This is a genomic window from Mesorhizobium sp. M8A.F.Ca.ET.208.01.1.1 (assembly GCF_004791315.1).
GTDB lineage: Bacteria > Pseudomonadota > Alphaproteobacteria > Rhizobiales > Rhizobiaceae > Mesorhizobium.
This window is the reverse complement of record NZ_SRUT01000002.1, coordinates 54,856-110,248: the sequence shown is the minus strand read 5'-3', so window position 1 is coordinate 110,248 and position 55,393 is coordinate 54,856. Positions and strand designations below refer to the sequence as shown.

At 63.2% G+C, this 55,393-nt stretch carries 58 protein-coding genes (2 of these 58 running past the window's edge); 23 read left to right on the top strand and 35 right to left on the bottom strand.

The window, feature by feature from the left end; translation table 11 throughout:
- From EN851_RS11050 to EN851_RS11005, 10 genes are all read right to left on the bottom strand, one after another.
- Positions 1-1,523, bottom strand: the 5' portion of a protein-coding gene (locus EN851_RS11050; protein ID WP_127869788.1) for a formate--tetrahydrofolate ligase. The gene continues 157 nt to the left of window position 1, outside the view; the window shows 1,523 of its 1,680 coding nt (coding positions 1-1,523); the start codon lies at positions 1,521-1,523; the stop codon falls past the left edge of the window.
- A 367-nt stretch (positions 1,524-1,890) separates the two neighbouring features.
- A complete protein-coding gene (locus tag EN851_RS11045) occupies positions 1,891-3,015 on the bottom strand; it encodes a DUF2333 family protein (protein WP_127279963.1) in 1,125 nt (374 codons plus the stop codon).
- A 102-nt stretch (positions 3,016-3,117) separates the two neighbouring features.
- Positions 3,118-4,419: a DUF6638 family protein gene (locus tag EN851_RS11040; protein ID WP_135929221.1), complete on the bottom strand. Its 1,302-nt coding sequence runs from the start codon at positions 4,417-4,419 to the stop codon at positions 3,118-3,120.
- Between the two features lie 109 nt (positions 4,420-4,528).
- Entirely contained in the window at positions 4,529-4,945 is a 417-nt protein-coding gene (locus tag EN851_RS11035; RefSeq protein WP_135881460.1) for a DUF559 domain-containing protein, read from the bottom strand.
- A gap of 116 nt (positions 4,946-5,061) precedes the next feature.
- Positions 5,062-6,972, bottom strand: a complete 1,911-nt coding sequence (locus tag EN851_RS11030) for an ATP-binding protein (RefSeq protein WP_135929220.1) — start codon at positions 6,970-6,972, stop codon at positions 5,062-5,064.
- Between the two features lie 2 nt (positions 6,973-6,974).
- Positions 6,975-7,766, bottom strand: coding sequence for a Fic family protein (locus EN851_RS11025; protein ID WP_127281006.1), 792 nt, complete (start codon positions 7,764-7,766; stop codon positions 6,975-6,977).
- Positions 7,767-7,814: 48 nt separating this feature from the next.
- Positions 7,815-8,960 carry a hypothetical protein gene (locus tag EN851_RS11020; protein WP_135881228.1) on the bottom strand — a complete coding sequence of 382 codons (1,146 nt, stop codon included), beginning with the start codon at positions 8,958-8,960 and terminating at the stop codon, positions 7,815-7,817.
- A 40-nt stretch (positions 8,961-9,000) separates the two neighbouring features.
- A complete protein-coding gene (locus EN851_RS11015) occupies positions 9,001-10,089 on the bottom strand; it encodes a hypothetical protein (protein ID WP_027143401.1) in 1,089 nt (362 codons plus the stop codon).
- Between the two features lie 318 nt (positions 10,090-10,407).
- Positions 10,408-10,797: a cytochrome c family protein gene (locus EN851_RS11010; RefSeq protein ID WP_127869783.1), complete on the bottom strand. Its 390-nt coding sequence runs from the start codon at positions 10,795-10,797 to the stop codon at positions 10,408-10,410.
- Positions 10,798-10,928: 131 nt separating this feature from the next.
- Complete coding sequence (locus tag EN851_RS11005; protein ID WP_127278094.1) at positions 10,929-11,540, bottom strand: thymidine kinase; 612 nt, start codon at positions 11,538-11,540, stop codon at positions 10,929-10,931.
- Between the two features lie 404 nt (positions 11,541-11,944).
- Here EN851_RS11005 and EN851_RS11000 point away from each other — a divergent pair, with 404 nt between their 5' ends.
- The 3 genes from EN851_RS11000 to choV all read left to right on the top strand — a co-directional run bounded on the left by EN851_RS11000 (position 11,945) and on the right by choV (position 15,034).
- Positions 11,945-12,880, top strand: a complete 936-nt coding sequence (locus EN851_RS11000) for a choline ABC transporter substrate-binding protein (protein ID WP_135929219.1) — start codon at positions 11,945-11,947, stop codon at positions 12,878-12,880.
- Between the two features lie 121 nt (positions 12,881-13,001).
- A complete protein-coding gene (gene choW / locus EN851_RS10995; RefSeq protein ID WP_135881225.1) occupies positions 13,002-13,856 on the top strand; it encodes a choline ABC transporter permease subunit in 855 nt (284 codons plus the stop codon).
- Positions 13,853-15,034: a choline ABC transporter ATP-binding protein gene (choV, locus tag EN851_RS10990; RefSeq protein ID WP_127869780.1), complete on the top strand. Its 1,182-nt coding sequence runs from the start codon at positions 13,853-13,855 to the stop codon at positions 15,032-15,034. The genes choW and choV overlap by 4 nt, the downstream gene beginning before the upstream one ends.
- A 19-nt stretch (positions 15,035-15,053) precedes the next feature.
- Here the strand turns inward: choV and EN851_RS10985 are convergent, their stop codons facing one another.
- Together EN851_RS10985 and EN851_RS10980 are read right to left on the bottom strand one after the other, a co-directional pair.
- A complete protein-coding gene (locus tag EN851_RS10985) occupies positions 15,054-16,463 on the bottom strand; it encodes an ATP-binding protein (protein ID WP_135929218.1) in 1,410 nt (469 codons plus the stop codon).
- Entirely contained in the window at positions 16,460-17,176 is a 717-nt protein-coding gene (locus EN851_RS10980) for a response regulator transcription factor (protein ID WP_127278089.1), read from the bottom strand. Before EN851_RS10980 ends, EN851_RS10985 begins: the two co-directional genes overlap by 4 nt.
- A 282-nt stretch (positions 17,177-17,458) precedes the next feature.
- Here EN851_RS10980 and EN851_RS10975 point away from each other — a divergent pair, with 282 nt between their 5' ends.
- From EN851_RS10975 to clpS, 4 genes are all read left to right on the top strand, one after another.
- The gene (locus EN851_RS10975) at positions 17,459-17,758 is read left to right on the top strand and encodes a hypothetical protein (protein ID WP_135915184.1); all 300 of its coding nucleotides are present in this window, start codon (positions 17,459-17,461) and stop codon (positions 17,756-17,758) included.
- 35 nt (positions 17,759-17,793) lie between these two features.
- Positions 17,794-18,102 (top strand): hypothetical protein, encoded by a 309-nt coding sequence (locus EN851_RS10970; protein ID WP_127278087.1) that lies wholly within the window; start codon positions 17,794-17,796, stop codon positions 18,100-18,102.
- A gap of 162 nt (positions 18,103-18,264) precedes the next feature.
- The gene (locus EN851_RS10965; RefSeq protein ID WP_127278086.1) at positions 18,265-18,579 is read left to right on the top strand and encodes a hypothetical protein; all 315 of its coding nucleotides are present in this window, start codon (positions 18,265-18,267) and stop codon (positions 18,577-18,579) included.
- 129 nt (positions 18,580-18,708) lie between these two features.
- Positions 18,709-19,014 carry an ATP-dependent Clp protease adapter ClpS gene (gene clpS / locus EN851_RS10960; RefSeq protein WP_127278085.1) on the top strand — a complete coding sequence of 102 codons (306 nt, stop codon included), beginning with the start codon at positions 18,709-18,711 and terminating at the stop codon, positions 19,012-19,014.
- A 174-nt stretch (positions 19,015-19,188) separates the two neighbouring features.
- Here clpS and EN851_RS10955 read toward each other — a convergent pair whose 3' ends face one another.
- From EN851_RS10955 to EN851_RS10940, 4 genes are all read right to left on the bottom strand, one after another.
- Positions 19,189-21,261: a hypothetical protein gene (locus tag EN851_RS10955; protein WP_135929217.1), complete on the bottom strand. Its 2,073-nt coding sequence runs from the start codon at positions 21,259-21,261 to the stop codon at positions 19,189-19,191.
- A 63-nt stretch (positions 21,262-21,324) separates the two neighbouring features.
- Entirely contained in the window at positions 21,325-24,147 is a 2,823-nt protein-coding gene (locus EN851_RS10950) for a DUF4159 domain-containing protein (RefSeq protein WP_135929216.1), read from the bottom strand.
- Positions 24,144-25,139, bottom strand: coding sequence for a DUF58 domain-containing protein (locus EN851_RS10945; protein WP_135929215.1), 996 nt, complete (start codon positions 25,137-25,139; stop codon positions 24,144-24,146). Before EN851_RS10945 ends, EN851_RS10950 begins: the two co-directional genes overlap by 4 nt.
- The gene (locus tag EN851_RS10940) at positions 25,139-26,143 is read right to left on the bottom strand and encodes a MoxR family ATPase (protein ID WP_127280906.1); all 1,005 of its coding nucleotides are present in this window, start codon (positions 26,141-26,143) and stop codon (positions 25,139-25,141) included. Before EN851_RS10940 ends, EN851_RS10945 begins: the two co-directional genes overlap by 1 nt.
- 158 nt (positions 26,144-26,301) lie before the next feature.
- Here EN851_RS10940 and EN851_RS10935 point away from each other — a divergent pair, with 158 nt between their 5' ends.
- From EN851_RS10935 to EN851_RS10925, 3 genes are read left to right on the top strand one after another with little or no spacing between them, the layout of a single operon-like run.
- Positions 26,302-26,931, top strand: a complete 630-nt coding sequence (locus tag EN851_RS10935; protein WP_127280907.1) for a DUF1285 domain-containing protein — start codon at positions 26,302-26,304, stop codon at positions 26,929-26,931.
- On the top strand, positions 26,931-27,563 hold the full coding sequence (locus EN851_RS10930; RefSeq protein ID WP_127869773.1) for a CoA pyrophosphatase: 633 nt from the start codon (positions 26,931-26,933) through the stop codon (positions 27,561-27,563). The genes EN851_RS10935 and EN851_RS10930 overlap by 1 nt, the downstream gene beginning before the upstream one ends.
- A complete protein-coding gene (locus tag EN851_RS10925) occupies positions 27,560-28,822 on the top strand; it encodes a CCA tRNA nucleotidyltransferase (protein WP_135929214.1) in 1,263 nt (420 codons plus the stop codon). Before EN851_RS10930 ends, EN851_RS10925 begins: the two co-directional genes overlap by 4 nt.
- A 48-nt stretch (positions 28,823-28,870) precedes the next feature.
- Here EN851_RS10925 and EN851_RS10920 read toward each other — a convergent pair whose 3' ends face one another.
- The 4 genes from EN851_RS10920 to hemF all read right to left on the bottom strand — a co-directional run bounded on the left by EN851_RS10920 (position 28,871) and on the right by hemF (position 32,021).
- Positions 28,871-29,857 (bottom strand): S8 family serine peptidase, encoded by a 987-nt coding sequence (locus EN851_RS10920; protein ID WP_135929213.1) that lies wholly within the window; start codon positions 29,855-29,857, stop codon positions 28,871-28,873.
- Positions 29,858-29,944: 87 nt separating this feature from the next.
- The gene (locus EN851_RS10915) at positions 29,945-30,523 is read right to left on the bottom strand and encodes a hypothetical protein (protein ID WP_127869771.1); all 579 of its coding nucleotides are present in this window, start codon (positions 30,521-30,523) and stop codon (positions 29,945-29,947) included.
- Positions 30,524-30,768: 245 nt separating this feature from the next.
- Positions 30,769-30,954 carry a DUF1059 domain-containing protein gene (locus EN851_RS10910; protein ID WP_027047304.1) on the bottom strand — a complete coding sequence of 62 codons (186 nt, stop codon included), beginning with the start codon at positions 30,952-30,954 and terminating at the stop codon, positions 30,769-30,771.
- A 152-nt stretch (positions 30,955-31,106) separates the two neighbouring features.
- Positions 31,107-32,021: an oxygen-dependent coproporphyrinogen oxidase gene (gene hemF / locus EN851_RS10905; RefSeq protein WP_127276070.1), complete on the bottom strand. Its 915-nt coding sequence runs from the start codon at positions 32,019-32,021 to the stop codon at positions 31,107-31,109.
- 132 nt (positions 32,022-32,153) lie between these two features.
- On the opposite strand from hemF, the gene EN851_RS10900 reads away from it, so the two are divergent.
- Complete coding sequence (locus EN851_RS10900; RefSeq protein ID WP_023770299.1) at positions 32,154-32,411, top strand: hypothetical protein; 258 nt, start codon at positions 32,154-32,156, stop codon at positions 32,409-32,411.
- Here EN851_RS10900 and soxR read toward each other — a convergent pair.
- Together soxR and EN851_RS10890 are read right to left on the bottom strand one after the other, a co-directional pair.
- Complete coding sequence (gene soxR / locus EN851_RS10895; RefSeq protein ID WP_135929212.1) at positions 32,408-32,854, bottom strand: redox-sensitive transcriptional activator SoxR; 447 nt, start codon at positions 32,852-32,854, stop codon at positions 32,408-32,410. The two genes, EN851_RS10900 and soxR, sit on opposite strands and share 4 nt — an antisense overlap.
- A gap of 129 nt (positions 32,855-32,983) precedes the next feature.
- Entirely contained in the window at positions 32,984-33,442 is a 459-nt protein-coding gene (locus EN851_RS10890; RefSeq protein WP_127276068.1) for a tRNA (cytidine(34)-2'-O)-methyltransferase, read from the bottom strand.
- A 283-nt stretch (positions 33,443-33,725) separates the two neighbouring features.
- Between EN851_RS10890 and EN851_RS10885 the strand changes: the two genes are divergently transcribed.
- From EN851_RS10885 to EN851_RS10865, 5 genes are all read left to right on the top strand, one after another.
- Positions 33,726-34,247, top strand: coding sequence for a hypothetical protein (locus EN851_RS10885; protein WP_189521831.1), 522 nt, complete (start codon positions 33,726-33,728; stop codon positions 34,245-34,247).
- A 30-nt stretch (positions 34,248-34,277) separates the two neighbouring features.
- Complete coding sequence (locus EN851_RS10880; protein WP_135881213.1) at positions 34,278-36,179, top strand: ABC transporter ATP-binding protein; 1,902 nt, start codon at positions 34,278-34,280, stop codon at positions 36,177-36,179.
- Between the two features lie 10 nt (positions 36,180-36,189).
- A complete protein-coding gene (locus tag EN851_RS10875; protein ID WP_135929211.1) occupies positions 36,190-38,073 on the top strand; it encodes an ABC transporter ATP-binding protein in 1,884 nt (627 codons plus the stop codon).
- A gap of 138 nt (positions 38,074-38,211) precedes the next feature.
- A complete protein-coding gene (locus EN851_RS37050) occupies positions 38,212-38,577 on the top strand; it encodes a GNAT family N-acetyltransferase (protein ID WP_245520727.1) in 366 nt (121 codons plus the stop codon).
- A 1-nt stretch (position 38,578) separates the two neighbouring features.
- Entirely contained in the window at positions 38,579-38,890 is a 312-nt protein-coding gene (locus EN851_RS10865; protein ID WP_135881211.1) for a DUF6665 family protein, read from the top strand.
- On the opposite strand, the gene EN851_RS37045 is transcribed toward EN851_RS10865, so the two are convergent.
- From EN851_RS37045 to EN851_RS10855, 3 genes are all read right to left on the bottom strand, one after another.
- A complete protein-coding gene (locus tag EN851_RS37045) occupies positions 38,871-39,251 on the bottom strand; it encodes an alpha/beta hydrolase (protein ID WP_245520726.1) in 381 nt (126 codons plus the stop codon). The genes EN851_RS10865 and EN851_RS37045 overlap by 20 nt on opposite strands.
- Positions 39,220-39,753, bottom strand: a complete 534-nt coding sequence (locus tag EN851_RS37040; protein ID WP_245520725.1) for an alpha/beta hydrolase — start codon at positions 39,751-39,753, stop codon at positions 39,220-39,222. The genes EN851_RS37045 and EN851_RS37040 overlap by 32 nt, the downstream gene beginning before the upstream one ends.
- 83 nt (positions 39,754-39,836) lie before the next feature.
- Positions 39,837-40,181 carry a cupin domain-containing protein gene (locus EN851_RS10855; protein ID WP_127276062.1) on the bottom strand — a complete coding sequence of 115 codons (345 nt, stop codon included), beginning with the start codon at positions 40,179-40,181 and terminating at the stop codon, positions 39,837-39,839.
- A gap of 314 nt (positions 40,182-40,495) precedes the next feature.
- On the opposite strand from EN851_RS10855, the gene petA reads away from it, so the two are divergent.
- The 5 genes from petA to EN851_RS10830 all read left to right on the top strand — a co-directional run bounded on the left by petA (position 40,496) and on the right by EN851_RS10830 (position 44,879).
- Positions 40,496-41,056: a ubiquinol-cytochrome c reductase iron-sulfur subunit gene (petA, locus tag EN851_RS10850; RefSeq protein WP_127276061.1), complete on the top strand. Its 561-nt coding sequence runs from the start codon at positions 40,496-40,498 to the stop codon at positions 41,054-41,056.
- Between the two features lie 16 nt (positions 41,057-41,072).
- Complete coding sequence (locus tag EN851_RS10845; RefSeq protein WP_127276060.1) at positions 41,073-42,374, top strand: cytochrome b N-terminal domain-containing protein; 1,302 nt, start codon at positions 41,073-41,075, stop codon at positions 42,372-42,374.
- 27 nt (positions 42,375-42,401) lie between these two features.
- Complete coding sequence (locus EN851_RS10840; protein WP_015316075.1) at positions 42,402-43,274, top strand: cytochrome c1; 873 nt, start codon at positions 42,402-42,404, stop codon at positions 43,272-43,274.
- A gap of 149 nt (positions 43,275-43,423) precedes the next feature.
- Positions 43,424-44,119, top strand: coding sequence for a phosphatase PAP2 family protein (locus EN851_RS10835; RefSeq protein WP_135929210.1), 696 nt, complete (start codon positions 43,424-43,426; stop codon positions 44,117-44,119).
- Positions 44,120-44,333: 214 nt separating this feature from the next.
- Positions 44,334-44,879, top strand: coding sequence for an adenine phosphoribosyltransferase (locus EN851_RS10830; protein ID WP_027143364.1), 546 nt, complete (start codon positions 44,334-44,336; stop codon positions 44,877-44,879).
- A gap of 42 nt (positions 44,880-44,921) precedes the next feature.
- On the opposite strand, the gene EN851_RS10825 is transcribed toward EN851_RS10830, so the two are convergent.
- The 7 genes from EN851_RS10825 to EN851_RS10795 form a co-directional block, all read right to left on the bottom strand.
- A complete protein-coding gene (locus EN851_RS10825) occupies positions 44,922-45,380 on the bottom strand; it encodes a MaoC family dehydratase (RefSeq protein WP_127276057.1) in 459 nt (152 codons plus the stop codon).
- Entirely contained in the window at positions 45,377-45,847 is a 471-nt protein-coding gene (locus EN851_RS10820; RefSeq protein ID WP_167531307.1) for a MaoC family dehydratase, read from the bottom strand. Before EN851_RS10820 ends, EN851_RS10825 begins: the two co-directional genes overlap by 4 nt.
- Before the next feature lie 114 nt (positions 45,848-45,961).
- Positions 45,962-46,936 carry a magnesium/cobalt transporter CorA gene (corA, locus tag EN851_RS10815; RefSeq protein WP_135929209.1) on the bottom strand — a complete coding sequence of 325 codons (975 nt, stop codon included), beginning with the start codon at positions 46,934-46,936 and terminating at the stop codon, positions 45,962-45,964.
- Positions 46,937-47,170: 234 nt separating this feature from the next.
- A complete protein-coding gene (ychF, locus tag EN851_RS10810) occupies positions 47,171-48,274 on the bottom strand; it encodes a redox-regulated ATPase YchF (RefSeq protein ID WP_127276055.1) in 1,104 nt (367 codons plus the stop codon).
- A 96-nt stretch (positions 48,275-48,370) separates the two neighbouring features.
- Positions 48,371-49,108, bottom strand: coding sequence for an aminoacyl-tRNA hydrolase (gene pth / locus EN851_RS10805; protein WP_127869760.1), 738 nt, complete (start codon positions 49,106-49,108; stop codon positions 48,371-48,373).
- A 23-nt stretch (positions 49,109-49,131) separates the two neighbouring features.
- The gene (locus EN851_RS10800; RefSeq protein WP_135867490.1) at positions 49,132-49,773 is read right to left on the bottom strand and encodes a 50S ribosomal protein L25/general stress protein Ctc; all 642 of its coding nucleotides are present in this window, start codon (positions 49,771-49,773) and stop codon (positions 49,132-49,134) included.
- Between the two features lie 236 nt (positions 49,774-50,009).
- Entirely contained in the window at positions 50,010-50,438 is a 429-nt protein-coding gene (locus tag EN851_RS10795; RefSeq protein ID WP_135929208.1) for a MarR family transcriptional regulator, read from the bottom strand.
- 153 nt (positions 50,439-50,591) lie between these two features.
- Here EN851_RS10795 and EN851_RS10790 point away from each other — a divergent pair, with 153 nt between their 5' ends.
- On the top strand, positions 50,592-51,449 hold the full coding sequence (locus EN851_RS10790; RefSeq protein ID WP_127278809.1) for an alpha/beta hydrolase: 858 nt from the start codon (positions 50,592-50,594) through the stop codon (positions 51,447-51,449).
- A gap of 72 nt (positions 51,450-51,521) precedes the next feature.
- On the opposite strand, the gene EN851_RS10785 is transcribed toward EN851_RS10790, so the two are convergent.
- Positions 51,522-52,763, bottom strand: a complete 1,242-nt coding sequence (locus EN851_RS10785; RefSeq protein WP_189343780.1) for an MFS transporter — start codon at positions 52,761-52,763, stop codon at positions 51,522-51,524.
- Positions 52,764-52,902: 139 nt separating this feature from the next.
- On the opposite strand from EN851_RS10785, the gene EN851_RS10780 reads away from it, so the two are divergent.
- Complete coding sequence (locus tag EN851_RS10780) at positions 52,903-53,787, top strand: helix-turn-helix transcriptional regulator (protein WP_135929207.1); 885 nt, start codon at positions 52,903-52,905, stop codon at positions 53,785-53,787.
- Between the two features lie 412 nt (positions 53,788-54,199).
- Here the strand turns inward: EN851_RS10780 and EN851_RS10775 are convergent, their stop codons facing one another.
- Together EN851_RS10775 and EN851_RS10770 are read right to left on the bottom strand one after the other, a co-directional pair.
- Entirely contained in the window at positions 54,200-54,994 is a 795-nt protein-coding gene (locus EN851_RS10775; RefSeq protein ID WP_135929206.1) for a DUF3037 domain-containing protein, read from the bottom strand.
- Positions 54,991-55,393 carry the 3' portion of a HipA family kinase gene (locus EN851_RS10770; RefSeq protein WP_348630724.1) on the bottom strand. Its footprint extends 296 nt past the window's final position, so only the last 403 of its 699 coding nucleotides appear in the window; its start codon lies off the right edge, out of view; its stop codon occupies positions 54,991-54,993. The genes EN851_RS10775 and EN851_RS10770 overlap by 4 nt, the downstream gene beginning before the upstream one ends.

Below are 55,393 nucleotides of genomic sequence, written 5' to 3'. Positions count from 1 at the left end.
CCGGTCGGCGCACCGCGCAGGTTTGGATCCGTCGAGAAGGAGTACTGGGTTTTGGCCATGCACACCGGCAGATTGCCGTAGCCGGCCTGCTCCCAGGCGTGCAACTGGTCGCGCACCGACTTGTCGGCGATCGCCTCCGAGCCGCGATAGATTCGCTGCACGATGGTGTTGATCTTCTCGAACAACGGCATGGCATCGGGATAGAGCGGCGCGAACTGCGAGGCGCCGGATTCGGCCAGCGCCACCACCTTGTTGGCGAGGTCCTCGATGCCGGCAGAGCCCTTGGCCCAGTGCTTGCACAGGATAGCCTCTTCGCCCATCGAGGCGACATAGTCCTTCATCGCCTGAATCTCGGCGTCGGTGTCGGAATAGAAGTGGTTGATGGCAACCACCGCCGGCACGCCGAACTGGCGGATGTTCTCGATGTGGCGGCCGAGATTGGCGCAGCCCTTCTTCACCGCCTCGATGTTTTCCTTGCCGAGGTCTTCCTTCTTGACGCCGCCATTCATCTTCATGGCGCGCACGGTGGCGACGATGACGGCTGCCGCCGGCTTCAGGCCCGCCTTGCGGCACTTGATGTCGAAGAATTTCTCGGCGCCAAGATCGGCGCCGAAGCCGGCTTCGGTGACGACGTAGTCGGCGAGCTTCAGCGCCGTAGTGGTGGCGACGACCGAGTTGCAGCCATGCGCGATATTGGCGAACGGGCCGCCATGGACGAAAGCCGGGTTGTTCTCCAGCGTCTGTACCAGGTTCGGCTGCATGGCGTCCTTGAGCAGCACGGCCATGGCGCCGTCGGCCTTGAGGTCGCGGGCGAAAACCGGCGTCTTGTCGCGGCGATAGGCGACGATGATGTCGCCGAGGCGCTTTTCCAGATCCTTCAGGTCGGTAGCGAGGCACAGGATCGCCATGACTTCGGAGGCGACGGTGATGTCGAAGCCGGCTTCGCGCGGGAAACCGTTGGCGACGCCGCCGAGCGAGGCGATGATCTCGCGCAGCGCGCGGTCGTTCATGTCCATGACGCGGCGCCACACCACGCGGCGGGTGTCGATGCCGAGTTCATTGCCCCAGTAGATGTGGTTGTCGATCAGCGCCGACAGAAGGTTGTGCGCCGTGGTGATGGCGTGAAAGTCGCCGGTGAAGTGGAGGTTCATGTCCTCCATCGGGACCACCTGCGCGTAGCCGCCGCCGGCGGCACCGCCCTTGACGCCGAAATTCGGGCCGAGCGAGGCTTCGCGAATGCAGACGATCGCCTTCTTGCCGATGCGGTTCAGGCCGTCGCCGAGGCCCACGGTGGTGGTGGTCTTGCCTTCGCCGGCAGGCGTCGGGTTGATGGCGGTGACGAGGATCAGCTTGCCGTCCTTGTTGCCCTTTACCGACTTGATGAATTCGGCTGAGATCTTGGCCTTGTCGTGGCCGTAGGGCAGCAGATGCTCGGTCGGGATGCCGATCTTCTGGCCGATCTCCTGGATCTGCTTTTTCTTGGCGCCACGCGCGATCTCGATGTCGGACTTCACTTCGGCCATGACGGCTTTCCTCTGGATTGGACGGTGGAGGGGACGGGGTTGATGTCTCTTGCAAGAAGGCTGGAACCGGACGCGCGGGCATCTAACCCTGTCGCTGCGGTTGCGTCAACTTTCATGCAACTATGTTTCCTATAGAGAAAATTCCTCTGCGGCGGGCCGACCTATCCCCGGTTCTTTATGGCTCCGCTTGCCGCGCCGTATAGAAGCCAGAGCAGGGACGCTTCCGCCGTCTCAAAACAGCCGCACAATGCACGGAATGCGACAGACGCGACGGCGCAAATTCGCCATCTCTGATGCATGTCGTTCTCCCAAAACCGGGATCACTTTTGGGCGACATGCATTGGGCCGTCGCTGCCCGCCAATGCCGTTACTGCGTCAGTACGTTACTGATTTCGACCATGTTGGAGCGCACCCGCAGGATGTAGAAGCCCATCGTCGTCAGATGCGTCGGCAGCAGCCAGCCGTCCTCGCGACCGTTGGCGATGATGAAGGGCTGGATACGCAGGGCCGACACGAACTGCGCGTCCATCGTATCCCAGAGGCTCTGCAGGTGCTTTTCCTTGAGGACGTCCTCAAAATCGGCCTGGGCGCCCTTCATAAGGCCGTAATAGGCATAGAGCTGGCCATAGGCGAACCAGTAGCGGTCGTCGGCGCGGGTGTCGAACCAGCCATTGTTGTGGTTCTCGGCGCGCTCCTTGAGGATGGCGGAAGTCGAGCCGATGTCACTGGCGATGCGGTCGATATACTGCTTCAGATTGTCGGCGCGGGCATCGAAAGTGGCCTGACAGGTGGCGAGCCGGGCATTGAACGAACGCAGCTTGCGCACCGCGTCGCGATAGTAGCTCGGTGTCGGCGTCTTCGGCCCGAACGGGCTCACGCCGAAATACCAGGTGTATTCGTCGAACTGCAGATTGCCGCGCGCGTCCTGCAGGTCGGCGTCGATCTGCGAGGTGGTGCGGACGCGGCCGAGATTGTCGGCAAGCTCGGTCGCCGTGCGCCGCACCGCCTGGTTGATGCCGCGCTGGAAAGAGGCCTTGTTGTCCATCCACGGGGTGTTGTCCCAGTCGATGCCGAACAGGCCGAGCTTGTAGAGGATCATCGACGAAATCCAGGCATTCTGGTTGACGTTGAAGTCCGTCAGGTCCGCCGCTACTTGGGCGATGCCGGAGTTGCCGCAAGTCTTGGCCGTGTCCGTGCCGGTCCCGGCGGCCACCTGCTCACCGGCCGAAACATTGCGCTTCTCGAACGTATAGGTGTCCGGGTAGTTCGGGTTGAAATTGTTCCACCACTGGGTGGCGTAGAAGAAGTTGGCGTAGAGGCCGATCAGTACCAAAAGGGCCAGGCCGACTATCGCCTTCAGGATCCAGCCGCGCTGACCGTACCAGCGCCCGGCCCACATGAACGGCCACAGGATCACGCCGATCAAAAGGCCGATGCCGCGGCCGATCCACTGGAAAATCCCGGTGAAGAAGTTCACGATCGGATCGAGCATGGCGATGTCACCCCCCAACATGATGCCAAAAAGTTGCAGACTTTTTGGATAACATCATGCACCAAAACAACAAGTTAGAACGGAATGACGGTTCATTTCGTTCTAGTCGGTCAGGCCGTAGAGGCGTGTGCGAAACGCCACCTTGTCCTTCAAATATGTGGTTTTCAGAACGTCCACAACATGCGATCGCCAGGCGTCGCTGAAGCCGTCATAGTCCTTGTAGAAGCCGTCCTTGTTGAAGATGTAGCGCGAGACGAAGTCCGACGGCACGAAATCCGAGATCAGCCGGTTGGTCAGCCAGGCGTCGGGGTGGTCCGGTTTGGCGCGGACCACCAGGAAGCGCTGCTGGGGGAAGACATCCTCGATCTTGAGGTGGCCGAGCTGCGCGATCTCGCGCTTGGCGGCGTTGAGAAAGGGAAAATTGCCGTCCTTGGTGATCAGGTCGGCGTGGCTCTGGATCCAGGTCTGCAGCCAGACCTTGTCGACATCGGTCAAATTGCGGTCCGGCTCGGCGTCGCGGATCAGCGCGCGCACCACCATTTCGGCGCGATGCTCGAGGTAGCCCGAGGCCTCGATCCAGGAGGCGCGCGGCAGTTCGATACGGCCGGTGGCTGCCAGGAATTTGAACACCTTGTCGGCATCCTTGATCGAGAGATAGCTCACCTGCCAGGGCCGCGAGCGGCGGAAGCCAGGAGCGGCCGGATCGCTGATCACCGTCGTCATGTCGGGATCGACGAACACGTAGAGCCCGCCGAAATGGCTGGTCCAGTAGGCGTTGTGGCGGAAGATCACCTGGTCCGGCACCAGCGCGTTCTCGCGGATGTCGCCGCAGACCTTGGCGAGTTCGACCATGCGGGTCAGCATGGCATTGTCGCGCCAGGCGTCGGGCTCCTGCTTCAGCCGGTCGACGAGCTTGCCGAGTTCCGCGGCCTTGCCCAGCACGTCTTCCGCCGACAGCACCTTGAACTCGACCTGGTTGATCGACAGCAGATCCTCGATGTCGTTGACCTTGGGAACGGAATCCTCGATCTCGCCGTAGATGACGTCCTTGATGGTCAGCGCGTCGATGGCGCGCTGGTTCCTGGACATGAACTCGAACATCAGCTGCGAGGTGTTGGAGAAGGCGGTGTGCACCACCGGCAGGTCGATCTGCGACGGCGTCAGGATGATGAAGCGGCGGTTGACCTCGTTGGGGTCGAGATAGTCGTAGTCGCCACACTCCTCGGCCACTTCGGGAGAAAAGCCGGTGCGGTCGATCTGGAAGCTCTTCAGCTTGGTGGGCTTGAGGCCGAAAGCGGCCAGCGCCTTGTTGTAGCGCTGGATGAGATGGGCTTCGTCGACGGGGAGCAGACGCCCGTAGATGAGCTCGTTGTCGCGAAGGAGGTCGGGTTTTTTGGTGGTCATCTCGAGAAGTCCGAGAAATTTTGCCTCACAAGATGAAGCGCCAACGCCGACGTCCCCCTCTCCCCGTTCTTCACGGGGAGAGGGTAAGGGTGAGGGGCGGCGCCGACAGTCAAGGATATGTCTCCCCATAGCTTCTTGCAGCGATGAATCGAAGCTCACTCGTCTCGATATGACGATCGAGGCGCTGTTCGATAGCTGCCAATATCGTCTCAAGCACCGCGTCTCGCTCCTTTAATACGTCGACGTTCCAAAAGCGGAGTACAGACCAATCATTTGAAACCATGAAGCGATCTCTCGTCTGATCGTACTTGCTGTCGACATGCTGTCTGCCGTCGACCTCGACGACCAACTGGCTGTCCCTGCAAGCAAAATCAGCAAAGTAGTTGCCTATCGGAAACTGTCGCACAAATTTGTGGCCGTTCAGCCTGCGTCCGCGCAACTCCATCCAAAGCGCGTTCTCGGCGTCGTTGTCCGACTGGCGTAGACGTCTCGCCCGCCCTGTTGTTTCGATTTCTGGTCCACGCATGCGCTGCCCCTGACCCTTACCCTCTCCCCGTGAAGAACGGGGAGAGGGGGGCGTCAGCGCTGGCTCCTTGTCCTTCAACGGCGCGAAGGACTGTCCATTGGCGTGACGACCGAACATTACGCATTCCACAGACCCTTCTTCTTCATCTCCTCCATCTCACGCGCGGCGCGTTCGCGCAGCCTTGCGTCACGCAGCAGCTTTTCCACCGCGGCATCGTCGGATTTGTCGGAATACCGGAACTCGCTGTCGGCGTAGCGGTTGATCTCCTGCATGACCATGTCCATCGAGAACGGACCGCGCAGGTCCTCGATCATCGCTTTCTTGTCGTCGTAGCTCTTGTGCATGAAGGCTTCCGGCTTCTCGAACCAGTCGTCGGGAAGCTCGATGTCCATGGCGCGCATCTTGATGGCGTCGGTGACGTTCTTGATGGCGCGGCCGGTGAAGCGCGGTTCGGCATCCTTGATCAGATGCAGGTAGGTGCCGATGTCGGCCATGGTCCTGGGCGCGCCGTTTTCCTTCATGTAGCGCTCATAGACCCGCATCAGCCCTTCCTCCTGCGGCTTTTCATGCTCCTCATAGGCCTCGGTCACGGCGCGCTGGATTTCCTGCGCCGCGTATAGCTCGTGCTTGCCCAGAGGGATCTCGTGGTTCTTGCCGGCGAGCAGCACGAAGATGTCGATATAGTCGTCCCGCGTCTGCGGCCCGTCGACCAGCCAGCGGGCGCCGGCGCGCTGGCGCAGCGCGTCGTCGACGTTTTCCGGGTAGTTGGAGAACATGCCGAACGAGCAATTGCCGCGCACCACGGTGGCGGCACCGGCGAAGGCATCCATCAGCACGCCGGTGATCTCCTGCTGGCCGGCCGAGGCGCGGTCGTCGGAGCGTCTGGCGGCCACCTGGTCGATGTCGTCGATGGTGCCGAAGCCGATGACGCGCGGGTTCAAGACATTGTTGATGAACTGGCGGCAGTTCTGGCCCGACTTGCCCTGGTAGGACGAAATCTGGTCGACGCCGAAATTCTCATAGGCGAAGGGATAGCCGGCAACCTGGCAATAGCCGTTGACGAGGCCGGCGATCATCTGGATCAGCGTCGTCTTGCCGGTGCCGGGCGCGCCGTCGCCGATGAAGGTGAACAGGAAGCCGCCGAGTTCCACGAAAGGGTTCAGCTCGCGCTCGAAATCATAGGCCATCAGCATCTTGGCGAGCTTGACCGACTGGTATTTGGCGATGTGGTTGCCGACGACCTCTTCCGGCGTCTTGAAGGTCATCACCAGCGGCTTCGAGCGTTTGCCCGGCGCGACATCGAAGCCGTCGAGGGTGAAGTCGTCGGCGTCGATGCGGATATGGGCGTTCTCGAACGGGCCGATGCCGTCGAAGCGGCCCTTGCGCGCCAAAAGCCCGTCGATGGCGACGCGGGCAAAGGCACGCTCCCTGGTCATCAGGTCGGTGTCGTCGGACGAGCCCGCTATTGCCTTGTCGAGGCCTGCCAGGATCGACTTCACCGCATCCTGCGGCGTGTCGAACAGGAAGTCGGGTTCCGGAATGTCGTTTGGCGCCTCGCCGTCGCTGTCGATCAGCTGGAACAGATAGGACGACAGGCTGAAGGCCGAGATATAGGCCGAAGCCGACAGCAGTTTCTTGAAGGCGGACGCCTCGTCGCCTTCGAGCGGGGCGCGGGTGTTCCTGGCCTGCAGGCTCTCGAGATCGGAGCCTTCGGCGAACACGTCCGATACCGCAAGCGCGATCGCCGTGCCGCGCCGGGCGCGATAGAGCAGCGTGTGCTGCGGGATGGTCAGCAACTGGTCGTCGGGATGGACGGCGCCGACGGTCTTCGACAGCTCGACCTCGCGCGTGCGGCGCACCGAGCCGACCGAAACGGTGGAGACGAAGCGCCGGTTGGTGCCGGCGAGTGCGGTGCCGGATTCGCGCGAGGGATCCTCCAGCACCACGATGCGGGTGATGAAGCTCTGCGCGGTGGCGCGGTGCTTTTCGATCGCCGCTTCCGGAATGGTGGTCAGGCCGGTGTCCATGGTCAGCTCCTTATCGGGATTACTTTCCCGGCTTCCGCAGAACGATCCTGCGCCTGACGCGCTGCGTCCAGATAGATGTCCAAAGTCTGATCCAGCCTTTCGAAAAGCAGCTTGTCGAAAGCAATGTGCCCGCCGCCGCTCTGGTCGATCTCAAGCGCTGCAATGTAATCGGGGCGATCTTCCGGGCGGATCGCTACCGGCGGGTATCCACCGCGTGCCAACACCAGATTCATCAAAAGGCGCGCTGTACGTCCGTTGCCGTCGTTGAACGGGTGAATGGCGACAAAGCGCCGATGAGCCTCGAAGGCAGTTCGTGGCGTGCTTGGCGCTGCGCTCAACCACCGGCAAAAAACCTCCATCAGCGCTGGAATCTCCACGGGGGCGGGAAAATTGAATACGCCGACATTCGTATTCACGTAACGAGCGCTGTCGGCGTATTGGCCGGCTATCTCCGGCTTGGAATTCGCCACGACCAGATGATGAAGATTGCGGATGTCCGCCTCCATGATCGGATGGTCGTCCTTTGAAGCGATTTCGAGTACCCAACTCAATGCGCGCGCGTGGTCGATTGCCTCGAGGTGATCCTTGAGCGGCTTGCCACTGATCGTGATGCCTTTTTCCAGAACGAGGGCTGTCTCGCCCGCCGTCAGTGTATTTCCCTCGATCGCGTTCGACGTGTACGTTATGTCGATACGCTGGCTGTGTTCCAAGCCTTCCAGGGCGCCGGGCCGAACTCTCCTCTTGAGCGCATCGAGCTGCCGCTTCTTGCCGGATATTTTAGCTGCGGCGGTCATTGCTGGCGCCTCGGTGCTGTGTGGTTTTCAATGACGCAAAGCAGGTTCCTAGACATCCGATATCACCTGTCCATTCGACAGGATGTGAACCTTGTAGCCGGCAAAAATCTTCTGTGCTTCGCCGGCGGCGTAGAGCGCCTGGTAGGCCTCGTGCGGGATCAGCGCGTGGTTTTCGTAGCTCGATACGCCTTGGCGCGCGGCCTCCAGGTCGTCGGTGTTGATGAAGAATTCCTGCGTCGTCTTCTCGCTGGAGAATAGGCCCCTGCGGCCGGGCTTCTCGCCCTTGGAGTAGACCTCCTGGATGGTCCAGGTCAAAAGCCAGGCGTTTTCCGGCTTGCGCACCTTGGCCAGCACTTCCGTCACCGTCGAATTGTTGTCGGTAATGCCTGCCGAATAGAAGGGGCCGAGCACCACGCGCCTCAACTGCTTGGGGTGCAGTGGCTCGAAATCCTTGTCGAGGTTGACGGCGATGGTCGCCGGCGACAGCGTATAGGCCGAGTTCTTCTCGGTGAAATCGTCGAAACGGTGGGCAAGCTCGGGGTTGAGCAAGCCGTCGACCGGCAGCGGAATGTCGACCTTGTCGTTGAGCTTGCCGCTCCGGTCGACAAGCTGGCTGACCATGCTTTCCGAGGAATCCTCCACCGTCACCATGTAGATCAAGGGCAAGTTGGCGCTGCCGTCGAAGGTCGCCCAGTGGACCAGATAATAAGGCCGCGCCGTCTTCGGATTGACCGACACCTTGGCTGTCTGCGCCAGCGTGAACGGACCGAAGGTCTGTTCGCTCTTGACGTCCTCGAGATAGAGCCGCTCGGCCATCGATTTCTGCAGCGCCTCGGGGAACGCCTTGTGGCGCAGGATGAAGTCGGCCATCTCCTCGCGCAGTTCGCCGGCCAGCGGGATGTTGGCAAGGCGTGCATCAGCCTGCCGGCGGTCGTTCTCCAGTTCGAGCAGGTTCTGGAACACCGGGAAACCGCTTTCGGCGCGCGAAATGCGGAACGTGTCCATGAAGCCCAGCCGATTGCGCCAGCAGGAGAAGGACTTGTCGAGCCGGGCGATGTATTCGGCAACGATCCTGGCGACGATGCCGTGCCGGTAGAGCGGCGAGCGGTCGTCGCGCATGAACACTTCAAGGCCGCTAAGCGCGGCCGTGATTGCCGAGAAATACCGCGCCGCAGCGTCGTTTTCGGGGGTCATGCTGTCAGCCCTGGGATTGTCGCACCGGTGCGCGCGGCAATTATGACTGCACGTAGTTGGCCGAATTGTGCTTCTTCAGCACCTCGTCGAAGCGGCGGGCGAAGGCATCGTCGGCCAGCTTCTTGCGGCGCTGGATGTCGGCGCTGGCCACCATGTTCTTCTCGTGCATCTCCAGCAGGTCACCAATGTGCTTCTGCGAGGCGGCGCCGATGCCGGCCATGGTTTCCTCGGCGGTGTTGTCGACCTGGCTGCCCAGCGTGTTGATCTTGTGGGCGACGTCCTGCTGGGCGGCGGTCTTCAAGGAATCTTCCAAAGCCTTGTACAGCACGATGCGCTGCTCGGTATCGATGGTCAGCTTGTTGATCAGCGTCGACTGCGCGGCGATCTGGTTGTTGAGCGAATCGACAAAGGTCTGGAACATCGAGGTGTAGCGCTCCAGCGTCTGGCTTTCGGCCAGCAGCTCCTGCTCCTTGGCCTGCTTTTCATTGTATTCGGTGGCGAGCTTGGAGCGCTCGCCCTCGAGCTGCGTGCGGTCCTTCTGGCTGGTCGAGGCGGCGATCTTGTTCTCAATGTCGAGCAACATCGGATTGAGCTCCTCGATGCGCTTCTGCACGGCTTCGAGGTTGGTCATGGTGGTCTTGCGGCGTTCGATAACCTGCGACAGGCTGGCCTCGGAGGTCTTGTAGCGCTGGTCGAGAACTTCCTTCTGCGCCTTCAATATGCCGACGATGGTGTCGGACTTGGCCAGCAGTTCCTGCAAATTGCCGGCGAGCGACATGTTGCGCACGCGGTCGGTGCGCATGCGCTGCTTGCGCTGCGCCGAAAAAACGCCGACGAAGTTTTCCCAGCCGGTATAGTTCTTCATGCTCTCGAACTCGGCGCCGAAGACATTGGTGGCGTCCTCGAGCCCGATGATCAGGTCGGCGATGTTGCCTTCCATCACCTTCTGCTGCTTCAGCACATCCTCGATGCGGGCGTTCTCGATGTCGAAATTGGCGTCGCCAATCTTCTTGTCGGCGGTTGCGAGCGTGTCGAGCACGGTGCCGGATTGCTCGATCTTGGTGCGCATATCCTGGACGACCTGCTTGGTCTTGGCAATTTCGGCATCGAAATTCTGCAATGTCGCCATAGGGGCCTCCCGCTTCGGCTTCCGCTCGCTGGTTGCGAACAGCGGCGAATATATGTGGGGTATCAGGGGATTGAAAGACGTGAAGAGAGTGCGCGGCGCGAAAACAAATATTCGGCCGAACCCTTGAATGGTAATGGAGCCGTGGTCATGGCGGGATCAACTGGCCGGCCAAGCCTGGTTCAGCTGATTTTGAACTTTCATGCCGGCAAAGCAATCAGTCGACGCCGAAGCGGATCGTTCTGAAACTCGACAACAACTGGCGCTTTGCAGCCCCGACCCGGCGCGCACAAGTCGCCCCGTCCGACAACGAACGGCTGCTCAGGGCTTGGGATCGGCTTTCAGATAAGCGATGACGTTGGCGATGTCGTCGTCATTGCCCAGGCCGCCAAAGGCCATCCTGTTGCCGGGCACCTTCAGCTTGGGCGATTTGAGGTATTCGGCAAGATTTGCCTCGTCCCACACGAGACCGGCAGCCCCCGCGTTCTTCATGGCATCCGAATAATGGCCGAGGAAGCTTTCGGCGGTCCCCGCCTTGCGGCCGACGACGCCCATCAGATGCGGGCCGACCTTGTCGTGGTCGGTCGCCGCCTCATGACAGGCCATGCACCGATTGAAGACATGTTTGCCCAGGATGGGATCGCCTCCGGCCCGGGCGGCAAGGGAAGTGGCAAGCAAAAGAAGGCTGGCGGACAAGACGGCTCGAAGCATGGCTGACCCCGGAGAGTTCTGGCTGAGCGCGTGAAAATACGGCGCTGACCTTAACAAAGGCACCATAGAATGGCGTGGCTGCAAGAGGTGGCAGCCGGCTACCCGAGGCCGACGTCCAGCGGGCCTTCGTTTCAACCGCTGACGAAGCCGATGAAGTCGTCGGGTGCGGCGCGGCCCATTTCCTCTTCCCAGTGGCGGCGGCAGAGCGAGACATAGACATCCTTGCCGATCGCCACCTGTTCGCCCTGCCGGGCCACCTTGCCGTCGGGACCGAGGCGCACGACCATGGTCGCCTTGCGGCCGCAGCGGCAGATGGTGCGCACTTCGCGCAGATCGTCGGCGATCGCCAGCAGCGCGCGCGAGCCGGGAAACAACTTGCCCTGGAAATCGGTGCGCAGGCCATAGCACATGACCGGGATGTTGAGCCGGTCGGCGATGCGGGCAAGCTGCCAGACCTGCTCCTCCTCCAGGAACTGCGCCTCATCGACGAAGATGCAATGCACCGCCGTGTGCTGGTGATGCTCGGCCACGCGGGCGAACAGGTCGTCGCCGTCCCGGAACATCTCGGCTTCCGTCTCCAGCCCGATGCGCGACGAGATCAGGCCGGTATCGCCCTTGCGGTAATGGCCGGCGACGAACAGCATCGTCGTCATGCCGCGCTCGCGGTAATTGTACGATGCCTGCAACAGCATGGTCGTCTTGCCGGCGTTCATCGTCGCGTAATGGAAATAAAGCTTGGCCATGCCGCCCTTTAAGGTCTGTTCATATTCAGGTGAGGCCGGCCTGCAAAAGGCGGTTCCTGCGCTTCCGGTGCTCGCGTACTCAAAGTACGCTCCGCTCCGGTTCTCGGAGCCCACCATTTTCGGTGCGGCCTGACCTGAATCCAAACAGACCTTAAGCCGACTTGCCGCCGCGCGGGGAGGGGCCGCCGCCGCATTCCCCTGAAAAAGCCGCCGTTGCCGAGGCAGATTGCGCTTAGGCTTGGCACGGAAAGCGTCAGCGGTGTCGCTGATTGGCCAGCCAGCGCCGTTGATCGTGATTGTCTTAGCGCTTGAAACCACTCCAGAATGGTGTTTGGCTGACGAAACAAGGCGGACACAAAAACCGTAACTTCGCTTCGCCAAAGAATCGCAATGGGAGAATACAGATGTCGCGTATGAATTCCTTCGTCGCCGGCCTCGGCTTGGCGGCCTTCCTGTCCACGAGTGCCGCCTTCGCCGGCGATCCGGCAAGCTGCAAGGCGGTTCGCCTCTCCGATGTCGGCTGGACCGACATCCAGGCCACCACCGGGCTGGCCTCGGTGCTGCTCACCGCGCTCGGCTACGAGCCGCAGGTGATCCAGCTCTCGGTTCCGGTGACCTATGCGTCGCTGAAGAACAAGGACCTCGACGTCTTCCTCGGCAACTGGATGCCGTCGATGACCAACGACATCAAGGACTACACGGCCGACGGTTCGGTCGAGACCGTCAGCCAGAACCTGGCCGGCGCCGGTTACGGCATCGTCGTGCCGACCTATGTCGCGGATGCCGGCGTCAAGACGCTAACCGATCTCGGCAAGTTCAAGGACAAGTTCAACGGCAAGATCTACGGCATCGAGGCCGGCAATGACGGTAATCGCATCATCCTCGACATGATCAAGAACCCGAAGGACAATCTCGACGGGTTCGAACTGGTCGAATCCTCGGAGGCCGGCATGCTGACGCAGGCCGAGCAGTCGATGAAGAACAATGAGTGGATCGCCTTCCTCGGCTGGACGCCGCATCCTGTGATGGGCGCCATGAAGATCACCTATCTCGACGGCATGGGCGACAGCGGTTTCGGCGCCGCCACCGTCTCGACCAACGTGCGCAAGGGCTACACGACCGAGTGCCCGAACGTCGGCAAGTTCATCACCAACCTGAAGTTCAATCTGGATATGGAAGGCCAGATGATGGACGCCATCCTGAAGGGCAGCGATGCCAACAAGGTGGCAACCGACTGGCTGAAGAAAAACCCGGATGCGGTCAAGCCCTGGATCGCCGGCGTGACCACCTTCGACGGCGGCGACCCGGCGGCGGCGGTCAAGACCGCGCTCGGAGGCTGAGCCGGCTTTGATTTCGGCATGACCTCAAAAACAGGGCAGCCACTGGAAAAGGCTGCCCTTTTTCATATGCTGTGAGAAGATGACCGTCCGGCAAGGACGGCGCAGGCCAAAGAGGGGCAAGATGGATCCGATTTCCAAATTCCTGATCGATTACAAGATTCCCATCGGGCCCTGGGGCAAGGCTTTCTTCGGGTTCCTCACCGACCATTTCGACACTGTGTTCAGGGCGTTCTCGAATGGCCTGAATTTCATCCTCGACGGGCTGGTCAACATCCTGCTGATGGTGCCGCCGGTGCTGCTCGCTTTGGTGATCGCCATCGTCGCCTGGCTGCTGCAGCGCTCACGGCCGCTCGCCATCGGCGTTTTCCTCGGCCTGATCTTCATCATCAACCAGAATCTCTGGAAACAGACGGTGCAGACGCTGGTGCTGGTCGTGGCCGCCGCCGCCATGGCGATGGCCATCGGCGTGCCGCTCGGCATCTGGGCGGCGCACAAGCCGAAGGTCTACCGCGTCATGCTGCCGGTGCTCGACCTGATGCAGACACTGCCGACCTTCGTCTACCTGATCCCGGTGCTGACGCTGTTCGGCCTTGGCAACGCGCCCGGCCTCATCGTCACCATCATTTTCGTCATCCCGACCGCGGTCAGGCTCACTCATCTCGGCGTCGTCTCGGTGCCGAAGTCGATCATCGAGGCCGGCGAGGCCTTCGGCGCCACCAAGAGCCAGCTGTTGTGGAAGGTCGAGCTGCCTTCCGCACTGCCCACCATCATGGCGGGCCTGACGCAGTCGATCATGCTGTCGCTGTCGATGGTGGTGTTCGCGGCCCTGATCGGCGCCGGTGGCCTCGGCACGGAAATCAACCGGGCGCTCGGTTCGCGCCGCATCGACCTTGGCCTTGAGGCCGGTCTCGCCATCGTCGTGCTCGCCATCGTGCTCGACCGGATGACCCGCATTGGCGTTGGAGGCAAGAAATGACCGTCGCCGTCGATTTCAGGAATGTCGATATCGTCTTCGGCGCCGACCAGGCCGGCTCGCTGGCGATGATCGACAAGGGCGCTACCCGAGCCGAGATCCTCGAGAAGACCGGCAATGTGCTCGGCTGCGCAGGCGCCAGCCTCACCGTGCATGAAGGCGAAATCTCGGTGCTGATGGGCCTGTCGGGCTCCGGCAAGTCGACGCTGCTTCGCGCGGTCAACCGGCTCAACGTGGTGTCGCGCGGACAAGTGCTGGTCAAGGACGGCGACCGTACGGTCGACGTCGTCACCTGCGACGAGCCGACCTTGCGGCGGCTGCGACAGAAACAGGTGGCGATGGTGTTCCAGCAGTTCGGCCTCCTGCCATGGCGCACGGTGGAAGAGAATGTCGGCCTCGGTCTCGAACTCGCCGGCGTGCCGGATGCCGAGCGCAAGGAGCGGGTGCATCGCCAGCTCAAGCTGGTCAACCTCGATCAATGGTCGAACAAATACGCCCATGAGCTTTCGGGCGGCATGCAGCAGCGCGTCGGTCTGGCGCGCGCCTTCGCGACCGAGGCGCCTATCCTGTTGATGGACGAGCCGTTCTCGGCTCTCGACCCGCTGATCCGCACCAAGCTGCAGGACGAGCTTCTGCAACTGCAGGCGGAGCTGAAGAAGACCATCATCTTCGTCAGCCACGACCTCGAGGAGGCCCTGAAGATCGGCAGCCACATCACCATCATGGAGGGCGGCCGTATCGTCCAGACGGGCGCGCCGGAAGACATCGTGCTGCGCCCCGCCAACGACTATGTCCGCGACTTCATCGCCAATGTGAACCCGCTCTCGGTGTTGACCGCATGGAACGTGATGCGCGACCGCCGCGATCTCGAACAGGGCACGGACGGCTGGGTGTGGCTCGACCGACGCAAGACGACCCGTTTCAAGATCGACGAGCACGGGCTGGTGGCGGCGGCCGAACGCGACGGCAAGCCGGCGGTGTGGACGTCGTGCACCGGGATAGAGGGCCAGCCCGAAGAAGCAGGTCAGGTGTTCTGGGCCAATCCGGGCACGTCGCTGAAAACCGTGATGCTGGCCATGCACCGCTCGCAGACGGCGCCGGTGGCGTTGTTCGACGACCAGTCCCGCTTCGTCGGCGCCATCGGCATCAGGGATGTGCTGAGCGCGGTGCTGCGGCGGTAGAGGCCCCAAGCGACAAGGCTCAAGCCGCCAGCGGCAGCCTCAGCTCCGTCAGCAACCCACCTTGTGGGTGGTTGGACAGGCGCACTTCGCCGCCCGCCGCCCGCGCGATGTTGCGGGCGATGGTCAGCCCAAGCCCGAGCCCGCCGGTCTGGCGGTTGCGGGAGTGTTCGAGGCGCACGAAGGAGCCGAACACGGCGTCGATCTGGGCTTGGGGTATGCCCGGCCCTTCGTCGCGGATGGCGAGCGTGATCGTGCCGTCCGAGCGGCTGAGGCTGAGATGCGCATGCTTGCCGTAGGTGACGGCGTTCTGCACAAGATTGGTAACGCAGCGCTTGAGCGCCACCGGCCGCGCCATGCAGATCAGGCCGCGTGAGCGGGTGTCGTCATTGTCGAAGGAAACGGTCTCGTAGCTGTCGGCGATCGATTCCACGAGCGACCAGAAATCGATCCTCTCGGCCTTCTCTTCCGTGACCTCGAATTTGGCGAAGTCTATCACCGAGCTCGCGATGCCTTCGATGTCGGCGAGATCGTGGGCGAGCGCTTCGCGCGCCGGTGATCTGCGCAACAGTTCCAGACGCAGCCGCATCCTTGTCATCGGCGTGCGCAGGTCGTGCGCAAGGGCCGCCGCGAGGTGCTCGCGGTCCTCGACATATTCGCGCAGTCTCGTCTGCATGGCGTTGATCGCCCTGGCGGCGGCGCGCACCTCACGGCTGCCGCTCTCGGTGACCGGCGGGCTCTTGAGATCATTGCCGATCCGGTTGACGGCGGTTTCCATCATCCGGTAGGGCGCGGTCAGCCGGCGCAGCGACCAGATCGACATGATCACCACCAGCCCGGCGATCAGCGCATAGAGCGGCAGGCTGTCGATGCTCAGGATCGGGCCGACGGGCGTGATCGGTTCGGTGAAGTTCAGCCACTGGCCGTCGGCGAAGCGCAGCGAGGCCGTCAGCTTGTCGCTCTGGGCGAAATCGGCGGCCAGCACCAGGAGGTCCCGCTCGACCTGGCCGATATCGGGGCCCGGCGCGGCGCCGCCGGCATCGTCGGCTTCGCGCGTCGCCGGATCGCGGCGCACGCGCGCGTCGGTGATGCCGAACTTCGACAGCCGGCCGACAAGAATGTCCTCGAGCTCGGCCAGTTCGTCATCGCCGGCGATCGAGGAGGTGACGGCGGGCGTGTCCGAGACGGTGAGCGCGTATGTTGAGTTGAACAGGCCCGCGGCGGTCGCCTTGCGCTCCTCCGGCGTGGCGCCACTCATCAGCTGCACGAGCGAGAAGGCGCGGTCGTTGAGGCGGTAGAGGTCGACCACGTCATTGGCAGCAGCGCGGTCGCGCGACACGATGTAGAGCGTCGCGACCTGGCTGATCAGCAGGCCGGCAATGACGATCAGCAGCACCCAGACAGGCAAGGTCTGCGGCAGGAAACGTCTCATTCGGAGGTCGTCTCGGGCAGGAACTGGTAGCCGCCGCTGCGCACGGTGAGGATCAGTTTGGGCGTCTTGGGATCATCTTCCATCTTGCGCCGCAATCGGCTGACCAGGATGTCGATACTGCGGTCGAAGGAATAGTCGCTGTCGCCGCCGGACAGTTCGATGAGCTGGTCGCGGGTCAGCACGCGCTGGGCACTCTTGACGAAGGTGTGCAGGAGGTTGAACTCGGCCATGGTCAGTTCGACCCTGACATCGTCGGGCGCGGTCAACCGGCGCCGCGAGCAGTCCATCGTCCAGCCGGCGAAATGGTAAATCTGCTTGCTGGTGGCGCGCTTGGGCTCTGTGGCGCCATTGCGCCGCAGCACGGCGCGGATGCGGGCCAGCAACTCGCGCGGGTCGAAGGGTTTGGGCACATAGTCGTCGGCGCCCATCTCGAGGCCGACGACACGGTCCGTTGTCTCGGTGACGGCGGTCAGCATGATGATAGGCGTCGTATACTGGGCGCGCAGGTCGCGGCACAGTTCCAGCCCGCTCCTGCCGGGCAGCATCACGTCGAGCACGATGAGGTCCACCTGCGAGCGGCGCAGGATGGCTTCCATCTCGTTGCCGTCGGCGGCAACCGAGGTGTGCAGGCCCCGCTTCTGGAAGAACTCCTGAAGCAGGTCGCGGATGCCCTTGTCGTCGTCGACGATCAGTATGTGCGCATCGGATTTCACAGCTGCCCTGTCTGGTTTGCCGGCCAAGCCATTCTTGGCTGGTGAGCCACACGATAGAATTCGGGCCATATGTTGGCCAGTGCCTTGCTTTTCAAGGGAGAATGAATTCCGCCTTCTCCACATGGAAAGCGACGGCCGGCCCGGCCCCGGCCTGGCCAGACACAATCCAGAAACAAAATTCTACAATCGGGAAAAACTCCTGAAAAGGTAGGTCGGCATAAAGGTGCCGTGGCGGTCAGGTCATCGGCTGCGACGCTAGTCTCCGGGTTCACGGATAAACCAATGCCAAGATTGTCGATCAGTTTGTTGGGAGTTTTGCTGGGCCTTGGCCTGCTCACTGCCGCTGTCGGCCAATCGGATGCAAAGGCGCCGCTCACCCGGAGCGAACGGTGCGCCAATCTCAGCCACCAATTTGATGAAGCCATCGAAACCCATGCCACGGCAACGCAGGTCACCGCGGCAAAGGCACTTCAGAGGAAGGGCAACCGGTACTGTGCCGCCAAGAAACAGGCGCAGGGCATCCGGATGCTCGCCAATGCTCTGAAGCTGCTTGGAGTGACACCGAACGACCCGGTCCAGTGACTCAAAAAGACCCGCATACAAAAGGAAATGAAGCCATGAACAAGTCCATCCTGTCCGCCCTTGGTCTCTCCGTCGCTCTCGCCTTCTCGATGCCGGTTCTCGGCTATGCAGCCGCCACCACGACCGCTGCCCCGGCTGCCGCCACCACGACCACCGCTCCGGCTGCTGCCGCGACGACCACCGCTCCGGCCAAGGCTGCTCCGAAGAAGGTCGCCAAGAAGACCGTCTGCAAGGAGACCAAGAAGCACAAGTGCCCGGTCAAGAAGGCCCCCGCGAAGGCGGCCCCCGCGAAGATGGCTCCCGCGACGGCGGCCCCCGCGAAGGCTGCTCCCAAGAAGCCCTGATCAGCTTCGAGGTCAGTTCTAGCAAGGCCGCTCCAGCCGCAAACCGGCTGGGGCGGCCTTCTGCCAAGTGCATGATCGATGAGCTGAACACCGGCGGCTTCCAGCCACGCATCTCGATCGTGCTTAACCCGTTTGCAATGCCGGCCCGGTAGGACAATCCGCATGAAGAAGCGGCCCTCGTCCATTTTTCGCTCCATGGTGATCGGCGGCCTGGTTGCCACCGGCGCCGCCAGGGTGCTGATTCTGCTCACCGCCAGCCCCGTGCCGGATCCGGCAAGCGGGCGCACCGAGCCCTCGCTGTTCGCGCCGGCGATTTCCAGCAATTGGGATTACATCACGCCCGTGCAGGCCTGGCTCTTGATCGTGCTCGCCGGCGCGACACTGATCTGCGTTGCCGGATGGCCGATCGCGGCATGGCTGGAACGCCGGGCGGATGCCGATGCAAGTCGCCGCATCTTCGGCCGTCAGGGCCGTTGAACCGCGACAGACCATTTCCCACATGATCGTGAAGGACCGGGCGTGCCCGCCGACGGTCCGCAAATGGACGATCGCTGCCGCCCGTGGCAAAATGCGGACTTAAGCTCGATCGCGAAACAGTCGGTTCGAATGCCTGAAATCGCCACAAAACCGCGCGTAAAGGTCAAGCCGCAGACAGAGCGGCCGAAGCTCTACAAGGTCATCCTCGTCAACGACGATTTCACGCCGCGCGAATTCGTGGTGACGGTGCTGAAGGGCGAGTTCAAGCTCAGTGAGGACCAGGCGCACCGGGTCATGATCACCGCGCACCGGCACGGCGTCTGCGTGGTCGCGGTCTTCACCAGGGATGTCGCAGAGACCAAGGCGACGCGGGCGACCGACGCTGGCAAGGCGAAGGGTTATCCGCTGTTGTTCACGACGGAACCGGAAGAGTAGGGGAGGGCGCTTTTTCCTTCTCCCCTTGTGGGAGAAGGTGGATCGGCGCGCAGCGCCGAGACGGTTGAGGGGTGGGTGCCGGTGTGTCGTCGGCGCCAAGCTGGAGCACCCCTCATCCGACCTCGCTTCGCGAGGCCACCTTCTCTCACAAGGGGAGAAGGGAAGAGCGCTCCGCTACCTTCCCTCGCGGTACCACATCGAGCCCATCGCCAGAAGCAGCAGGCCGAGGCCGAGGAAGCCGCCGAACAGCGGTACGCGCGACACGGCCTTCAACACGCTGTCGTCGGTGGTGCGCAGGCCGATCCAGTCGCTGCCCGACGCTTCGCCGGCCGAACGCACCGGCACGATGGATGGCAGCGTCGCGTCGCTGCCCGTGGACGAGGCCAGCCGGCGCACGCTGCCGCCGGTGGCTTCCGCCGGCGCCTTCAGCCGCTCCTGCGTGGAGACGACGTCGGCGAATTCGGGTGCGTTGACCGGGCCGACATGGGCGAGGGCGGTGAGATCGCCATTGGCGACCTGGAAGAGGCCGATCTCGCTGGTCTGAACGCTGCCGAGAAAGACGCCGGGCTCGGATTTGTCGAGCTTGACGGTGAGCGTCTTGCCGGAGGGCGTGATGATCTGCGCGGGGCCGGGATCGTCGGCCATGGTCTGGCGACGGATCTCCAGCACCATGCCGCGTCCCTCGGCGGTCAGCCGTTCTTCCTCGAGCTCGGGCTCCTTCATCAGCCAGTGGGCGATGCGCCGGTAGAGCTGGACATGCGGGCCGCCGCCCTCGAAGCCGCGCGCCCAGAGCCAGCCCTGATCGGACAGAAGCATGCCGACGCGGCCTTCGCCCTTGCGGTCGAGCAGCAGCAGCGGCCGGTTGTCGGCACCCTTCATTACCACTTCGCCTTGCGGGTTCTGCACGCCGATGGTGCGGAACCAGCGGCTCCAGTGCGGCGGCTCGGTGGCCGAACCATCGAGGCCGCGCGTCACCGGATGACGCTGGCCGAGTTCGGTGAGGCGGGGATAAAAGGCCTTGTCGACGACCTCGCCGGTCGGCATTGCCGGCAGGGCCGACATCAGCGGCGTGCGCGCGATCGACGCCTCGCCGGCATATTCGGGACCGGCAGCGATCAGCAGCGCGCCGCCCTTTTCGACATATTCGGAGATGTAGTCGTAATAGAGGATCGGCAGCACGTCGCGGTGCTGGTAGCGGTCGAAGATGATGAGGTCGAAATCCTTGATCTTCTCGACGAACAGCTCGCGGGTCGGGAAGGCGATCAGCGACAATTCATTGATCGGCGTGCCGTCCTGCTTCTCCGGCGGCCGCAGGATGGTGAAATGGACGAGATCGACCGAGGCGTCGGATTTCAGCAGGTTGCGCCAGGTGCGCTCGCCAGCATGCGGTTCGCCCGAAACGAGCAGAACGCGCAGGTTCTCGCGGATGCCGTCGACCAGCGCGATGGCGCGGTTGTTGGTGTCGGTCAGTTCGCCCGGCTCGCGGTCGATGGCCAGTTCGATGATGTTGCGGCCGGCACCCGGGATGGTCACCTGCAGCGGCATGGCCTGGCCGACAGTGGCATGCTCGACCGAAACCTGCTCGCCATTGACCGAGACCCGGACGTCGACCGGTCCGGTCTCGTTTTCGGTCGAAATGACGCGGTAAGTCATGTCGAGCGGCTTGCCGACAAGGCCGAAACGCGGCGCGTTCTCGAAGCGGATGCGGCGATCTTTTTCGTGATCGTTGCCGGTGATCAAGGCGTGCAGCGGGGCGTTGAAATCGGGCGTGCCCGAGGGCGTGTCATGCACCTCGCCATCGGTGATCATGATGGCGCCGCCGATGCGCGAGGGCGGCACGTCGCGGAAGGCGCCTTCCAGCGCGCCGAACAGCCGTGTTTCGGTGCGCTCCTCGGCGGCGTCGGACTTGCCGGCCTCGACGACGCGGACGTCGAACTGCTTGAAGCTGCCAAGACGCTGCTGCAACCCGGCCACTGCCTCGTCGGTCTGTTTGGTGCGGTCGCCAATATCCTGGCTCTGGCTGCGGTCGACGATCAGCGCGACGACGCTTTTCAGCGGCTCGCGTTCCTCATTGAGGAACACCGGATTGAAGAGGGCGGCGGCGAGCGCCAACAGGGCGACGAAGCGCAGGACCGCGCCGCGCTGGCGGAACCACAGGCCGACGAGCGCCAGCAGCGCCAACGGCACCAGCACCAGGGCCAAAAGCGGCCAGGATAGAAGCGGTTCGAAGGAGATCGACCAGTTCATGCCCTATCCTCCCGCGTCGGGGGAGGATCGATCATCGTGAGGGGCGCAAGAAAACGCATCATCCTACTGCCCCAGACGTTCGAGCAGGATGGGAACATGCACCTGGTCGGATTTGTAATTGCCGGTCAGCATGTACATCATGATGTTGACGCCGGCGCGCAGCGCGTAGACCCGCTGCATCGGGTCGGCGGGCACGGTCGGCAAGAGCGGGTCGCCATTCTCGTCGACTGCCCAGGCGCCGGCGAAATCATTGGCGGTGATCATGATCGGCGACACGCCGTCGCCGGTGCGTACCGGCCGGTTGTCGGCATTGCTGGCATCGAGCGATGCCTCGACCCAGAGCGGGCTGCCGGCGAAGCGGCCGGGAAATTCGGGCAGGATGAAGAAGGACTTGGTCAGCACATGGTCCGACGGCACCGGCTCCAGCGGCGGCACGTTGAGGTTGCCGAGAATGTCGCGCAGCCGCTCGGTCGCCGGGCTGGTGGAATCGGCGCCGATGCCGTTGGCGAACTGGTCGCGCGTGTCGAACAGCACCGTGCCGCCTTGCTGCATATAGGCGTCGATGCGGGCGATGGCCGCCTGGCTCGGCATCGGTGCCGCCGGGTCGATCGGCCAGTAGATCAGGGGATAGAAGGACAGCTCGTCCTTCGAAATGTCGACGCCGGCCGGCGCCCCCGGTTCAAGCGCCGTCTTCTCGATCAGGAAGCGGGTCAGGCCCTCGAGCCCGGCGCGGCTGATCGAATCGACACCCGGCACGCCGGTCAGCACATAGGCGATGCGGGTTTTCGAAATTGCCTCGATAGCGCCCTGGTCACCCGGCTTGGCGTCGTCGGCACGAGCAAGGTCGGCGTGGCCGAACAGCGCGCCAAGCGCGATCAGCACGGCGGCGGTGGTTGCAGCGGCACCGGCCCGACGCGGCCGGCGCCAAAACAGGCCGCCCATCCACAACACCGCCAGCGTGTCGAGCAGCATCAGCAACAGAGCCGCGGCGACCAACGCGCCCTTCAAGTTGCGCGATTCGTCAAAGGCATACTGGATGGTGGTGACCGGCACCGTCACTTGCGGGCGCGCCAGTGGCTCGAAGGTGCTTGCGACATCGAGCAGATTGTGGGCGAAGACGCCGGTCTCCGAACCATATAGGCCTGGCGGGTTCTCGAAGGTGACCGGCAGCGTGCCAGCGCCCGGCACCAGCGGCCGTGCATCCGGTGTCGGCGGCACCAGCGAGCCGTCGGCCGCGATCATCCGATAGGGTGCCAGCGACGTGGCGGCGGCTTCGGCATTGGCGACCGCCGCGCCCTGGTTGCGCGACAGCTGCACGATGCGGCGCAGCATCTCGACGAAACTGCCCGAGATCGGCAGGTTCGACCATGTCGCCTCGGGCGTGACGTGGAACAGCACCAGCGTGCCCTTGCCCTTCTTCAGCCCGGTGACCAGCGGCGTGCCGTCGGCAAGGGCGGCCCAGGTGCGCTCGACGATGTCGGGTGTCGGTTCGGCCAGCACCTGCCTGGTCACCGTGACCTCGGTCGGCGGCGCCAGGTCGGCGAACGGGCCGGCCTTGGGAAATTCGGTGACCGGCTGCGGCGAGGTCCATGACAGCGCGCCGCCGAGCGAACGTTCGCCGGTGCGCAGGCGGACCGGCAGCAAATCGTCATCATTGCCGGCGGCGGCCAGCCGCGAGCCTGCGAAGCGCACCAGCGTGCCGCCATTGTCGACCCAGTCGACCAGCCTTTGCCGAACCTGGGCGGGAATGGTGCCGATATCGGCCATGACGATCATCGCCGGCTTCTGGTCGAGGATCTGCGGGATGGCGTCGGCGAGATCGGCGCTGGAGGGCTCGACCAGATCGGCGAAGGGCTGCAGCGCGCGCCTGATGTAGTAGAGCGGCGACAGAAGCGGCTGCGCCTGGTCGGCCTCGGCTTGCGACAACAGCCCGACGCGGCGGCGCTTGGAGCTTTCGTCGAGCACGCGCACGGCACCCGCATGCCGCTCGCCATCGAGCGCGATCGAGGCGAAGTCGTTGCGCAATTCGAACGGCACCGCCATGGTGCCGGTGGCCGCGGCCTCGCCCGGCGCGAAGGTCAGGGTCGCATCGGCGATGCGGCGGCCCTTGTCGTCGAAGGCGCCGGCGGTGACCTGAGCCGGGGCGGGATCGCCGGGCGCGCGGACGGCGGTCAGGGCAAAGCCATCGACCTGGTTTTCGGCAGACGTCAGGCCGGTCAGGGAAAGCCGGTCGGCCACCGCCCAGACGACGCGGGCGGCATTTTTCGACAACAGCGTGTTGAAGGCGGCCTCGTCGCCCTTTGCCGCCAGGCCATCGGCGAGCACGGCGACGCTGGCGCCGGGCAAGCCCCCCAGCACGCCGGCGACGCGGGCATAGACGGCGGGCCGGTCGGTCGGGATCGGCCGCGGCTTGGCGGCGCGCAAGCGGTCGAGTGCGGCGGCGGCATCGAAGGGGCCGATCTCCGCATTGGGCTTTTCGGCGGTGAAGGCGATAACGACCGGCACGCCGTTCGAGCCGGCGTCGTTGATCAGCCGTTCGGCCGTGGCGACGCGCTTGTTCCAGTCGGCGGCGCTGGCCCAGTCATTGTCGATGACCAGGGCAAGCGCGGCACCCTCGGCCGGCAGCTTTTCACGCGGATTGAAGACCGGTTCGGCCAATGCCGCGACGACGAGGGCCGCCATCAGCAGCCTGAGCAGCGTCAGCCACCAGGGGCTGCGCTGCGGTGTCTCCTCGCGCCTCAGCACGCGGGCCAGGATCTTCAGCGGCGGAAAGACCTCGGTCTGCGGCTTAGGCGGGGTGAGCCGCAGCAGCCACCAGATCACCGGCAGCGCCAACAGGCCCCACAGCACCATGGGGGCGCCGAAGGAGAGCGGCAGCCAGCTCATGCGACAGCCTTCCCAGGCTTACCGCCATCGGCGGAAATGCCGGGCTTACCGCCATCGGCGGAAATGCCGGGCTTACCGCCATCGGCGGAAATGCCAGGCTTACCGCCATCGGCGGTCATCGCCATGTGCAGGCGCACCAGCGCGTCGGACGCCAGCCGGTCGGTGTGGTTGACGGTAAAGCTCCAGCCGAGCCGCTTGCACCAACTGGCCAGTTCCTGGCGGCGGGCGGTGTAGAGCAGGCGGTATTCGTCGGCCAGCATTTCGGCGCGCCCCGCGGTCAGCTTGTCGCCGGTCTCGGGATCGGTGAACTCGGTGCGGCCGGCATAAGGGAAGGTTTCCTCGGCCGGGTCGGCGACCTCGATCAGATGCGCGCGCACGCCGTGGCGGGCGAGCACGTCGAGCCAGGCCATGGTTTCCTCGACCGGATCGAGGAAATCGCTGGCGATGACGATGTCGCAGAAGCGCCTGATATCGGAGAGATCGGGTTTTGCCGGCAGATCGCCGGCATGCATGAGCTGGGCGGCGATGCGCTCGGCGCCGTTGCGGGCGGTGAACGGATCGGTCAGATCAGGCCAGGCGATGCGCTCGCCGCTGCGCGACAGAAGCTCGGCCATGGCCAGCGTCAGCACCAGCGCGCGCGATTGCTTGGAAACGCCGGCGCCGGTCGACTTGTAGAGCATGGACGGCGAGGGATCGGCCCACAGCCAGACCGTGTGGGCGGCTTCCCATTCACGGTCGCGCACATAGGTGTGGTCGTCGCGGGCCGAGCGGCGCCAGTCGATGCGCGAGGAATCGCCTTCGACGTAGGGCCGGAACTGCCAGAAATTCTCGCCGATGCCGCGCTTGCGGCGGCCATGCCAGCCGGCGATCACGGTGTTGACGATGCGGCGCGCCTCGACCAGCAGGTCAGGCACGAGCGAAGCCCGCAACCGGCCGCGGGCGAGCGCGTCGCGCGTCGCTGCCGGAGCCTGGACCTCGCCGATACGCGCCATCAAATACCTTTCACGAGTTTCGCCACCACATCGCGTACGCTGGTGCCTTCGGCACGGGCGGCGAAGGTCAGCGCCATGCGGTGCTGCAGCACCGGCTCGGCCAGCGCCCTGACATCGTCGACCGAGGGTGCCAGCCGTCCGTCATAGAGCGCGCGGGCCCTGGTGCACAGCATCAGCGCCTGGCTGGCGCGCGGGCCTGGGCCCCAGGCGACATGCTTGTCGGTGTCGGCATTGCCCTGGCCCGGACGCGCCGAGCGCACCAGGGTGAGGATCGCCTCGACCACGCTTTCGGGCACCGGCATGCGGCGGATCAGTGTCTGGATCTCCTTCAGCCGTGCCGGCTGCAGCACGTTGGTGGCCTTGGCGTCCTCGACGCCGGTGGTTTCCAGAAGGATGCGGCGCTCGGCCTCGATTTCTGGATAGAGGATGTCGACCTGCATCAGGAAGCGATCGAGCTGGGCTTCGGGCAGCGGGTAGGTGCCTTCCTGCTCCAGCGGGTTCTGCGTCGCCAGCACATGGAAGGGCGAGGGCAGATCGTAGCGCGCGCCGGCGATGGTGACGTGATATTCCTGCATCGCCTGCAGCAGCGCCGATTGCGTGCGCGGCGAGGCGCGGTTGATCTCGTCGGCCATCAGCAGCTGGGCGAAAATCGGGCCGGAGATGAAGCGGAACGAGCGCTTGCCGGTCTCGTCCTGCTCCATGACCTCGGAACCGAGGATGTCGGACGGCATCAGGTCGGGCGTGAACTGGATGCGGCGTGAATCGAGCCCGAGCACGATGCCCAGCGTCTCGACCAGCTTGGTCTTGGCCAGGCCCGGCACGCCGACCAGCAGCGCGTGGCCGCCGGCAAGCAGCGCCACCAGGGTGCGCTCGACGACGTGCTCCTGGCCGAAGATCACCCGGCCAACCCCGTCGCGGATCCTGGAGATGTCTGCAAGCGCCTTCTCGGCCTCGGCGACCATGTCCGTTTCGCTAATCGGGCTTTCCTTGACCATCACGCTCATGCCGCATCGATCCCTTTGGTTGGAAATGCCATGGTTTGGAAATACTGGCCCGCACCATACCATAGGTTGCCGCGATTCGGCCTCGCGGAGCGCCTATGCTGGAACTTAAATCACAGACTTAGGCTGACAAGCGGAACAACAGTGACTATTTCGTGACGATGAGCGAACACCACGAACATCGCCAACAAAGCCTTACGCAGGCCACCGAGGCCCGAGGCCTCGAGGCGCTGATCTCGCGCGCGGCCCGTGCCGGCAAGGGCGCGGCGCCGGTCGAGCGCTGGAATCCCGACTTTTGCGGCGATCTCGACATGGAGATCAAGGCCGACGGCACCTGGTTCTACCTGGGCACGCCGATCGGCCGCATGCCGCTGGTGCAACTTTTCTCGTCCGTGCTGCGCAAGGACGCCGACGGCAGGACCTATCTGGTGACGCCGGTGGAAAAGGTCGGCATCCGCGTCGCCGATGCGCCGTTCATCGCCGTCGAGATGGATGTTTCGGGCGAAGGCGAGGATCAGGTCATCACCTTCCGCACCAATGTCGGCGACGTGGTCGAGGCCGGGCCGGAGCGGCCGCTGCGCTTCGTCGACGAGAACGAGACGGGCGGTTTGAAGCCATATCTGCTGGTGCGCGGCAGGCTGGAGGCGCTGGTGGCGCGGCCGGTCATGTATGAGTTGGTGGGGCATGGCGAGGAGATCGAGATCGACGGCCGGACGATGTTTTCGGTGCGCTCGAAGAATGCCGTGTTTCCGATCATGCCTGCGGATCAGTTGAAGCGGTTGAGCGCGTGATGGACCAGATATCGCCGGCGCCGTTCTCATCGGCGGATTTTCGCGCGCGCTTCGCCGCGCAGCCGGACGCGCATGCCGGCGACGACTATGGCGATCACCGCTTCAATCCCGGCCACCCACGCCTCAACCCGGGCAAGCCGCTGCGCAATGCGGCGGTGCTGATCCCGGTGGTCGACCATGACGGCGAGGCGACGGTTCTCCTGACCAAACGGGCCGAGAGACTGCGCAATCATTCCGGGCAAGTGGCTTTCCCGGGCGGCACGATCGATGCGACCGACGCGAGCCCGGAGGCGGCGGCGCTGCGCGAGACCTTCGAGGAGATCGGCCTTGGCCAGGATCGTATCGAAATCATCGGCCGCATGCCGGATTACGTTGCCGGCAGCGGCTACCGCATCGCGCCGGTGCTCGGCATCGTGCGGCCGGGTTTCCAATTGGCTTTGAACGCCGACGAAGTCGATGCCGCCTTCGAGGTGCCGCTGCGCTTCCTGATGGACGCCGCCAATCACAAGCGCGACAGCCGCATGTGGAACGATCTCGAATGGTTCTTCTACGACATGCCCTATGGCGACCGGCGCATCTGGGGCGTCACCGCCGGTATCATCCGTACGCTCTATGAAAGGCTCTATGCGTGAGTGTTTCGATCGCGGGCAGGGCCGACTGGCTCTCCGACAAGCATCTGCAGCGCCTGCTTGGCGCGCTCACCGAAGGCGGTGAAGAGGCGCGTATCGCCGGCGGCGCCGTGCGCAACGCGCTGATGGGCCAGCCTGTCGCCGACGTCGACATCGCCACCTCTTGCCTGCCGCAGGAGATCATCCGCCGTGCCGAAGCGGAAGGCTTCAAGGCGGTGCCGACCGGCATCGAACATGGCACGATCACGGTGGTCGCGGGCGGCAAACCCTACGAGGTCACCACCTTGCGCGCCGACGTCGAGACCGATGGCCGCCGCGCCAAGGTGTCGTTCGGACGCGACTGGAAGCTCGACGCCGAGCGGCGCGACTTCACCATCAACGCGCTCTACGCCGAGGCCGACGGCAGTGTTGTCGACCTTGTCGGCGGCATTTCCGACATCGAGGCGCGCCGGCTGCGCTTCATCGGCGACCCGGAGGCGCGCATCCGCGAGGATTATCTGCGCATCCTGCGCTTCTTCCGTTTCTTTGCCTGGTATGGCGACGGCCGGCCGGATGCCGAGGGGTTGAAGGCCTGCGCCCGGCTGAAGGACGGTCTTGGCCAGCTCTCGGCCGAACGCGTCTGGTCCGAACTGAAGAAGCTTTTGTCGGCCCCCGATCCCTCACGCGCACTGCTGTGGATGCGCCAGGCTGGTGTCCTGACCGCCGCGCTGTCGGAAAGCGAGAAATGGGGTATCGATGCGATCCACGGGTTGACCAAGGCCGAGAAAGACCTGGGCTGGGCGGTGGATCCGATGCTGCGGCTGGAGGCAATCGTGCCGCCGGATGCGGCGCGCATGAAGACGCTGGCCGAGAGGCTCAGGTTCTCGACCGCCGAAGCCGACCGCATGCTCCATTGGGCCCTCACCACGGCCGTCGAGCCGAAGACGACCGAAGGCGAACTGGCGAAACGGCTCTATCGCGGCAACCGGCAAGGGCTTGTCGACCGCCTGCGTCTGTCGCTTGCCGCGGCGCGGGTGCGCGCCGTCGAGGACAATGACGCATTGCTTCAAGCGGGCGGCTTTTCGCGCCTGCTTGGCTTTGCGCTCAAATGGGAACGGCCCGAGTTTCCGCTCAGAGGGGCCGATCTGACGGCGCTCGGCGCAAAGCCGGGACCGAAGCTCGGCGAAATCCTCAAGAACCTCGAAGCCGAATGGGTCGAGGCGGGATTTGCGCCTGATCGCGCCACGTTGCTCGAACGCGCCGCGCAAGCGCTTGACACGTAGGTCGGAAACGCCGGGTCTCCGCCGGTGTTGCCCTGCTGTTCCGTCCTGCTACTTGATCGACAGCGGAGCCAGGGCACGCGAAAGGCTTGCCTCGCCCTTGCCATAGACGGAGGCGCTGTAGTTGGCCAACGTGTCGGTCCGGGCCGTATTCAGCAACTGGTTGGTGATCTGGGTCGACGTTGCCTTGGTGAACTTGCTGCCCACGATGGCGGCGTAGCCGGCAACGATCGGCGCGGCGAAAGAGGTGCCGTAAAGGCCGGTCTTGTCCCCGGTGACACCCACGACCAGGAAATGGCTCTGCACAGCCGTGTTGGTGCCGGCGGTGTTGGAATACCAGGCCATGGTGGCCTTGCTCGACGTCGTGCCGTTGCTGTTGAGCGCGCCGACGAAAATCGCGGATGCCTTTCCGACCAAGGCGAGGTCGAGATAATCCTGCTGGCCGCTGGTGACGCCGCCCACGGCAACCGCGTCGTTCCCCGCGGCCTTCGAAACCACGGCCGTTCCCTTGGTGGCATAGGAGATGATGGAGGCTTCCTCGGCGCTCCATCCGATCTGGCTTGGGCTGTAGCCTGCCTTGGCGTACATGCCATAGCTCAGATTGAGCACGTTCAGGCCCGGCGCCAGCGCGACCGAGGAACTGGTGGAGAAGTCTTTCGACCGTATCGTCGCCAGCGGCGCGATCATGCTGGCTTCTTCGCGGGTCCATTCGCCATGGCGCTGGGTCTGGGTGCCGATGCCGAAATTGCCGCTGAACTTCGAGGTGCTGGAGAAGTCGTCGACGATCGTGATGGTGACGCCTTTGCCTTTGTAACCGGCACGCCATGCGGCCCCGACATCCGGGCTCATCCAGTTTTGCAAGGTCTGCGACGTGGCCGCCGGCAGGGTTGCGCTCAGGCATATGGATGCGTTGGATTGACCGCCGCCGCAGAGCGCGGACAGCGGATCTGGACCGACAGCTTCCTGAGCCACGGCAATCGATGCCGGCAGGAGGGCGAGGGCCGTGGCAATAGCGAATTTCCAATGCGTATTTGACATGTTTTTACCCCGGTTCAAACAGAAGCTAGGACTGAGGATCGCGGATCTTCCGCGGCTACGCGACATCTCGTGCCCGGCCCCTCGCGATCAGAAAGTAACACGGTAATTCAGCCACAGATGCTGGCTCTCCGGTTTAGCGTTAGCCAGATATTTCAAGGTTTCCTCGGGTGCCATCTCCCCGGCGGCGAGCCGGCAATTGACGCTGAAGGTGCCCAGATCGCCATAATCGGCCTGGCAGGGCTTTTCGCTGAGCTTGCCGCCGAAGGTCGTGGTGAACGACAGGGACAGGATGCTGTTCGCGCTCGGATGCAGCTGTGTGAGGAATCCGAGCTTGAGGCTGGGCGCGATGCGATACTTCTCGCCTTGTTCCCCAGTGCCAAATCCCCAAAGGATACCGGTGTCCTGCGTGATCTGCGTCATCAGGTCCACATGCGTGTCGACCCAGTTTGTCTGGTACCACTGGTTGAACGATACCCGGCTTCCGGTCTGCAACTCATACCCGCCGTCACCCAGGCCTCTCGCCTTGTCGCTGACCGGCGAGCCCTGATGGATGTCGATGAGCGATGTCGTCATGTCCTGGGCAATCGCCGGCGACGCGCCAAGGAGCGCCCACGGCAGGAGCGCCGTTGCGCACAAACTGGCACGATTGCCGGACTTTTCGCGCATGCGCGAACACCTCGCCCACCGATTCCGGACCAGTGCCTGACGGCGACGGGCTTCTCTGGCAGCCCCCTGTAGTCTGGAAATCAGTCCGACGATCGCACGGGTTCGGTTACCGCACGGTTTATTTTAGCTGGAGCAAATATAATTTTTTGAGATGCAGGCACTGTCTCGCAAATAAATCGACGCGGCACGCGTTACCCAAGCGCACCGCGGTTCTTTTGTTATTACCTGAAAACCCCCCGCCGCACCTACGCGGCGTCGCGGACCTTCTCGATGCGCGAGCGGATCGCCTCGATCATCGTCTCGCGGATGGTCGTCTCGCCATGCGTCTCGCGCATATGCTCGACGGCGCGGCGCATCACCTCGGCCTCCTCGTCGGCCCGTGTGTGCCATTCGCAGCCGGGAACGAGCGACCCGCAGTGAAATTGCTTCATGGGATTTCTCCTCTTGCTCCATGGAGCCGGTCGAGGCTCCGCCACTTTTGGCTTACGGTCGAATGGTCAGACGTAAGCGGGGCGAAAGCTATAACACGGGAGGGGCGGCGTGGTTGCATCAAAGCTGCGTGCGCCGTCCTGTCACCGGACGTCTACGGCCAGCGCACCTCCGGTGGCAGGCTGGACAGGATCGAGGCGACATTGCCGCCGGTCTTCAGCCCGAAAATGGTGCCACGGTCGTGCAGCAGGTTGAATTCGACGTAGCGGCCGCGGCGGATGAGCTGTTCATCGCGGTCGCCATCGGTCCAGTTCTCGTTGAAGTTGGCGCGCACAAGGTGGCCGTAGACGACGAGGAACGAACGCCCGACATCCTGGACGAAGTTGAAATCGGCGTTCCAGCCGCCCTTCTCCTCGCCCGAATGCAGCCAGTCGAAGAAGATGCCGCCGGTGCCGCGCGGCTCGTTGCGGTGCGGCAGGAAGAAATACTCGTCGCACCAGGCCTTGAATTTCGGATAGTCGGCGACGTCGGCGTTCTTCTCGCAAGCGAACTGCATGGCGCGGTGGAAGGCTGCCGTGTCGGGATCATCCTGGGTGCGGCGGCGGTCGAGCACTGGCGTCAGGTCGGCGCCGCCGCCGAACCATTGCCTGGATGTGACGACCATACGCGTGTTCATGTGCACGGCCGGAACGTTGGGATTCCACGGGTGCGCGATCAACGAAATGCCCGATGCCCAGAAGCGCGGGTCTTCCTCGGCGCCGGGCATCTGCTTCCTGAACTCGGGCGAGAACTCGCCATAAACGGTCGAAGTGTGGACGCCGACCTTCTCGAAGACGCGGCCATGCATCATCGACATGGTGCCGCCGCCGCCCTTGCCCTGATCGCGTTCCCACGGCGTCTTTTCGAAGCGGCCGGCCGACCACGAGGCGAGCGGACCCCCGAGGTCCTGCTCGATCTGCTCGAAAGCGGCGCAGATGCGCTCGCGCAGCGCCTCGAACCAAAGCCGGGCCTTCATCTTCTTCTCTTCGATGTCGGCGGGCAGCCCTGCCGGTATTTCGGGTCGTTCCAAGTGCCGTCTCCGGTTGTGGGCCACCCGTTGTGGGGATTCCCGACAAATGACTCGTCTTTTGCCGGCGCGATCCCTAATCTCTTGAGGGTCAGGGTCAAGTCCCGTCTGATTTAGGGTGTAAGGAGTTGCTTCGTGCGCACCCCGGCAAGACCGCCGCTGGATGGCCTGAAGAAAAGGCTCGACCAAAGCCGGGCCGAGCGCGCGCGTATGCCACGCGACGGCTTTTTGCGCGAGACGTTCGTCCTGCCGCGCTCCGATGCCCGGCTCAAGGCCAAGGAATGGTTCGAGCGCTTTCCCAAGCAGGCCTACTGGACCGAGATCGAAAGCTGGTTCGAGCGCCCGGGCGATCTGATCGAGTTCACGATCAGGCGCCTGCCGGCAGCGGATTAACGCTCGACCAACAGCCTTCTCCCGCCAGTTCCCTCCCTGGCAAGCCGATCCCCCTTGTTCCTCAGCGGGCATTTGTCGATCGACATGCAGCCGCAACCGATGCAGTCACTCAGCCCGTCGCGCAGTTTCTTCAGCTGGCTGATTTTCTGATCGAGGCTATCGCGCCAAGCCGTTGAAAGCAGATTCCAATCCTCGCGCGTCGGGGTGCGGCCTTCAGGTAATGATTCAAGTGCGACACCGATCTCCGCGAGCGTGATGCCGACCTCCTGGGCAATCCGGATTATGGCCACGCGTCGCAGGACATCGCGGCCGTAGCGGCGCTGGTTGCCGGAGGTGCGGTGGCTGCGAACCAGCCCGCGGGCTTCATAGAAATGCAGCGCCGACACCGCCACGCCGCTGCGCGCGGCCACTTGGCCGACCGTCAATTCCGTTACCGGCGCCATCTTCGCACTTTCCCCTTGACCTCAAGTTAAGTTGAGCTTGTAGCCAAGAAAGCCTGGATGTGCAAACGAAGGAGAAGGCGGATGTGCGCCTGGGCAAAAATCACCGCGGACCGCGCTGCCGGCGATCCCCTAGCCGAGTTGCCGGATGGCTTCGCCCGCCACCATGGCCACGGAAAGGGCGACGTTGAGGCTGCGCGCGGTGGGCTGCATCGGGATCGTCAGCCGAACATCCGCCGCCTGATGGACTGGATCCGGCACGCCCGCGGATTCGCGGCCAAACAGGAGGATGTCGCGGTCGGTGAAGCTGAAGTCGGTGTAAGGGGCCGTAGCCCTGGTCGACAGCAACACCAGCCGGTCCGCGCGGGCCTTGCGCCACTCCTCGAAGGCGTTCCAGTCGACATGCCGGGTCAGGGCGGCCATTTCGAGATAGTCCATGCCGGCGCGCTTGAGCGCTCTGTCGGAAAGCGGAAAGCCGGCCGGCTCGATGATGTCGACGCCAAGGCCGAGGCAAGCGGCGAAGCGCAGGATTGTCCCGGTATTGCCGGCTATGTCAGGCTGGTAGAGCGCGATGCGGAGACCACGGTTCACTTTCGCGTCCTTCTAATAAGTGGCAGATCGGCCACAGCAGCTTCCTGGTTTTGGAAATTCCTGGACCTGCGGGTGGCCATTTTCTGCGAAGTCGGGTATACGACCAGCATTGTCAACCCGAACCGAAGGAGGGGTAATTCATGATGACCATGCACATCCAGCGCCCCACCCGTGGGCTTACTTGCGCCCTGGCGGTTTCGGTACGACGTTTCTCCTGATCTTTTAGGCACTTCCGCACCGATCTCCGCCGAAACCATACCCTGGTCTTCGAAGGAATCCTGCGATGTTTTTCAAGCTGCCGAAGGGGCCGATGGCCCCGTCCCAACGCGTCCCGACTGATCCGCCGCCGATCCCGCGGCACGATGTCGATCATCCTTTTTATCTCTATTTCAACACGGAGGACGGACCGATGTTCGATCCATACAGAATACCGGGCTCGAGGAGCCTGCATATCCACCGGCTGCCGACCTGGGCGCTGCTGATCGGCGAAACCTATTCGTCGGCGGTTCATGCCGAAGTGCGCCGGCGTCCGCATCGCGGCATGCTGCCGGATGTCGATTTCTCGCACGCGGTTCCCGACCTGAGCCGACCGTCGCTGGTGCGCCGCATCATCCGGCTGATCCGGCCGGGCGCGAAAAACCGCACTGGTGGCACCGTGTCGTCAGCATCGACAAAGGTGGCTGTCGGCGAAAAGCCGGCGAGCCCCTATATTGCGCGAAGCAGGGCCGACGCTCCGGATGATTCCGGAGCGTCGGCCCTCGACACCATGCGATCCGAGGACTTTGTACGTCGCCAAGCCGCGTAAGCGGAAAACAGATTTTACAGGCATGCCCTAATGTTGTTGTTTAGCTGGTTTGAAAGAAGGCTCGATCCGTTCCCGGCCGCGGAACCGGTCGAACCGCCCAAGACGCTGGTTGCCTTCTGCCTGCATTATACGCGCGGCGCGTGGCCCTACATCCTGGTCGATGCGGTGCTGGTGGCGGCCATCGCCATCGCGGAAGTGTGGATGTTCGGCTTCCTCGGCCGCATCGTCGACTGGCTGTCGGGGCAGAACCGCGAGACCTTCCTGCAGACGGAGGGCTGGAAGCTCGCCGGCATGGCGTTCATCGTGCTGTTCGCGCTGCCCGGCACGGTTTGGCTGCATTCGCTGCTCAACCAGCAGACGCTGATGGGCAACTATCCCATGCGCATCCGCTGGCAGGTGCATCGCTATCTGCTCAAGCAATCGATGAGCTTCTACCAGGACGAATTCGCCGGCCGCATCGCCACCAAGCTGATGCAGACGGCGCTCGCCGTGCGCGAATGCGTCATCAAGGTGATCGACGTGCTGAACTACGTCATCGTCTATTTCCTCGGCATGCTGCTGATCGTCGGTTCGGCCGACTGGCGGCTGGCCGCGCCGCTCGGGGTCTGGCTGGTCGGCTACATCCTGTTGCTGCGCTTTTTCATCCCGCGCCTGGGCAAGGTCGGCGAGGAGCAGGCCAATGCGCGCTCGACCATGACCGGCCGCGTCGTCGACAGCTACACCAACATCCAGACGGTCAAGCTGTTCAGTCATTCGCGCCGCGAGGCCGCCTTCGCCAGGGAAGGCATGATAGGCTTCCTCGACACGGTCTACCGGTCGATGCGGCTGGTGACGGTGCTGTTCGGCTCGCTCTACATACTGAACGCGCTTCTGCTGTTCTCGGTCACCGCCATCTCGCTGTGGCTGTGGATGGGGCAAGCTGTGACGATCGGCGCGGTCGCCGTGGTCATCGGCCTGGTGCTCCGGATGTGGGGCATGTCGCAGTGGATCATGTGGGAAATGTCGGGCCTGTTCGAGAATATCGGCACGGTGCAGGACGGCATTGCCTCGATCTCGCTGCCACGCCTCGTCGAGGACAGGCCGGATGCCAGGGAGATCAACGTTTCAAAAGGCGATATCCGCTTCGAGGACATCCGCTTCCACTACGGCAAGCAGAAGGGCGTCATCGAAAACCTGTCGCTGGCGGTGAAACCGGGCGAGAAGGTCGGCATTGTCGGACGCTCGGGCGCCGGCAAGTCGACGCTGGTCAATCTCCTCCTGCGCTTCTACGACCTGGAATCCGGCCGGATCCTGATCGACGGCCAGGAGATCGCCGGCGTGAAGCAGGATTCGCTGCGTGCCCAGATCGGCATGGTCACACAGGACACCTCGCTGCTGCATCGTTCGGTGCGCGAGAACATCCTTTATGGCCGGCCCGATGCGAGCGATGAGATGTTGGTCGAGGCGGCACGGCGGGCCGAGGCGCTGGATTTCATATCGGCGCTTTCGGACCATAGCGGCCGCAAGGGTTTCGACGCCTATGTCGGCGACCGCGGCGTCAAACTGTCCGGCGGCCAGCGGCAACGCATCGCCATTGCTCGCGTTATGTTGAAGGACGCGCCTATTCTTATCCTTGACGAAGCGACGTCGGCGCTCGATTCCGAGGCGGAAGCCGCCATCCAGGAGAATCTCTACAAGCTCATGCAGGGCAAGACCGTCATCGCCATCGCGCACCGGCTGTCGACCATCGCGGCGATGGACAGGCTCGTCGTGATGGACCAGGGCCGCGTCATCGAGGAGGGTTCGCACGAGGAACTGGTCGCCGGCGGCGGGCTCTACGCGCAGCTCTGGCAGCGCCAGTCGGGTGGATTCCTGTTCGAGGACAGTCCGGTCGGCGCCGCCAACGACAGTGTCGCCAACGACATTGGCGCGAAGGGGCAAGCCGCAGAATGATGGCCGCCGCATGATGACAGCCGTCTACCGCTGGTTCGAAAACTGGGTCTATCCGTTCAGGGAGCCGGCGCATCTTCGGCCACCGGCCAGCGTCGCCGGCTTCCTCTGGCACTATGTCGGCCAGGCGAAGTTCGCCTTCTTCGCCATGCTGGTCGTCGGCGGCATCGCGCCGCTGGTCGAGGCCGGGCTGTTCTATTTCGTCGGGCGGCTGGTCGATATTCTCGATCAATTGCCCGGCGAGCGGAGCTGGCATGCATTATGGACCGCCGCCGGCCCCGAACTGATGTTCATGGTGGCGGTGGTGCTGGTCCTCCGCACAATGGTCGTGGCCCTCTCGGCGCTGGTCGACGAGCAGACGATCACGCCCGGCTTCTACAATCTGGTGCGCTGGCAGGCGCACCGGCACGTCTCGCGCCAGTCCTACGCCTTCTTCCAGAACGATTTCGCCGGCCGGATCGCGACGAAAGTCTGGCAGGCGGGGCAGGCGACCGGCGACCTGATGGAAAGCTTCATCGAGGTCGTCTGGTTCATGATCGTCTATACGGTGACGACGCTGGCACTGGTCGCAGGACTCGATCTCAGGCTGGCGGCATTGGTGGTGATCTGGATCACCGCTTTCGGCTTTCTGGCCAGGCGCTATCTGCCGGCAATCCGCAAGCACGCCGAAGCGACGGCCGAGGCGGGCTCGATGATCAATGGCCGCATCGTCGATTCCTACTCCAACGTGCAGACGCTGAAACTTTTCGCGGCGGACGGCGACGACCGCTACATCAGGAACGGCTTCGACATCTATCTCGACGCATTGCGCCCCTTCACCCGCCGGTTGACCGGCGTGCGCATGGCGCTGACGACGCTGTCGGGCATCATGATCACGGCGATCGGCTGCTTTGCCGTCTATCTCTGGGTCGAGGGCTCGATCACCGTCGGCGCCGTCGCCTTCACGCTGTCGCTGGTGCTGCGCCTCAACATGCTGCTCGGCCGGCTGATGATGCAGATGAACAGTATCTTGCGAAACCTCGGCGTGCTGGAGAACTCGAAGGCGTTGATCTCGCAGCCGCTGGGGCTCACCGATGCACTGGACGCGAAAGAGCTGGTCGTCACGGGCGGACGCATCGACGTGAAGAATGTCGAGTTCCATTACGGCAAGGGGTTTGGCGTGCTCAACGGCGTCGACCTTGTCGTCAAGCCGGGCGAGAAGGTCGGGCTGGTCGGGCCATCGGGCGCCGGCAAGACGACGTTGGCCAACCTGATCCTGCGCCTCTACGACCTCGAAAGCGGCCGGATCACCATCGACGGCCAGGACGTCTCCGGTGTGACGCAGAATTCGCTGCGCGCCAATATCGGCGTCGTCAGCCAGGACACCGCCCTGTTCCATCGCTCGCTGCGCGACAACATCAAGCTCGGCATGCCCGATACGACCGACGCGGAGGTGATCGCGGCGGCCAAGAAGGCCGAGGCCCACGAATTCATTCTGAGCTTGCGCGACAACAGGGATCGCCAGGGCTACGAAGCCTTTGTCGGCGAACGCGGCGTCAAGCTGTCGGGCGGCCAGCGCCAGCGCGTGGCGATCGCCCGCGTCTTCCTCAAGGACGCGCCGATCCTGATCCTCGACGAGGCGACGTCGGCGCTCGATTCCGACATCGAGGCGGCGATCCAGGAGAATCTGACGCGGCTGATGGAGAACAAGACCGTGATCGCCATCGCGCACCGGCTGTCGACGATCGCGGCTCTTGATCGCCTGGTGGTGCTCGACGGCGGCCGCATCGTCGAGCAAGGCACGCATGACGAGCTGGTGGCGCTCGATGGGCTCTATGCCCGGCTGTGGAAGCGCCAGTCCGGCGGCTTCCTTTATCACGAGGAAAGCGTGCTCGAAGAGACGCGGCCGGCGGAGTAGGCGCATGGCTGGATCGCCAGAGGTCAGCCCGGAGATCGGGCCAGAGCTCGGCCCAGGGGTCGGCTACGCGCTCAAGCGTTTGCGACCAACCGTGGCGGCCTTCGACGCGTTGAAGGACGAGAGCCGGAAGGCTACTGGATGCTGGTACGCCTGGGCGACGGCTGGGCAAGTGGCCGCAACAAGTTCCTGAAGCGAGGGGAGGGACTGTTTGGGATATGGCATGGCCGGGAACTCGCCGGCGTGTGCGGGCTGAACATCGATCCCTATTTCGAGGGCAGGGACCAGGGCCGGGTCCGGCACCTGTTCGTCAGCGCACGCCACCGCCGCAACGGCCTCGGCCGCATGCTGGTCGAGACCGTGATCGATCGGGCCGGCCAATATTTCTCCGTGTTGAACACCCGCGCGCCGCCGGAAGCCTTCGGTTTTTATGAACGGCTTGGCTTTCAGCGCGTGGAAGGCGAAGAATTCGTCACCCACCGCATGGTGTTCGGGAAAGGGAACTGAAATGTCCTTGCGTCCGCCATCTCATCTTGCCGGCGCGTCGGCCGCCGAAGCGGCGTTTGACGCGCTTGGCCATGAAATCCTCGCCGAGAAGGCGGCGGCACTTGGCCGCGCCGGTCAAAAGGTCGAGGAGACGCTGGCCCGGCTAACCAGCAATGCCGACGAGGACATGCGTCCCTTGCTTCTCAAGGAGGCTGCCGCGGCCGTTCACGCCTATTTCATCCAGCGCGAATTGTGCGGCTTTCGAAAGCACGACGCCGTCATCCGCGAATACAACATCCCCAAAGCCGTGCTGGTCAGGCTTGGCGCCATGTAGAGTTGGAACTTGCCGCGCTGATTTCCCTGTGGAAACGCGCCAGGCGGGCGGCAAGCGCTTCGGGATTTTCATCGGCAACGAAGTGTCCGCTGTCGGCTATGATGTCGCCCTCGACATTTGAGAGCCCGGCCGCGCGCAGGCCATCGACATAGTCGCCGATGTCGCCGGACTCGGCCGCACCCCTCAGATACAGCACCGGAACCGCAATCGGCTTCGCGGGCCGCGCGGCATTGGCCTTGGCATCCTCCGGAAAGGCACGATACCAGTCGAACCCCGCCTGGAGGCTTTCCGGCCGGGAATAGGCCTTGGCGTAGATTTCCCTGGCGTCGTCAGGGATCGAGGCTCGATCCTTCGAAAGCACATTGAAGAAGAAGTCGAAATAAGCGCTCTGATGGCCTGACCAGCGTTTCCGGCAAGGCTGGAATAGCGTGAAAGGCGAAATGCCAGATTTGCGGATTGCGAATGACCTTCTCCCACGGAGCGACGCCCGGAATGACGACATCCATGATCGCCGCGCCGGAAAGAATCTCAGGATGGTCGCTCAACAAGGCAAATACGATCTGGCCGCCGACATCGTGGCCGGCGGCCACGAGCTGGCGCAGCCCGCAAGTCTCTGCGACGCCTCTCATCAGCCTCGCCAAGGTTCTCTTGTCACCAGCCTCGGGTACGCCTTGCGAGCCGCCGATGCAGGGCAGGTCAGGGGCGACGACCCGGTAGTCGGCCGCCAACCGGCCGATCACCCGCTCGAAGGCGTAGGAGCTTTGCGGCCATCCGTGCAGCAGAAGGAAAGCCGGCGCACCAGCGGGGCCTGCCTCGCGGGTCGCAATGCTCAGCCCTTCGATTTCGATGGTCGAGGTTTGCATATCCTGGCTCTGGCGGCTCTCTGGTTGGCGCCTATGCCGTTGATCTAGGCGCCAACCGGGACGCCGCCAGGGCTATGCAGGAATTACTCCAGCCATTCCGTGATGAAGCTACCGTTTTCGTGGATGTCGGTCGTTTCCAGCGGACCTGGACCGAGATTGGTGAATTTGTGCGGCGTGTGCGGCGGCACGATGACGATCTGCCCCGCCGAGGCCTCGATCTCCTGGTCGCCGACCGTGAACAGGCCGGTTCCCTCGCGAATGATGAAGATCTCCGCATAGGGATGAGCGTGCAGCCGCGGGCCGCCCCCGACATCGGGCAAGTAATTGAAGATCAGGCAGGAGTTGGAGCCGTAGACGCCGCCTTGCAGTTCGCCCTTCCAGTGGTTGGAACGAACAGACCATTCCTCGCGATCGATGACATGCACCATGGCAGGGAAAATAGATCACTCGGGCAGCCTATGTCGAGGCAAACAACGATGCCGGATTTGCGGTTGTTTCCCGGTTGTTTAGCCGCCTTTTGCGGCCATTCGCCGCCTTGCCGCGCGACAGCGGATTTTGTCCCCGCGACAATCTGCCCTTGTGCCTTGACCCGTCTGGACAAAAACGGGCTTCACGCATAAACCGAAGTCCAAATGCCGGAGGAATTCGCTAGCCTGTTCGCCATGCGCTGTCGGGTTGGCGTGATTGAGCGGGGAACAAGGCTCAGCCACCGGCGCGGAAGAGGCGAAAGGATCAGGCACCCGTGAGCGCAACCGACATCCACGATCCCAACCGTCGAGATTTTCTCTACGTCGCCACCGGCATGGCCGCTGTGGTCGGCGCCGGTGCCGTCGCCTGGCCGTTCATCGACCAGATGCGCCCCGACGCCTCGACGCTGGCGCTCGCTTCGGTCGAGGTCGATGTCTCCTCGCTGACGCCCGGCAGCTCGCTGATCGTCAAGTGGCGCGGCAAGCCGGTCGTGGTGCGCAACCGCACCGAGAAGGAAATGAAGGACGGCGAGGCCGTCAGCCTCTCCGATCTCAAGGATCCGATCGCCCGCAACGCCAATTTGCCATCCGATGCGCCGGCGACTGACGCCAACCGCACCACGCCCGGCAAGGAAGCCTGGATGGTTATGGTTCAGGTCTGCACCCATCTGGGCTGCATTCCGCTCGGCCAGGAAGGCGATTTCGGCGGCTGGTTCTGCCCGTGCCATGGCTCGCAATACGACACTGCCGGCCGCATCCGCAAAGGCCCGGCACCGGAGAACATGGCGATTCCGGTATTCAAGTTCATTTCCGATACCAAACTCCTTATCGGTTGAGGCAGGGGATATTTCGATGAGCGAGGGACACTCGACCTATACGCCGAAGACCGGTATCGAACGCTGGTTCGACGCCCGCATGCCGCTGCCCAGGATGGTCTATGACAGCTTCATCGCCTATCCGGTGCCGCGCAACCTGAACTATATGTGGACTTTCGGCGGCATACTGGCGATCATGCTGGTGGCGCAGATCCTGACCGGCATCGTCCTGGCCATGCACTATACGGCCGACACCAATCTCGCCTTCGGTTCTGTCGAGAAGATCATGCGCGACGTGAATTCCGGATGGCTCCTGCGTTACATGCACGCCAACGGCGCCTCGTTCTTCTTCATCGCCGTCTACCTGCACATCTTCCGCGGTCTCTATTACGGCTCCTACAAGGCGCCTCGCGAACTGCTGTGGATCCTGGGCTGCATCATCTATCTCCTGATGATGGCGACGGGCTTCATGGGCTATGTGCTGCCATGGGGGCAGATGAGCTTCTGGGGCGCTACCGTCATCACCGGCTTCTTCAGCGCCATCCCGCTGGTCGGCGACTGGATCCAGCAACTGCTGCTCGGCGGCTTCGCCGTCGACAATCCGACGCTCAACCGCTTCTTCGCGCTGCATTACCTGCTGCCGTTCATGATTGCCGGCGTCGTCGTGCTGCACGTCTGGGCGCTGCATGTCGTCGGCCAGTCGAACCCGACCGGCATCGAGGTCAAGTCGAAGACCGATACCGTCGCCTTCACACCCTACGCGACCATCAAGGACGCGTTCGGCATGATCGTGTTCCTGTTCGTCTTCGCCTACTTCGTCTTCTACCTGCCGAACTATCTCGGCCATCCGGACAACTACACGGTCGCCAACCCGCTGAAGACGCCGGCCCATATCGTGCCGGAATGGTACTTCCTGCCGTTCTACGCGATCCTGCGCGCCATCACCTTCAACATCGGGCCGATCAATTCCAAGCTCGGCGGCGTGCTGTGCATGTTCGGCGCCATCGTCATGCTGTTCCTGGTGCCGTGGCTCGACACTTCCAAGGTGCGCTCGGCGGTCTACCGGCCCTGGTACAAGCTGTTCTTCTGGCTGTTCGTGGCCGATGCCATCCTGCTGGGCTGGCTGGGCTCGCAGCCGGCGGAAGGTAGCTATGTGTTCATGGCGCAGATGGCGACGCTGTTCTACTTCGCCTTCTTCCTGGTCGCGCTGCCCGTGCTCGGCTTGATCGAGACTCCGCGCAGGCTGCCGAACTCGATCACCGAGGCGGTGCTCGAAAAGAACAAGGGTGGCGGCGGACATCCGGCGGGCGCCACGGCAGCACCCGAGACCAAGGGCTGAGCGGTAGAGAATCTAAGGGGATTTGGCATGAAGAAGATTCTCACCTCGCTGGCGCTGGTCGGCCTTGTGGCCGCCGGCACTGGGGTTGCAGGCACTTGGGCGTTCGCGGCCGAAGAAGCGCACAACGCGGCGGCACCCACGCATTTCCCGATCAACGAGCCGAAGGAAATGAGCTGGAGCTTCACCGGCCCGTTCGGCACCTATGACAAGGCGCAGCTGCAGCGCGGCCTGAAGGTCTACAAGGAAGTCTGCTCGGCCTGTCATTCGATGAACCTGGTGGCGTTCCGCACGCTGTCGGACCTCGGCTATAGCGACGCGCAGATCAAGACGCTGTCAGCAGAATACACCATCCACGACGGCCCCAACGATGCCGGTGACATGTTCGACCGTCCCGGCAAGCCGTCCGACCATTTCCCGGCGCCCTTCGCCAATGAGGAAGCCGCCGCTGCGTCCAATGGCGGCGCGGCGCCGCCCGACATGTCCCTGCTGGCCAAGGCGCGCGGCGTCGAGCGCGGCTTCCCGCAGTTCGTCTTCGACATCTTCACCCAGTATGATGCGGGTGGTCCTGACTACATCCATTCGCTGCTGACAGGCTACGACCAGACGCCGCCCGCCGGCATGGTCATCCCGGAAGGCACCCACTACAATCCGTACTTCATGTCCGGCGTGTCGCTGAAGATGCCCAAGCCGCTCTCCGACGGCCAGGTGACCTATGACGACGGCTCGCCGCAGACGATCGACCAGTATTCCCGCGACGTGGCTGCCTTCCTGACATGGGCGGCCGAGCCACACATGGAAGACCGCAAGAAGATGGGCTTCCGCGTGCTGGTGTTCCTGCTTCTGTTCGGCGCCCTTGTCTACCTGACCAAGCGTAAGGTGTGGGAAGCCGTCGCCCACTAAGCGATGCCATAGTCTGGAATTCAAAAGGGGCGCCGCGAGGTGCCCTTTTCTGCTTTTGGGGTGGATAGCTCAGGCCACGCCTCGGCGGTGTCACATGGCCGTCATCGCACATCGCGATCCTGCGGTGCTCTCATCAAAGGATCACGCCCATGAAAAGATACGCATCGCTTGCGGCAGGCCTGCTGCTGCTCGTCGTTGGTTCCGCGGCCCGCGCCGAAGACGCAAAACCCTTCATCACCAACAAGGATGTCGACCTGACGATGATCCTGCCGCCGCCCCCGGCCAATGATTCGGCCGAGACCAAGGCCGAGCTTGGCGAGGTGCTGACCATGCAAGTCACGCGCACACCCGAAATGGAAGCCCGCGCCATCGCCGATGCCGAGGAAAACGTCTGGCGTTTCGCCGATGTCATGGGGCCGAATTTCAACAAGGACAAGCTGCCGAAATTCAGCGCCTTCTTCGATCGTGTGGTGGAGACCGAAGGCGCCGTCGTCGATCCGGCCAAGGACGTCTGGAAGCGTCCGCGTCCGCACCAGCTCAGCGATCTCGTCAAGCCGGTGGTCAAGCTCTCGAGCTCCGGTTCCTGGCCGTCCGGCCATGCCACCGTCGGCACGATGATGGGCATCATCTTGTCCGACATGGTTCCGGAAAAGCGCGCCCAGATCATGGCGCGCGCGGCCGAGTTCGCCCACAACCGAATTGTCGGCGGCATTCACTTTCCGTCCGATGTCGAGATGGGCAAGATTTCCGGCAGCGTCATCGCCGCGGTCCTGCTCAACCGCGACGAGTTCACGGCCGAGTACGAAGTGGCCAGGGCGGAGCTTCGCTCCGATCTCGGCATGTAGGACTGGCCGGTAGCCATTTGTCCGAGCGGGGCGCCTTCGGGCGCCCCTTTTTCGTGTCGCCACGGCAAAGAGATCGACTGCGTTTGCTGCCACATCCTTTGCCGGATGTGCTTGTCTCGACCGTCGCATCGCGCTAGCCGTTGTCGGTGGCGCCGGGTTACGATCGGCCCCGCGCCGTTTTGCTTCTGTCAGCTGGATCACCCGGAGCCGCTTCATGAAATCCTCTCTCGAAGACACGCTGCTGGCTTCGATCCGAACCATCCCGGACTATCCCAGGCCCGGCATCCTGTTTCGCGACATCACCACGCTGCTCGGCAACGCACGCGCCTTCCGCCGCGCCATCGACGAGCTGGTGCACCCCTATGCCGGGCAGAAGATCGACAAGATCGCCGGCATCGAGGCGCGCGGTTTCATCCTTGGCGGCGCCGTAGCCCACCAGCTCTCGGCCGGCTTCGTGCCGATCCGCAAGAAGGGCAAGCTGCCTTACGAGACCGTGCGCGTCGCCTACAGCCTGGAATATGGGCTGGATGAGATGGAGATGCACAAGGACGGCGTCGCGCCCGGCGAGAAGGTCATCCTGGTCGACGACCTGATCGCCACCGGCGGCACGGCGGAAGCGGCGGTCAAGCTGCTGCGCCAGATCGGCGCCGACATCCTCGCCGCCTGCTTCGTCATCGACCTGCCGGATCTGGGCGGACGCGCCAAGCTCGAAGCGCTCGGCGTGCCGGTGAGGACGCTGATCGGGTTCGAGGGGCATTGAGCATTTTTCCCTTCTCCCCTTGTGGGAGAAGGGAAAGACACCTCATTCCACCTTCACCAGCACGGCGCTCTCGAATTCCAGCACCTTGGCGCCGGTCGAATCGGAGGCCTCGCAGAGCAGCGCCAGCAACCGCCAGCCGGGACGGGACGCTATGGGGCGGTGGGAAAGCGCCGTGCGTGCGAAGGTGATGGTTTGCCCGGCATGGACGGGCTTTAGCCATTTCAGGTTCTTGAATCCGGGCGAGGGGCCGAATTCGGGCACCGGGCCGTCCCAGCCTTCGGCGTCCAGGCGGGTTTCCAGATTAAGCTTCATCCAGGTGGCCGCGGTGTGCCAGCCGGAGGCGCAGAGCCCGCCAAGCACGCTCTTCCTCGCCGCCTCCTCGTCGATATGGAAGATCTGAGGGTCGTATTTGCGGGCGAACGCCTTGATCGCCTCGGGCTCGAATGTGTGCGAGCCCAGCGTCACCGTGGTGCCGATGCGGAAGAATTCGTCCAATGTCATGACAGGCTCCCAGCGGCATCGCGCGTCAGGAACATGATGGAGTTCTCGAGCTCGAAGACACTTTCGCCGCGCTGGTTGACCAGTTCGCTGCGCATGGTCACGAAGCCGAGTTGCGGCTTCGATTTCGACAGGCGCCTGGCGAGAACCACCAGGTTGCCCCGCAGCGTATCGCCGGCGAGCACCGGCTTCTTCCATTTGACCTGATCGACGCCGGGCGCGCCCTGGCAGGTGGAATCCAGCAGGAAGGCATCGCACAGCATGCGCATGAACATGGCGCAGGTGTGCCAGCCCGAGGCCGAGAGGCCACCGAGGATGCTGGCCTTGCCGGCCTCCTCGTCGAGATGCATCGGCTGAGCGTCGAACTCGCTGGCGAACTCGATGATCTCGGCCGCGCTTACTTTTTTCGCGCCTAGGTCGAACGAGGCCCCCTCGACGAAGTCCTCATACGCCCATGTCTTTCCGGTCATGGTCAGCAATCCGGTTGTAGAATGTGCGATCCCTTTGGATCGGAAAACCCGGATGCAGGCCGCGGGCGGTTTGGTCAAGCCCTTTCTGGTGAGCCAGGCCCAGGCAGCGGGTGTTCAGAGCCAGCCGCGGCGGCGGAAATACCAGAAAGGCAGGATCGCCGAGATCACCATCATGGCAATGGCGAAGGGATAGCCGAACTCCCACTTCAGCTCGGGGATGACATCGAAATTCATGCCGTAGATCGAGGCGACGAGTGTCGGCGGCAGGAAGATGACGGCGGCGACGGAGAAGATCTTGATGATGGCGTTCTGCTCGATCGAGATCATACCGAGCGTGGCGTCGAGCAGGAAGGAGATCTTCTGCGACAGGAAGGTGGCGTGGTCGGCAAGCGACAGCACGTCGCGCGACAGGGTCTTGATGCGGGCGCGGACGTCCTTGCTCATCTTGGTCAGAGTCGCGACATGGGCGAGGAAACCCGCCAGCCGCTGCAGCGAGATCAGGCTGTCGCGGATGGAGGAGGCGATGTCCTCCTTGCGGCCGATGGCCTTCAGCAGTTCCTGGAAGTCGCGGTTGCGCTTCGACACCTTGGTCGAGCGCGCCTCGAAGATGTCGCGCGAAATCACTTCGACATCGCGGCCGGCGCGCTCGAGGATGTCGGCGAGGCGGTCGACGATCGCCTCCAGCAGGCCGATCAGGATGGTGTCGCCGCTGCTGCAGCCGGTCGCCACCTTCTCGGCGCGCAGCGGGAAGGTCTTGAACGCCTTCGGTTCGTGATAGCGTACGGTGATCAGCCTGGCGCCGGCGAGCACGAAGGTGACCGGCGACATCAGGGGATCGTCGACCTCGGTCTGCGCGGGCAAGGTGGCGGTCATGAAGTAGGCGCCGTCCTCGATATAGAGGCGGCTTGAAATCTCGATCTCCTCCATCTCCTCGCGGGTCGGGATGGCGATGCCGAGCCAGCTTTCGATGGTGGCCTCTTCCTCCTTGGTCGGATTGACGAGATCGGCCCAGACGACCTTGTCGCCATTGACCAGCAGGTCGTCGGTGAGGCGCAGGCGATCATTGTCGACGACGAAGGCCTTGATCATCGCCGAATCTCCCTGCCAGAGCCGCGTTGAGGTTACGCATCGTGTCGGATTGCACGGTTTTTCGTCGCACGCCGACCGTGTGGCTGCCGCTTAGACCCGCGGCATGACAAAATCAAGACAAGCCGAGCAGGGCCGGCTGGCATCGGCCACTCAGAAAAATTCGTCGAGGAGCCGGTGGTACGAAAGCTTCGTCGGCTCTACTTCCGCCCAGACATTGTCGACTGGGCAGGAGGGTCACGTGTTGAACTTGAACAGCATGATGTCGCCGTCCTGGACGACATATTCCTTGCCTTCATCGCGCGCCTTGCCGGCTTCCTTGGCCGCCACTTCCCCGCCCAGCGTGACAAAGTCGTTGTAGGCGATGGTCTGGGCGCGGATGAAGCCGCGCTCGAAATCGGTGTGGATGACGCCAGCCGCCTGAGGGGCCTTGTCGCCCTTGTGCACGGTCCAGGCGCGCGTCTCCTTCGGCCCAACGGTAAAATAGGTGATGAGGTGCAACAGGTCGTAGCCGGCGCGGATCACCTTGTTCAGGCCGGGCTCGTCGAGGCCGAGCGAGGATAGGAATTCCATTTCCTCCTCGTCGGAAAGCTGGGCGACTTCCGCCTCGATCGCCGCCGAGATCACTACGGTGCCGGCGCCCTGCGCGGCGGCCATTTTCTCCACAGCCTTTGTGTGCTCGTTGCCGGTCGCGGCATCGGCCTCGGCGACGTTGCAGACATAGAGCACGGGATGCGAGGTGAGTAGGTTCAGCCCCTGCAGGATGCGCAAATCTTCGGCCGAAATACCCTTGAGCAGGATGCGGGTCGGCTTGCCGGCTTGCAGCAACTCGAGCGCTGCCTCCATCATCGGCAGCACGGCGGTGGCTTCCTTGTCCTTGCTGCCGGCGCGCTTGCGGAATTGCACGATGCGGCGCTCGAGGCTGTCGAGGTCGGCAAGCATCAGCTCGGTCTCGACCGTCTCGGCGTCGGCGACGGGGTCGATGCGGCCCTCGACATGGGTGATGTCGTCATCCTCGAAGCAGCGCAGCACGTGGACGATGGCGTCGACCTCGCGGATGTTGGCGAGGAACTGGTTCCCCAGCCCTTCGCCCTTGGAGGCGCCGCGCACCAGGCCGGCAATATCGACGAAGGAGATGCGAGTCGGGATGATCTCCTTCGACTTGCCGATCGCGGCGATCTTCTGCAGGCGCGGGTCCGGCACCGCCACCTCGCCGGTGTTCGGTTCGATGGTGCAGAACGGATAGTTGGCGGCCTGTGCGGCGGCCGTCCTCGTCAGCGCGTTGAAGAGCGTCGACTTGCCGACATTGGGCAAGCCAACGATGCCGCATTTGAAACCCATTTTGTCCGGTCCTATCGGGAAAAGCGAAATTTGATGAGGGCTATGGGCGATAGGGGTTGGGAACGTCAAGCCCTGTAACGCCGATGGTCCCGCGGCTCAGTCCTTGTTGCCGAACAGTTTCTTCAGCATCGCCGCCATCGGGCCGGTCTCGGGCAACTTGGCGGGCGCCTGCTGGGGGCGGGCCTGGCGGACATGGCTTTGCTGTTTCGGAGCCTGTTTTTGCGCCGGCTTTTCCGGTTCGGCGCCCGCCTTGCCCTGTACGGCAAGGGCGGCCTTGTTCATGAAGCCGGATTCGTCGCCCTTGACGATCATGGCAGCGTTGTCGGCGATCGCGTCGAGCAACGGGTCGAGCCAGTCGCGGTCGGCCTTGGCGAAATCGCCGAGCACATGATGCTGGACCATTTCCTTGACGCCGGGATGGCCGACGCCGATGCGCACGCGGCGATAGGCGTTGCCGACATGGCCATCGATCGAGCGGATGCCGTTGTGGCCGCCGGCACCGCCGCCGGTCTTGATGCGCAGCTTGCCTTCGGCAAGATCGATCTCGTCATAGAAGACGGTGAGGGCGGAAAGGTCGAGCTTGTAGAAGCGCAGCGCTTCGCCGACCGACTGGCCGGACAGGTTCATGAAGGTTTGCGGCTTGATCAGGATGATCTTTTCACCGCCGAGCGTGCCCTCGGCGATCAGGCCCTGGAACTTCTTCGACCAGGGCGAAAAGGAATGGCGGCGGGCGATAGCGTCCGCCGCCATGAAGCCGACATTGTGCCGGTTTTCAGCATATTTCGCGCCCGGATTGCCGAGGCCTGCAAAGACAAGCGCCGTCTTCCCTGGCATCGTCTGCTCCGGGCGTGAAAGAGTTACTTCTCTTCGGCGGCAGGAGCCGCTTCGGGGGCCGCAACCTCAGCCGTCTCTTCAGTCTCCGGCTTCATCGCCGCCGAACCGGCAATGGTCGCGATGGTGAAGTCGCGATCGGAGATGACCGGCTTGACGCCAGCCGGCAGCTTGACCGCCGAGATATGGATCGAATCGCCGATGTCGGCGCCGGTGAGATCGACGGTGATGAATTCCGGGATCGCATTGGCCGGGCAGTGGAACTCGACCTCGTGACGCACGATGTTGAGCACGCCGCCGCGCTTGATGCCGGGCGACTTGTCTTCATTGATGAAGTGGACAGGCACGTCGACATTGACTTCCGTGTCCTTGCCGATGCGCAGGAAATCCACATGCATCGGGAAGTCCTTGACCGGGTCGAGCTGGAAGTCCTTCGGCAGGACCTGGATCTTCTTGCCGTCGACATCGATCGTGGCGACCGTGGTCAGGAACCCGCCGCCATGGATCTTGTAGAAGATGTCCTTGTAGGTGAGCGCGATCGCCAGGGGAGGCTGCTTGTCACCGTAAATTACTGCAGGCACTTTACCGTTGCGGCGAACTGCTCGGGCGGACCCCTTACCGACCTGTTCGCGCGCTTCGGCCTTGAGCTCGTAAGTATCGTGGCTCATGGCTTTTCCTTTCGCGTGTTATGGAGCGCCTACGGTTGGCGATGTGCCAGGCCGTAAACGTCGAAAGCCGCCGGACCTCGATGTCCGAATGCCGGAAACCGCAGCGAGCGGATCTTTGTTCGGGATCACAAGGGGAAGGCAGCCTTCCGCCGCGTTGCCTCCAAGGGTGTCTACGCGGGTGGCGGCTCTATAGCGGAAGGTGGTCCCAGGTGCAAGCGGCGGCCGAAGAGCCGTCGCTACCGGTCGCCGCTCAACGCATCGCGCAGTGCCTGGACCTGCCGGTTCAGGGCGTCGAGTTCGGCCAGCGTCATGCCCGAGCGCTCGATCAGGGTCTCGTTCAGGCAGTTGCACTGGACGAGCAGCTTGCGGCCGGCGGATGTCAGGTCGACCTGTACCTGGCGCTCGTCGGCCTGATTGCGCTGGCGGGTCACCAGGCCAGCCTGTTCCATACGCTTGACCAGCGGCGTGACAGTGCTCGATTCCAGAGCGAGCCTGTGCGCGATCGCGCCGACCGACATGCCGTCGGCTTCGTCCAACGCGTTGAGCACGAGATATTGCGGATAGGTGATGCCCATCTCGTCCAGCATCGGCTTGTAGGTGCGGTTGATCGCCATGCTGGTGGCGTAGAGCGTGAAACAGAGCTGATTGTCCAACGGGAGAGGCACGACGCAGTCCTTTGCCGATTAAGCGCCTCAAGTATGTACCACGAGAAATGATATCGCGATATATATTTTTTGTGGACACGGGGATCAAGCTGCGTTAGCGATACCGGTATCGCGATATTGTTTATCGCGACACTAAATTCAACGGAGATTGAGATGACCTCGCAGACCAAATCAGGCTCAGGCAGCGGCACGATCACCACCAAGGACGGCACGCAGATCTATTACAAGGACTGGGGAACCGGTCAGCCTATCGTCTTCCATCACGGCTGGCCGTTGAGCAGCGACGACTGGGACGCCCAGATGCTCTTCTTCCTGGCACAGGGCTACCGCGTCATCGCCCATGACCGCCGCGGCCACGGCCGCTCGACCCAAACAGATGTCGGCAACGAGATGGACACCTACGCCGCCGACGTGGCTGAACTTGCCGCGCATCTCGACCTCAAGGATGCCATCCATGTCGGCCATTCGACCGGCGGCGGCGAAGTGGCGCGCTATGTCGCCCAGTATGGAGCGGGCGGACGCGTCGCCAAGGCAGCGTTGCTCGGCGCGGTGCCGCCGATCATGCTCAAGACGCCGGCCAATCCCGGCGGCCTTCCCATCGAGGTGTTCGACGGCTTCCGCTCCGGCGTCGCCGCCAACCGCGCCCAGCTTTACGTGGACGTTCCCACTGGGCCGTTCTACGGTTTCAACCGTCCAGGCGCCGAGGTTTCGCAAGGTGTCATCGACAACTGGTACCGCCAGGGCATGATGGGCGGCACCAAGGCGCACTATGATTGCATCAAGGCCTTCTCGGAGACCGACTTCACCGAGGACCTCAAGAAGATCGACGTGCCGGTGCTGGTCATGCATGGCGATGACGACCAGATCGTTCCGATCGCCGACTCGGCGCTGTTGACCATCAAGCTGCTCAAGAAGGGCGAGCTCAAGGTCTACAAGGGTTTCCCGCACGGCATGGCCACGACCCACGCCGCAGTCATCAACGCCGACCTGCTGGCCTTCTTCAAGGCCTGAAACCTTCCCGCCTGAACGAAAAAGGCACCCGCGATATGGCGGGTGCCTTTGCCTGGACACAGCCCGGATGATTTAAGCGGCCGCTTGCGCCTTGCGGGCTTGCTTCATGTTGGGCAGGAACACCGTCAGCAGCCCCAGGAACGGCAGGTAGGAGCAGATCTGGAAGACGAAATCGATGCCCTTCATGTCGGCGACGACGCCAAGCACCGCGGCCGCGATGCCGCCGACGCCGAAGGCGAAGCCGAAGAAGATGCCGGCGATCGTGCCGACGCGGCCCGGCACCAGTTCCTGCGCGAAGACGACGATGTTGGAGAAGGCCGACGACAGGATGAGGCCGATCAGCACGGTCAGCACCATCGTCCATTCCAGGTTGGCGTAAGGGAGCGCCAGCGTGAAGGGCAGCACGCCGACGATCGAGAACCAGATCATCGCCTTTTGTCCATAGCGGTCGCCGAACGGACCGCCGAGCAGGATGCCCAGCGCCGAGGAGCCAAGGAAGAGGAACAGCATGACCTGCGACATCTGCACCGAAACGCCGAACTTATGGATGGAGTAGAAGGTGTAGTAGCTGGCGAGGCTGGCGATGTAGGCGTTCTTGGTCAGCACCAGCAAGGTCAGCACCGCCAAGGCCCACATAACTTTGCGGCGCGGGAAGGGCGAGACGAAGCTTGCCGTCTTGCGATTGCCTTGCGCGGCGCGCAGACGGCTGTACCAGCCGCCGACCTGCCACAGGATGACGATGCCGATCAGCGAGCCGACGGCGAACCAGGCGATGCTGGTCTGGCCGAAGGGCACGACGATGAAGGCGGCGAGCAACGGGCCCATGGACTGGCCGAAATTGCCGCCGACCTGGAACAGCGACTGCGCCAGGCCGAACCGGCCGCCGGAAGCGAAGCGGGCGATGCGCGAGGATTCCGGATGGAAGATCGCCGAACCGATGCCGATCAGCGAGGCGCCGATCAGCAGCAGGTAGTAGTGCCCGGCATAGGCCAGCACGACCAGGCCGATCAGCGAGGACGCCATGCCCCAGGGCAGCGAATAAGGCATCGGCCGCTTGTCGGTGACCGCGCCGATGATCGGCTGCAGTAGCGATGCCGTCACCTGGAAGGTGAAGGTCAACAGGCCGATCTGCCAGAAGTCGAGGCCGTAATTGTCTTTCAGAAGCGGATAAATGGCCGATAGCAGCGACTGCATGATGTCGTTGATGCAGTGGCACAGGCTCACCGCCAGGATGACGGTGAAGGCCGTCGCCTGGGCTGAAGCGTGACTGGCGGTCGCAGGCGGCGCGACGCTGGTGGCTGTCGTATCGGTCAAGATAGGCTCCGTAGTCTTTTTGGCGGGTTGTTCCCGCAGGCGACGTGGCGGGCGCTTCCCGCAGGCAGCCTTATAGTCCGGTTGCCAAGCGACTTCTTTCGTGGTTTGGTCCAATAGTTTCGCAAGTGGGCCATACCGAATGCCAAAAGCCAGGGAGATTTTCGGCGCCGGCCACACCGATCTCGGGCAATTGCACGGGCTGCGTTGGCAGTGGCTCGAGCAGGCGGTCGGGCCGGCGGTGGTGTTGCCGACGGAATATCCGGACGGCTATCGCGTGCCGCACCACCACCACAGCCGCAGCCAGTTGCTGCATGCGCTGGTCGGCGTCGTGCTGGTAACGACGCGGCATGGGCGCTGGATGGTGCCGCCCGACCATGCGATGTGGATTCCGGCCGGTATCGAACATTCCGTCGAGATGCTGGGCGATGTGTCGATGCGCTCGGTCTATGTCATGCCGCAGGCGATCCCGGGCCTGCCGGAGGGCATGCGCGTCGTCGGCATCACCGACCTGATGCACAGCCTGATCGTGGAATCCGAGAAGCTGCCGCAAGGCGGCGAACTGGAGGGACGCGGCGGCCTGATCATGAACCTGCTCCTGCACGAGATCCCGCAATTGCCGGAGCGGCCGCTCGGCCTGCCGTTTCCGTCCGATCCCAAACTGGCGGCGCTCTGCAGGCGTTTCGTCGCCGCACCCTCGCCGCACGCGACGATCGACGAATGGGCCGATACTGTCGGCATGAGCCGGCGCTCCTTCACGCGCGCCTTCCAGCGCCAGACCGGCCTGTCGCTGTCGACGTGGCGCCAGCAGGCCTGCCTGTTCGCGGCCTTGCCGAGGCTCGCCGATGGCGAGCCGATCACCAGGGTGGCGCTCGATCTCGGCTATGACAGCGTGCCGGCCTTCATCACCATGTTCAAGCGCATGCTCGGCTCCTCGCCGCGCGGCTATATGCGCGGCGCGCGCGAAAGCGTCGAAGTTACTCGTCGCCTGACCGGCCAGGTTCGACTGGAAAGCACGGCACCGTAACGGGAGGTGCCGATCTAGAGCAATTTCAGGAGACGCGATTTCCCTGAAGCCAAGATTTGGCCGAATGGTCCCGTTGCCCGCATTGCCGCGGCTCCGAGCGCATATTGAGGATGGAAGGCAAGAGTCCCGGATTGGCACCTACAAGTGCTACCGGGTGCCGGAAGCCCTTTACTGCCAAAAGGGCGAGGCGCCGGTTGCATCCTCGATGGGTCGTCGACAAAGGTGAGGCACCCTATGGCGTCTGGAGACCGTCCAGATACCGCCCTAAAGCCACCCAGCAAAAAGGCGGAAAGCTTAATCAGAAGGAGCAACCCAAGCGGTTCATGCAAACCGCTCAGGAGCTTGAGGTAGATGAAAGAGGGAAAGCGTTCGAAACTGCAATCAACAAAATTGCAAGACGCCGAACGTGGGATTAGCGATGGAGAACATAGTTCTGGCGAATGTCCGTAACCAACGGCTCGATCTCATTTAGGGTATAGAACCGGACATGGTGGCGGTTCATTTGCTCGGCAATCATATTTATGAAATCCGCCTCCTGCGCCTGTGCATCGTCTCCGACCACTACTAAGCGGGCGGGCCGATCAAGGGCTGTTTCTTGGTAAAGAAGTTCGCCTTCTATCATATGCGGACTGGCACGGTTGAGTGCCTTGTCCGGGTCGCCGGCAAGCGACACAGCGTCAATCAGATTGAAGGCTCCATTCTGATATGCAAACGGAACCTCGATCTTTACGCCTCCAGAAAGGTGAACCGGGTCGGGCTTCACGAGGAAGTCCTCAACTCCATTGGAGCGAAAAGCTTGCGCCAGTTTTGTCGACAGTCTTTGGCCACGCGGAGAACTCGGAACCTCTCCAACCAATTTTTCGAACAGTTCGCTGACAAGTTGCTCTGGGTCTTTAACCAACACAGATCGAACCGGAGACAGGCGAACCTTCCCTGACCTAAGCGCCACAAATTTCTCGATTTTTTCCCTGTCCCAGCCGCTACCAAACTCATGCCTCAATCGATCTTCCATCGATTCTTTCAGGTGCTGAAAATGGTTTCCAAGATGGATCTTGAACGCCTGCTCTGCGCGGCGCGGGCGATGGCTAAATTTCACAAAAACCGAGCCGTGGGCGAACACGATGACGCCAATGTTCACAAACTCAGCCCGCTCGGGGAATTCTGAGTATTGAACGAGTGAAAAATAGCCTTGAGACTCTCGGATCATTTTACCAACCCCGGGATTTCCGGTTCATCCACCAATCGCCCTGAGATCGTGTTCACCACATATTCCGCGCGCCCACAAATCAAATCGACCAGCGAGAGCGCAGCATTGGGACCGAAGCCCCATTCTGCAGGAATAGAATTAACGACTTCAATCACGAAATCGCGCTTTAATTGAGACAGTCGCTCGACCGCGCGTTTAACGGACTTTGCGTCGATATATGGATCGAAGGCCGGAAACTTACCATAGACATTCGGATCTAGGACCCATGCCTCAGGGGCTGGACCCGTTGGAAAATCGACGTCGTTCCCGATAAAGCAGCTAGAATGATCGATCGGGACAAGATCATATTTACGACGCCCCTCAGCCTTCACGTACAGCAGGTTGTCGGCGTTGTCTTCT

Bases quoted from the DNA above. Each gene is read 5' to 3' on its own strand.
- EN851_RS10910 (WP_027047304.1), bottom strand. From the start codon at position 30,954: ATGAAGCAATTTCACTGCGGGTCGCTCGTTCCCGGCTGCGAATGGCAC.
- corA (WP_135929209.1), bottom strand. From the start codon at position 46,936: ATGATCAAGGCCTTCGTCGTCGACAATGATCGCCTGCGCCTCACCGAC.
- EN851_RS10940 (WP_127280906.1), bottom strand. From the start codon at position 26,143: ATGAGCGTGATGGTCAAGGAAAGCCCGATTAGCGAAACGGACATGGTC.
- EN851_RS11040 (WP_135929221.1), bottom strand. From the start codon at position 4,419: ATGACCACCAAAAAACCCGACCTCCTTCGCGACAACGAGCTCATCTAC.
- EN851_RS10830 (WP_027143364.1), top strand. From the start codon at position 44,334: ATGAAATCCTCTCTCGAAGACACGCTGCTGGCTTCGATCCGAACCATC.
- EN851_RS10935 (WP_127280907.1), top strand. From the start codon at position 26,302: ATGAGCGAACACCACGAACATCGCCAACAAAGCCTTACGCAGGCCACC.
- EN851_RS37040 (WP_245520725.1), bottom strand. From the start codon at position 39,753: ATGCAAACCTCGACCATCGAAATCGAAGGGCTGAGCATTGCGACCCGC.
- EN851_RS10955 (WP_135929217.1), bottom strand. From the start codon at position 21,261: ATGAACTGGTCGATCTCCTTCGAACCGCTTCTATCCTGGCCGCTTTTG.
- EN851_RS10970 (WP_127278087.1), top strand. From the start codon at position 17,794: ATGAACAAGTCCATCCTGTCCGCCCTTGGTCTCTCCGTCGCTCTCGCC.
- EN851_RS10915 (WP_127869771.1), bottom strand. From the start codon at position 30,523: ATGCGCGAAAAGTCCGGCAATCGTGCCAGTTTGTGCGCAACGGCGCTC.
- EN851_RS10975 (WP_135915184.1), top strand. From the start codon at position 17,459: ATGCCAAGATTGTCGATCAGTTTGTTGGGAGTTTTGCTGGGCCTTGGC.
- EN851_RS11045 (WP_127279963.1), bottom strand. From the start codon at position 3,015: ATGCTCGATCCGATCGTGAACTTCTTCACCGGGATTTTCCAGTGGATC.
- choV (WP_127869780.1), top strand. From the start codon at position 13,853: ATGACCGTCGCCGTCGATTTCAGGAATGTCGATATCGTCTTCGGCGCC.
- EN851_RS10825 (WP_127276057.1), bottom strand. From the start codon at position 45,380: ATGACATTGGACGAATTCTTCCGCATCGGCACCACGGTGACGCTGGGC.
- EN851_RS10855 (WP_127276062.1), bottom strand. From the start codon at position 40,181: ATGGTGCATGTCATCGATCGCGAGGAATGGTCTGTTCGTTCCAACCAC.
- soxR (WP_135929212.1), bottom strand. From the start codon at position 32,854: ATGGCGCCGGTAACGGAATTGACGGTCGGCCAAGTGGCCGCGCGCAGC.
- EN851_RS10930 (WP_127869773.1), top strand. From the start codon at position 26,931: ATGGACCAGATATCGCCGGCGCCGTTCTCATCGGCGGATTTTCGCGCG.
- EN851_RS10950 (WP_135929216.1), bottom strand. From the start codon at position 24,147: ATGAGCTGGCTGCCGCTCTCCTTCGGCGCCCCCATGGTGCTGTGGGGC.
- EN851_RS11000 (WP_135929219.1), top strand. From the start codon at position 11,945: ATGTCGCGTATGAATTCCTTCGTCGCCGGCCTCGGCTTGGCGGCCTTC.
- EN851_RS10790 (WP_127278809.1), top strand. From the start codon at position 50,592: ATGACCTCGCAGACCAAATCAGGCTCAGGCAGCGGCACGATCACCACC.
- EN851_RS11030 (WP_135929220.1), bottom strand. From the start codon at position 6,972: ATGGACACCGGCCTGACCACCATTCCGGAAGCGGCGATCGAAAAGCAC.
- EN851_RS10965 (WP_127278086.1), top strand. From the start codon at position 18,265: ATGAAGAAGCGGCCCTCGTCCATTTTTCGCTCCATGGTGATCGGCGGC.
- EN851_RS10875 (WP_135929211.1), top strand. From the start codon at position 36,190: ATGATGACAGCCGTCTACCGCTGGTTCGAAAACTGGGTCTATCCGTTC.
- EN851_RS10945 (WP_135929215.1), bottom strand. From the start codon at position 25,139: ATGGCGCGTATCGGCGAGGTCCAGGCTCCGGCAGCGACGCGCGACGCG.
- EN851_RS10880 (WP_135881213.1), top strand. From the start codon at position 34,278: ATGTTGTTGTTTAGCTGGTTTGAAAGAAGGCTCGATCCGTTCCCGGCC.
- clpS (WP_127278085.1), top strand. From the start codon at position 18,709: ATGCCTGAAATCGCCACAAAACCGCGCGTAAAGGTCAAGCCGCAGACA.
- EN851_RS11035 (WP_135881460.1), bottom strand. From the start codon at position 4,945: ATGCGTGGACCAGAAATCGAAACAACAGGGCGGGCGAGACGTCTACGC.
- EN851_RS10840 (WP_015316075.1), top strand. From the start codon at position 42,402: ATGAAGAAGATTCTCACCTCGCTGGCGCTGGTCGGCCTTGTGGCCGCC.
- choW (WP_135881225.1), top strand. From the start codon at position 13,002: ATGGATCCGATTTCCAAATTCCTGATCGATTACAAGATTCCCATCGGG.
- EN851_RS10845 (WP_127276060.1), top strand. From the start codon at position 41,073: ATGAGCGAGGGACACTCGACCTATACGCCGAAGACCGGTATCGAACGC.
- EN851_RS10800 (WP_135867490.1), bottom strand. From the start codon at position 49,773: ATGAGCCACGATACTTACGAGCTCAAGGCCGAAGCGCGCGAACAGGTC.
- EN851_RS11020 (WP_135881228.1), bottom strand. From the start codon at position 8,960: ATGACCCCCGAAAACGACGCTGCGGCGCGGTATTTCTCGGCAATCACG.
- EN851_RS10920 (WP_135929213.1), bottom strand. From the start codon at position 29,857: ATGTCAAATACGCATTGGAAATTCGCTATTGCCACGGCCCTCGCCCTC.
- EN851_RS10820 (WP_167531307.1), bottom strand. From the start codon at position 45,847: ATGACCGGAAAGACATGGGCGTATGAGGACTTCGTCGAGGGGGCCTCG.
- EN851_RS10835 (WP_135929210.1), top strand. From the start codon at position 43,424: ATGAAAAGATACGCATCGCTTGCGGCAGGCCTGCTGCTGCTCGTCGTT.
- EN851_RS10985 (WP_135929218.1), bottom strand. From the start codon at position 16,463: ATGAGACGTTTCCTGCCGCAGACCTTGCCTGTCTGGGTGCTGCTGATC.
- EN851_RS10865 (WP_135881211.1), top strand. From the start codon at position 38,579: ATGTCCTTGCGTCCGCCATCTCATCTTGCCGGCGCGTCGGCCGCCGAA.
- ychF (WP_127276055.1), bottom strand. From the start codon at position 48,274: ATGGGTTTCAAATGCGGCATCGTTGGCTTGCCCAATGTCGGCAAGTCG.
- pth (WP_127869760.1), bottom strand. From the start codon at position 49,108: ATGCCAGGGAAGACGGCGCTTGTCTTTGCAGGCCTCGGCAATCCGGGC.
- EN851_RS10775 (WP_135929206.1), bottom strand. From the start codon at position 54,994: ATGATCCGAGAGTCTCAAGGCTATTTTTCACTCGTTCAATACTCAGAA.
- EN851_RS11015 (WP_027143401.1), bottom strand. From the start codon at position 10,089: ATGGCGACATTGCAGAATTTCGATGCCGAAATTGCCAAGACCAAGCAG.
- EN851_RS37050 (WP_245520727.1), top strand. From the start codon at position 38,212: ATGCTGGTACGCCTGGGCGACGGCTGGGCAAGTGGCCGCAACAAGTTC.
- EN851_RS10780 (WP_135929207.1), top strand. From the start codon at position 52,903: ATGCCAAAAGCCAGGGAGATTTTCGGCGCCGGCCACACCGATCTCGGG.
- EN851_RS11005 (WP_127278094.1), bottom strand. From the start codon at position 11,540: ATGGCCAAGCTTTATTTCCATTACGCGACGATGAACGCCGGCAAGACG.
- EN851_RS10885 (WP_189521831.1), top strand. From the start codon at position 33,726: ATGTTTTTCAAGCTGCCGAAGGGGCCGATGGCCCCGTCCCAACGCGTC.
- EN851_RS11025 (WP_127281006.1), bottom strand. From the start codon at position 7,766: ATGACCGCCGCAGCTAAAATATCCGGCAAGAAGCGGCAGCTCGATGCG.
- EN851_RS11010 (WP_127869783.1), bottom strand. From the start codon at position 10,797: ATGCTTCGAGCCGTCTTGTCCGCCAGCCTTCTTTTGCTTGCCACTTCC.